Here is a 57,252-nt window from a genome sequence, read left to right as displayed (position 1 = left end):
CGCCGCCGGGTCGCCCGGTCCCGGTCAATCCGACCAACCCGTACTACAACGGCAACGGTCCGCGACCGGGCTGGCCGACCGTTTCGCTGTTACCGTTGCCGCCCATCATTCCCAACCCGATACCGCAGCCTGGCGTTCCTGCGCCCGGTGCGCCGGTCTCCGATCCGATGGGTTCGCTGCTCAAGCAACTAGGGGTGGGTCCGCGATGAGGTCACGTACGGTACGTATCCAACTCGCCGCGTTCGTCATCATCGCGGTGTTGGGCATCATCTACGTGGGTGCGCGCTACGCGCGGATCGACAAGCTGCTCGGCTTCCGTCAGTACCCGGTCACGGTGCAATTACCCGACTCCGGCGGTGTCTTCCCGAACGCCGAAGTCACCTATCGCGGTGTGCCGGTGGGCCGGGTAGGCGACATGACGCTCACGCGGGACGGCATCAACGTGCAACTGCTGATCGACAGCAGCGCACCAAAGATCCCGGCGTCCACGAAGGCCGCCGTCGCGGACCGGTCGGCCATTGGTGAGCAGTACGTCGATCTGCGCCCGGAGACCGACAACGGCCCGTACCTGGAGTCGGGTTCGGTCATCCCGGTCAGCCGGACAAAGATTCCGACCCCGGTTCAGGATGTGCTGGCCAACGTCAACTCGCTGGCGAAATCGGTGCCGTTGGACGACCTGCACACCGCGGTGGCCCAGCTCGGCGTGGCATTCGACGGCCAGGGCGACAACCTGCAGTCCTTGGTGGACTCGGTGACGAACTTCAGTGAGACCTTCAAGGACTCGCTGCCGCAGACCCTCGCGTTGATCCGCGACGGCCGCACCTTCCTCGACACTCAGGCCGAACAGGCAAATGCGATCGGCTCCTACAGCGTCGGGCTGCAGTCAGTTACCGCACAGTTGCGCGACTCCGATCCAGACGTCCGGCGACTCGTCGACACCGGGCTCGATTTCAGTGGCGAGCTGGGCAAGCTCATCACCGACAGCGGTACCGCGCTTACTACCGACCTGACGAACCTGCATCAGACGATGGTCACGGTGGCGCCGAAGGCGTTCAACCTGAAGCCGCTGCTGCAGTTGCTGCCAGGGCTGTCCATCGGTGGCTCGGGCGTCGCGCCGGGTGATGGCACTGTGCACCTCGGGTTGGTGCTGGAGACGAATAACCCGGTATCTTGCACGGTCGGCTACGAGAGCACCTATCAGATGCTCGCGCAGATGAAGGCGCAGAACCCGAACTTCGATGACAGCCGCGACGATATTCCGTTCAACACGAACGCCGGCTGTAAGGTGCCCGAGGGCAACGCCACGGACGTCCGCGGACAGAAGAGCGTGATCTACGACGACCCGTCCGTTCCGCAGCCGTGGGACAATGTGCCCAAGACTGATCCGGATAAGCTCAATCTCACGCCGATCGCTACGCAGCTGTCGACGCTGATCGGTGTGGTTCCCAAGCGATGACTAGGTTAAAAGTGTGAGTGCAGACGACCCCGCGGTCAGCAACGAAGACAACGAAGAATTTCCCAGCGAACGGTTTCCCGAGGAGATCAGCGAGGAGACGAACGAAACTGGCCGATCGTGGCTGCTGCCGGTAGCCACGGCGGTCATGGCGATACTGGCCGTGGCCAGCGTGGTCGCCGCATGCTTCTTCGTGTTCGCCCCCGGCTGGGGTGGTTTCGGGTGGGTACACGCTGCGTTCGTGGAGCAGCCTCGCGCCGACACCCGTGAGGCCGCTCTCGACGGCGCGCGGCAAGCGGCGGTGAACCTGAACTCGATGAATCCCGACAACATCGACGGCAGCATTGCGCTGATGCAGTCGTCGTCGGCCGATGACATGCTCGACCAGATCAACTCGAACCGGGACAAACTCAAGCAACTGGCGAGTTCCAGCAAGACCCGGCTGGAGTCGACGGTGATGGGCGCGACGATCACCGAGCTGAACACCGACGATGACACGGCCAAGGCCATGGTGGTCCTCACCCAGACTTCGACTATGCCGGACCAGAAGCCCACGAAGCAGCGGGTGACCTGGACGCTGGCGATGAAGAAGGTCGGTGATGTCTGGAAGGCGACGCAGGCCACTTCGCTGGGCCCGCCGGTGCTGCTCGACACCCCGCAGGTCGACCAGGGTGGCGCCGCGCCGCCGGCAACGCCGGCACCCGCTCCGGCCGGTCGTTGATCTGTATTTGACTTAGGGATTTTTCGCTGATGGCAACGAATCGTCGTAATCGTCCGAACACTTCGCGTCGGCCCCGCGTGGCAGGGAGCTCAACGCCGGGTCGTAAGCCCGCGCCCGAACCGGCCGAGCAGCCGGCGGCCGAACCGACCCGGAAGACGCCGGCCTTTCGGCGTGGATCCGGCTCGTCGCTGCGCCGCAAAGAGCAGGCGGACTCAACCCAACCGGCGCCGGACGTCGCCGCCGCAGGACCAAGCGAGCGTTTCGCGAGTCTGCGCCGCGTCCCGGACCGGAATTGGCGGCTCGTCGCGATCCTCGGCGTGGTCACCGTGGTCTTCGGCATCATCGCGGCACTCGCCGCGTTCAAGCCGGGGGCTCGGGTGTCCAACGAAGCCTATGTCGACACGGCGAAGACCGAGCAGGTGAAGGCGGCCACCGAGAACGCGCTGAAGACGCTCTACAGCTACGACTACGAGCACATCGACGGCTACCCGGACAAGGCCCGCCAAGTCATCACCGACGACATGCGCAAGAAGTTCGACCAGACCGTCGGACAGACCGTCGCCGCAGTCAAGCAAGCGCAGACCAAGACGGATGCGACCGTCGACCCGATCGGCGTCACGCTGCTCAATGGCGATAGGGCGGAACTGCTCGTCAACCTGACCGTGAGCGCCACCAACAAGGGCGTGGCCCAGGACAGTGCGTCGGGGCCGATCGTCGTGGACATGGTGAAATCAGGCGACAACTGGGTGGCTTCCAACATCGTCGATCGGTGATCGACGCGCCAAACACCGCCGTAAACCTTGACGCGGCCGCTCGTACGAGTCACTCTATTGGCCATAACATGCAACAATCTTCGCCAGATGCACCCGAGATACACCTGAAGAGCCAGCGGTAGGTGTCCCGCCGCAATGACTGCGCGGGGCACTCGGCTCGGGTGTTATTTCTGCTGCCGCTAGACATGGCGCCGAATATGGTGTAAGTTCGGACGTTGCGCTGGCTGCCTCCTGTCCACCTCTCGACTGCATCGCTGAATCCGCCATTTTCGGTGGTTGCTTTCCGCCTGCTGTGGACGAGTTTCGTTCGGGTCGTGACCAGCGAAATTCGTAGCAAAAAACAGCGATGGCCACCCACTCGGGTGGCCCGCGTGAGGTGCTGGAAGGACGCATCTTGGCAGTCTCTAGCCAGACCAAGGCTGAATCGTTCGCAGTTCCGGGAGCCCCGCAGCGGGTTTCCTTTGCAAAGATCCGCGAGCCCCTCGAAGTTCCGGGGTTGCTCGACCTGCAAACGGATTCGTTCGAATGGCTTATCGGTTCGCCGGAGTGGCGTGAGAAGGCCGCATCGCGCGGCGATCACGCCGTCACCGGCGGTTTGGAGGAAATCCTCACCGAACTTTCGCCCATCGAAGACTTCTCCGGTGCGATGTCGCTGTCCTTCTCGGACCCGCGCTTCGACGAGGTGAAGGCGTCGGTTGACGACTGCAAAGAAAAGGACATGACCTACGCGGCGCCGTTGTTCGTCACCGCGGAATTCATCAACAACAACACCGGTGAGATCAAGAGTCAGACGGTCTTCATGGGTGATTTCCCGATGATGACCGACAAGGGCACGTTCATCATCAACGGCACCGAGCGCGTGGTCGTCTCGCAGCTCGTCCGTTCGCCGGGCGTCTACTTCGACGAGACCATCGACAAGACCACCGAGAAGATGCTGCACAGCGTCAAGGTGATCCCGAGCCGCGGTGCGTGGCTGGAATTCGACGTGGACAAGCGCGACACCGTGGGTGTGCGCATCGACCGCAAGCGTCGCCAGCCGGTCACCACGCTGCTCAAGGCGCTGGAGCTGACCGACGAGGAGATCCGCGAGCGGTTCGGCTTCTCCGAGATCATGATGACCACGCTCGAGAAGGACCCGGCGAAGAACACCGACGAGGCCCTGCTCGACATCTACCGGAAACTGCGTCCGGGCGAGCCGCCGACCAAGGAGAGCGCGCAGGCGCTGCTCGAGAACCTGTTCTTCAAGGACAAGCGCTACGACCTGGCGCGAGTTGGTCGCTACAAGATCAACAAGAAGCTCGGCATCCACGTGGGCGAGCCGATCACCTCGACGGTGCTCACCCGCGAGGACATCGTCGCGACCATCGAGTACCTGGTTCGGCTGCACGCCGGTGACACCACGATGACCGCCCCGGGTGGCGTCGAGGTGCCCGTCGAGGTCGACGACATCGACCACTTCGGCAACCGTCGCCTGCGCACGGTCGGCGAGCTGATCCAGAACCAGATCCGGGTCGGCCTGTCGCGCATGGAGCGCGTGGTCCGTGAGCGGATGACCACCCAGGACGTCGAGGCCATCACGCCGCAGACGTTGATCAACATTCGCCCAGTCGTGGCCGCGATCAAGGAGTTCTTCGGAACCTCGCAGCTGTCGCAGTTCATGGACCAGAACAACCCGCTGTCGGGCCTGACGCACAAGCGTCGCCTGTCGGCGCTGGGCCCTGGTGGTCTGTCGCGTGAGCGCGCCGGCCTCGAGGTCCGCGACGTGCACGCGTCGCACTACGGCCGCATGTGCCCGATCGAGACGCCGGAAGGCCCGAACATCGGCCTGATCGGTTCGCTGTCGGTGTACGCGCGGGTCAACCCGTTCGGCTTCATCGAGACGCCGTACCGCAGGGTCGTCGACGGCCGGGTCACCGACGAGATCGTGTACCTGACCGCCGACGAGGAAGACCGCTTCGTCAAGGCCCAGGCCAACGCGAAGGTCGACACTTCCGGTCGGTTCACCGAAGACCGCGTCCTGTGCCGCCGAAAGGGTGGTGAGGTCGAGCTGGTGCCGCCGTCGGATGTCGAGTACATGGACATCTCGCCGCGACAGATGGTTTCGGTCGCGACCGCGATGATTCCGTTCCTCGAGCACGACGACGCCAACCGTGCCCTGATGGGTGCCAACATGCAGCGTCAGGCGGTTCCGCTGGTTCGCTCCGAGGCGCCCGTGGTGGGCACCGGCATGGAGTTGCGGGCCGCCGTGGACGCCGGCGACGTGGTGGTCTCGGACAAGTCCGGTGTGGTCGAGGACGTTTCCGCCGATTACGTCACGGTCATGGCCGATGACGGCACCCGCCGCACCTACCGGTTGCGCAAGTTCGCCCGCTCCAACCAGGGCACCTGCGCCAACCAGCGCCCAATCGTCGACGAAGGTCAGCGGGTCGAGCTCGGCCAAGTTCTTGCTGATGGCCCGTGCACCGAGAACGGTGAGATGGCGCTCGGCAAGAACCTGCTAGTGGCGATCATGCCGTGGGAAGGCCACAACTACGAGGACGCCATCATCCTGAGCCAGCGGCTCGTGGAAGAGGACGTGCTCACCTCGATCCACATCGAGGAGCACGAGATCGACGCCCGTGACACCAAGCTCGGTGCCGAGGAGATCACCCGGGACATCCCGAACGTCTCCGACGAGGTCCTCGCCGACCTCGACGAGCGTGGCATCGTGCGCATCGGTGCGGAGGTCCGTGACGGCGACGTGCTGGTCGGCAAGGTGACCCCGAAGGGTGAAACCGAGCTGACGCCGGAGGAGCGACTGCTGCGCGCGATCTTCGGTGAGAAGGCGCGTGAGGTCCGCGACACCTCCCTGAAGGTGCCGCACGGCGAGTCCGGCAAGGTCATCGGCATCCGGGTGTTCTCCCGCGACGAGGATGACGAGCTGCCCCCGGGTGTCAACGAGTTGGTCCGCGTGTACGTGGCGCAGAAGCGCAAGATCCAGGACGGCGACAAGCTCGCCGGCCGGCACGGCAACAAGGGTGTCATCGGCAAGATCCTGCCGGTGGAGGACATGCCGTTCCTGCCGGACGGCACGCCGGTCGACATCATCCTCAACACCCACGGTGTTCCGCGTCGTATGAACATCGGTCAGATCCTCGAGACCCACTTGGGCTGGATCGGCAAGACCGGTTGGCAGATCGAGGGGAACCCGGAATGGGCCTCGGCGCTGCCCGAGGAGATGCACGCCCAGGGGCCGGACACCCGAATCGCGACGCCGGTTTTCGACGGTGCCCGTGAGGAGGAACTGACCGGGCTGCTCGGCTCGACGCTGCCCAACCGCGACGGCGAGGTGATGGTCGGCCCGGACGGCAAGGCCACGCTGTTCGACGGCCGCTCGGGTGAGCCGTTCCCGTATCCGGTTTCGGTCGGCTACATGTACATCATCAAGCTGCACCACCTGGTCGACGACAAGATCCACGCACGTTCGACTGGTCCGTACTCGATGATCACCCAGCAGCCGCTCGGTGGTAAGGCGCAGTTCGGTGGTCAGCGCTTCGGTGAAATGGAGTGCTGGGCCATGCAGGCCTACGGCGCGGCATACACGCTGCAGGAGCTGCTCACCATCAAGTCGGACGACGTGGTCGGCCGCGTGAAGGTGTACGAGGCGATCGTCAAGGGCGAGAACATTCCGGAGCCCGGTATTCCGGAGTCGTTCAAGGTGCTGCTCAAGGAGCTGCAGTCGCTGTGCCTGAACGTCGAGGTGCTCTCCTCGGACGGGGCGGCGATCGAGATGCGCGACGGGGACGACGAGGACCTCGAGCGTGCGGCCGCCAACCTGGGTATCAACCTGAGCCGCAACGAGTCCGCGACCGTCGATGACATGGCGCAGTAACAGTCCGACTTAATCGAATTTTGGCAGCAACCAAAACCCAGTTTTGGGGAAAGGAAGTTACGGCGTGCTAGACGTCAACTTCTTCGATGAACTCCGGATCGGCCTCGCCACCGCCGAAGACATTCGGCAGTGGTCCTACGGTGAGGTCAAGAAGCCGGAGACCATCAACTACCGTACGCTCAAGCCGGAGAAGGATGGCTTGTTCTGCGAGAAGATTTTCGGTCCCACCCGGGACTGGGAGTGCTACTGCGGCAAGTACAAGCGCGTGCGCTTCAAGGGCATTATTTGTGAGCGCTGTGGCGTCGAGGTGACTCGCGCCAAGGTGCGCCGTGAGCGGATGGGCCACATCGAGCTGGCCGCGCCGGTCACCCACATTTGGTACTTCAAGGGCGTCCCGTCGCGCTTGGGCTACCTGCTGGACCTGGCGCCGAAGGATCTGGAAAAGATCATCTACTTCGCCGCCTACGTGATCACCACGGTCGACGACGAGCTGCGACACAACGAGCTGTCGACGCTCGAGGCCGAGATGGAGGTCGAGAAGAAGGGCGTCAGCGACCAGCGGGACATCGACCTGGCCGAGCGGGCGCGCAAGCTCGAAGAGGACCTCGCGGCACTCGAGGCGGAGGGCGCCAAGGCCGATGCCCGCCGCAAGGTGAAGGACGGCGGCGAGCGCGAGATGCGCCAGATCCGTGACCGCGCCCAGCGGGAGCTGGACCGGCTCGAGGAGATCTGGAGCACGTTCACCAAGCTCGCTCCCAAGCAGTTGATCCTCGACGAGCAGATCTACCGCGAACTGCAGGACCGCTACGGCGAGTACTTCACCGGCGCGATGGGTGCCGAGGCGATCCAGAAGTTGATGGAGAACTTCGACATCGAGGCCGAGGCCGAGTCGCTGCGCGAGACCATCCGCAGCGGCAAGGGCCAGAAGAAGCTGCGCGCGCTCAAGCGGCTCAAGGTCGTCGCGGCGTTCCAGAGCACCGGCAACTCGCCGATGGGCATGGTGCTCGACGCGGTTCCGGTGATCCCGCCGGAGCTGCGGCCGATGGTGCAGCTCGACGGTGGCCGCTTCGCCACCTCCGACCTCAATGACCTGTACCGCCGCGTGATCAACCGCAACAACCGGTTGAAGCGACTGATCGACCTCGGCGCGCCCGAGATCATCGTCAACAACGAAAAGCGGATGCTGCAGGAGTCGGTGGACGCGCTGTTCGACAACGGCCGCCGTGGACGTCCGGTCACCGGACCGGGCAACCGCCCGCTGAAGTCGTTGAGCGACCTGCTCAAGGGCAAGCAGGGCCGGTTCCGGCAGAACCTGCTCGGTAAGCGCGTCGACTACTCGGGTCGTTCCGTGATCGTCGTCGGTCCGCAGCTGAAACTGCACCAGTGCGGTCTGCCGAAGCTGATGGCGCTCGAGCTGTTCAAGCCGTTCGTGATGAAGCGGCTCGTGGACCTCAACCACGCACAGAACATCAAGTCCGCCAAGCGGATGGTGGAGCGGCAACGCCCGCAGGTGTGGGACGTGCTCGAAGAGGTCATCGGCGAGCACCCGGTGCTGCTGAACCGTGCCCCGACGCTGCACCGCCTCGGCATTCAGGCCTTCGAGCCGCAGCTGGTGGAAGGTAAGGCCATTCAGCTGCACCCGCTGGTGTGTGAGGCCTTCAACGCCGACTTCGACGGTGACCAGATGGCTGTGCACTTGCCGCTGTCTGCCGAGGCGCAGGCCGAGGCCCGGATCCTGATGCTGTCGAGCAACAACATCCTGTCCCCGGCGTCGGGTCGCCCGCTGGCCATGCCCCGTCTGGACATGGTGACGGGCCTGTACCACCTGACGCGGCTCGAGGAAGGTGCGATCGGCGAATACCGGCCGGCCACCAACGACCAGCCGGAGCAGGGCACCTATTCCTCGCCGGCCGAGGCGATCATGGCGGTCGACCGTGGTGCCCTGTCGGTGCGGGCCCTGATCAAGGTGCGGCTCACTGACCAGCGCCCGCCGCGGGACGTCGAGGCCGAGCTGTTCCCGAACGGCTGGCACCGCGGCGACGCGTGGACCACCGAAACGACTCTGGGTCGCGTGCTCTTCAACGAGCTGCTCCCGGCGGACTACCCGTTCGTCAACGAGCAGATGCCGAAGAAGCGGCAGGCCACGATCATCAACGATCTGGCCGAGCGCTACCCGATGATCGTCGTCGCGCAGACCGTCGACAAGCTGAAGGACGCCGGTTTCTACTGGGCCACCCGCTCCGGTGTCACCGTGTCCATGTCGGACGTCCTGGTGCCGCCGGAGAAGGCGGAGATCATGGAGCGCTTCGAGGCCCAGGCCGAGCAGATCGAGAAGAAGTACCAGCGTGGTGCCCTGGACCACCAGGAGCGCAACAACGCGCTGGTCAAGATCTGGCAGGTCGCGACCGAAGAGGTCGGTAAGGCCATGGAGGAGCACTTCCCGGACGACAACCCGATCCCGATGATCGTGAAGTCGGGCGCGGCGGGCAACATGACGCAGGTCCGTTCGCTGGCCGGCATGAAGGGTCTGGTGACCAACCCGAAGGGTGAGTTCATCCCGCGGCCGATCAAGTCCTCGTTCAAGGAGGGCCTGACGGTGCTGGAGTACTTCATCAACACCCACGGCGCTCGAAAGGGTCTGGCCGACACCGCTCTTCGTACCGCCGACTCGGGCTACCTGACCCGTCGTCTGGTCGACGTCAGCCAGGACGTGATCGTCCGCGAGCACGACTGCGGCACCGAGCGCGGCATCACCACGACCATCGCGGAACGGCAGCCCGATGGCTCGCTGGTGCGCGACGCCCACGTGGAGACGAGCACCTACGCCCGGACACTGGCCGCCGATGCTGTCGACGCTGACGGCAACGTGATCGTGGCCGCGGGCGCCGACCTCGGCGACCCGGCTATCGAGGCGCTGCTCAATGCGGGCATCGCGCAGGTCAAGGTCCGTTCGGTGCTCACCTGTGAGACCGGAACCGGCGTGTGTGCCACCTGCTATGGCCGCTCGATGGCCACCGGCAAGCTGGTGGACATCGGTGAGGCGGTCGGTATCGTCGCCGCGCAGTCCATCGGTGAGCCCGGGACGCAGCTGACCATGCGTACCTTCCACCAGGGTGGTGTGGCCGGCGAGGACATCACCGGCGGTCTGCCCCGTGTCCAGGAACTCTTCGAGGCGCGCGTGCCCAAGGGCAAGGCGCCGATCGCGGAGGTTTCCGGCCGGATCCGGCTCGAGGACGACGATCGGTTCTACAAGATCACGATCATCCCCGACGACGGCAGCGACGAAGTTGTCTACGACAAGCTCTCGAAGCGTCAGCGGCTGCGTGTGTTCAAGCACTCCGACGGCACCGAGCGGCTGCTTGCCGATGGTGACCACGTCGATGTCGGCCAGCAGTTGCTGGAGGGCTCGGCGGATCCGCACGAGGTGCTGCGCGTCATGGGCCCGCGCCAGGTGCAGATCCACCTCGTCAACGAGGTCCAGGAGGTGTACCGGAGCCAGGGTGTGTCGATCCACGACAAGCACATCGAGGTGATCGTTCGCCAGATGCTGCGTCGGGTGACCATCATCGACTCGGGCTCGACGGAGTTCCTGCCCGGTTCGTTGACCGAGCGCTCGGAGTTCGAGGCGGCCAACCGTCGCGTCGTCGCCGAGGGTGGGGAGCCGGCTGCCGGTCGTCCGGTACTCATGGGTATCACGAAGGCGTCGCTGGCCACCGACTCGTGGCTGTCGGCGGCGTCGTTCCAGGAGACCACTCGCGTGCTTACCGATGCGGCGATCAACTGCCGCAGCGACAAGCTGATCGGTCTCAAGGAGAACGTGATCATCGGTAAGTTGATCCCGGCCGGTACCGGCATCAACCGTTACCGCAACATCCAGGTGCAGCCGACCGAGGAGGCGCGGGCCGCGGCCTACGCCATCCCGTCCTACGACGACCAGTACTACAGCCCGGACGCGTTCGGGGCCTCGACTGGTGCGGCCGTGCCGCTGGACGACTACGGGTTCAGCGACTACCGCTAGGAGTCAAAAGAAGGTGGGCCGGTTCCAGTACGGGACCGGCCCACTTCTCTGTTATCCCCACCCTTCCTGCCGTGATCATGAGCAAATCGCGACTACCTTCTTGATGGTTGTGGAGACTTCCTCATGATCACGGCCGCCGGAGCGGGTTATCCACAGGCCACGCTGCAGGCGTCCGTTTTTGTCATGGTGGCTCTTGAGGCTGTCCTCATGGATATCCGACTTGCTGCCCTAGCGGCCACCCCACGATGACATCCTCACCTTCGCCGTGCTGCGCACCGAGTTCACCGAGGCCGACATTCGCCGGATGGTGAAACACGGAGTGCTGCATCGAATTTGGCATGGCGTGTATACGACTGCGGAGCCATCTCTGGTATTGCGGCTCGACGCGCTGGTGCCCGTCCTCGGAGTTCGGCCCATCGCGTGCCTGGGCACCGCGGCGCAGTTGCATGGCTTCGACGTTCAAGGCGGTAGCGCAATCCATATCATCGATCCGTTGCAGCGCTGCAGGCATTGCTTGCCGGGACTCCACGTGCATCAGCGTCTTGGTGCGCCGGTAGTGGTGGTGGACGGGCGCCACGTCACCGAGCCGGCATGGACAGCCGTTGAGTTTGCTCGCACATTGACCAGACCTCGGGCGCTGGCAACTCTCGACGCCGCTGTGCGAGTCGGAGTCAGCGAATCCGATTTGGCTGCGGCAGCCCGCTGCCAAGCCGGCCGACGAGGCATAGTTGTGGTGCGGGACTTGCTCCCTCTCGTGGATGGGCGCGCAGAGTCGCCGATGGAATCCGAGACCCGCCTGTTGCTACTCGACGGTGGGGTACCGACACCGGAGCTACAGTTCGCGGTTTTCGACGATTTCGGCGTTGTCCGGTTCTACTTGGATTTCGCCTGGCCAGCGTTCATGCTCGCAGCCGAGTACGACGGGGATGAGCACCACGGAAATGCGTTAGCGGTGCGGCGAGACAAGGCGCGGGTTGCGTGGCTGCAGGATCGGGGCTGGTTGATCATTCCGATCACCGCCGATGACGTTCGCCGTCGGCCACAGCAGTTGCTGGCCCGCATTTTGGCTCATTTAGCCGCCCGCGCCGCGATCGCGTAGGTTCTTGGCAGCCGTGATCATGAGCAAATGGTGAAGCTCTACTTGGCCTTTGCGTAGATTTCCTCATGATCACGGAACAAGAGGGGTGCGGGATGAGTGTTTTCGACGAGATGCGCGGATCGTCGCGACTCGGCATGTTGGTCGGGATCACTGCCGCCAGCGTCGGCGTGATCTACGGCTACGACCTGTCGAACATCGCGGGCGCGCTGCTGTTCATCACCGACGAATTCGGGCTCAGCACCCACCAGCAGGAAATGATCACGACCGCGGTGGTGATCGGGGAGATCGTCGGTGCCATCGGGGGCGGATTGCTGGCCAACGCGATTGGCCGCAAGAAGTCCATGGTGCTGGTCGCCGCAACCTACGCGGTGTTCGCGCTGCTCGGCGCGTTGGCGCCATCGGTCGGCCTGCTGCTGGTTGCCCGGTTCCTGCTCGGCCTGACCATCGGGGTGTCGGTTGTCGTGGTGCCGGTATTCGTCGCTGAATCGGCACCCGCCCGCATTCGCGGCTCGCTGCTGGTGGCGTACCAGGTGGCGACGGTCGTGGGCATCATCATCGGATATGTCATCGCCTACTTTCTGGCCGGCTCACACAGTTGGCGCTGGATGCTCGGCCTCGCGGCCGCGCCCGCGGTGCTGACCACACTGTTGCTGTTGCGGCTTCCCGACACCGCCCGCTGGTACCTCCTCAAGGGGCGCGCCGCCGACGCCCGCCGGGTGTTGCGGATGGTCGAACCGGACGCGGATGTCGACACCGAACTCGCCGAGATCGGCCTCGCGCTGAGATCCGAAAAGGGCGGGGCAATCAAGGAGATGCTGCGCAAGCCGTACCTGCGAGCCACCATCTTTGTCGTAGGACTCGGCTTCTTCATCCAGATCACCGGCATCAACGCAATCGTCTACTACAGCCCAAGACTGTTCGAGGCCATGGGCTTTCACGGCAATTTCGCGTTGCTCATCCTGCCGGCACTGGTGCAGGCGGCCGCGCTCGTGGCCGTGGTGGTCTCGCTGCTGCTGGTCGACCGGCTCGGGCGCCGGCCGATCCTGCTCTCTGGCATCGCCATGATGATTCTCGCCAACATCGTGCTGATCGGCGTCTTCGTCACCGGCAGTGATTTCGGCGGCGCGCTCACCATCTTCGGGTTCTTCGGGGTACTGCTGTTCACGGTCGGGTTCACCTTCGGCTTTGGTGCGCTGGTCTGGGTTTATGCCGGTGAAAGCTTCCCCGCGCGACTGCGCTCGATGGGCTCTAGCGCGATGCTGACCTCGGATCTGGTGGCCAATGCGGTGGTTGCCGCGGTGTTCCTGACGATGTTGAACTCGCTCGGCGGAGCGGGCACCTTTACGGTGTTCGGGCTGCTGGCGCTGGCCGGCTTCGCGTTCGTCTATCGGTTCGCACCCGAGACCAAGGGACGCCAACTCGAGGACATCCGCCACTACTGGGACAACGGCGGGCGCTGGCCTGCCAACACAATCGAAACCGCTCAGGTGACCCAGCGATGACGGTCGCCCTGGGCCTCGACATCGGCGGCTCGAAAACCAAGGCCTTGTGTTGCACCGGAACGGTCACGGTGCACGAGTCGGTCGCCGGAAGCGCCAACGTCGCCTCGGTCGGCCTCGCGGAGGCGAGTCGGCAACTCGATGCGGTCCTGGCCGAAATGCCGTGCGAGGCAATCGAGTCCGTGTGTGCCGGGACTGCGGGAACGCCGCAGACCGCCCGCCAGATCACCGACCTTCTGCAGCGGCGCTTCCCGCACGCAAAGTTGCTCGTCGTCCATGACAGCCAGCTGATTCTCGCCGCCGCGGGCGCCGAGGACGGCATCGCGCTCATCGCCGGCACCGGCTCGGTGGCCTGGGGCAAGCGCGGCGAGCGCACCGTGCGGGTGGGCGGCTGGGGGCACCTGCTCGGTGATGAGGGCAGTGCCTATTGGGTGGGTCAGCAAGCTGTGCGACATGCGCTCTCGCGCGTGGATCATGGGCTCGCTGCCGATTCGCTGACTCGGGCGATCACCGCCGCCTGCGGGCTTGCCGATCCGGCCGCGCTGCTCGACCACTTCTACGAACTGCACGATCGCCGCTACTGGGCGCAGCGGGCCAGCGTCGTGTTCGACCAGGCACGCGGCGGCGACGAAGTGGGCAGGCGCATCGTGACCGCTGCCGCGGCGGCGCTGACCGGTCTCACCGCCGAGGTGGGCCGCCAACTGGGTATCGACGGGCCGGTGGTGCTCGCCGGTGGGCTCGCCGTGCACCAGCCGATGCTGCAAGAAGAAATCCGAAAATTCCTGTCGCGCAATGATGTCCGCGTGCTGGATGTCGAACCCGTACACGGTGCGATCCGACTCGCTCAGCGAGAAATGAGTTGCCCCTCATGACCCCCAAACCCGGACACCTGATGGCGGCCGAGATCGCCGAGCAACCGAAGGTGTGGCGTCGGCTGCTCACCGAAGGCGCGGACCCGATTGCCGCCGCCGCGGCTCGAATCCGTGAATACGCGCCGCGATTCGTACTCTTCGTCGCGCGTGGGACCAGCGACCACGCCGCGCTCTATGCGAAGTACCTGGTGGAAATCGTGCACGGCTTGCCCGCCGGTCTGATGTCACCATCGACCATGACCGTGTACGGCTCGACTCCGGACCTGCGCGACACGCTGGTGATTGCGGTCAGCCAATCCGGTGGCTCGCCCGATCTGGTCCGCACGGTCGAGGTGGCCCGTCAGCAGGGTGCGCTCACGGTGGCGGTCACCAACAATCCCGCGTCGGCGCTGGCGGACGCCGCCCAGATCCATGTCGATGTGCTGGCCGGCGAGGAGCGCGCGGTTGCGGCAACCAAGTCCTACACCGCTGAATTGCTTGCGCTGCACATGTTGCTGAACGGCGACACGGATTTCGAGATCTCCGCCCTGCCCGAGCTCGGCGACGAGATGCTCAGGCACTCCGACGCGGTGGACTTCATCGCCGCGCGTTACCGCTTCGCGCAGCGCCTGATTACCACGGGCCGCGGATACGCGTACCCGACGGCGCGGGAGGCGGCATTGAAACTGATGGAGACGTCGTACCTTTCGGCGCAAGCATTTTCGGGAGCTGACCTGTTGCACGGGCCGTTGGCAACCATCGATCCCCAGGTTCCGGTCATCGCCGTGGTTCCGGAGGGGCCCGGCGGGCAAGCGATGGCGCCGGTGCTTGCGCGGCTGGCCGAGCTGCGTGCCGACGTCGTAACCGTCGGTGCGAAAGCCGCCGGCCTGGCGGGCGCGATTGCCTTGCCGAGCGGTGTGCCGGACGAGTTGTCGCCGTTGCTCGAGATCCTCCCGCTGCAGCAGCTTGCTCTGCAGTTGGCTGTCACCCGCGGTGGGGATCCCGATGAGCCGCGCGGGCTGCGCAAGGTCACGCAAACGCTGTGATCACCGCCGGAACAGTCGTCTTGCCGGACCGCGTCTGCAGACCGGGCTGGATCGAAACGAGCGGCGAGCGAATCGTCGACTGCGGTCCTGACCAGCCGCCCCGGCGCGCCGACCGCGAGTTTCCGGACGCGACCATCGTCCCGGGCTTCGTCGACATACACGTCCACGGCGGCGGCGGTGCTGCCTACACCTCTCGCAACCCAGCCGAAATTCGGGCCGCGGCCGACTTCCATCTGCGCCATGGCACCACCACCACGTTGGCGAGTCTGGTGACCGCTGCCCCGGAGGTGCTGCGCGAACAGGTGAGCGCGGTAACCGATCTGGTGGGCCGCACAACCATCGCAGGGATCCATCTGGAGGGTCCGTGGTTGAGTGCGGCCCGCTGCGGCGCGCACGACCGGACCCAACTGCGCGTCCCCGACCCGGCCGAGTTAGCGGCCTTGCACAACGCATCCGGTGCCATCCGCATGGTCACCGTGGCGCCGGAACTGCCGGGCGCTGCCGGGTTCATCGAAGCGCTGGTTAACTCCGGAATCGTTGCGGCCGTGGGTCATACGGACGCGACCTATGCGCAGACACTAAGGGCGATCGACGCCGGTGCCACCGTGGGCACCCACGTTTTCAACGCCATGCGGCCGCTGCATCATCGCGAGCCGGGACCGTCGCTGGCGCTCATCGAAGACGCCCGCGTCACCGTGGAACTCATCGCCGACGGGGTCCACCTGCACGACTCGGTTTTCCGTCACGTGCTGTCCACGGCCGGGCCGGAGCGGGTCGCGCTGATCACCGATGCCATGACGGCCGCCGGAATGCCCGACGGCGCATACCACTTGGGCGATCTCGACGTCGTGGTCGACGCGGGCATCGCGCGGCTCTCGGCGACCGCCACGATCGCCGGCAGCACCGCAACGATGGATCGGGTCTTTCGGGCTGCGGTCGGTCCGGTGCCCAGTGACGACACGTTGTGTGCAGCGGCGCGCATGACCGCGTCGACCCCCGCGCGTGCGATCGGCATCGACAACGTGGGCAGCCTGCGCCCGGGCAACCGGGCCGATCTCGTGGTGCTGACGCCCGAGTTACACGTCGATGCGGTGCTGTGCGCCGGCGTGTGGGTGGGCGAACCGGACGATTCCCACTAGGCTGGTGGGCGTGCCTGGAAAGAAGCTTGATCGGGTTCGCGCGAAATCCGCGGTCGAGACAGTGCGCGAAAGCCCGGTCATCGCCGCGATCGCGATCTCTCCCGCCGTGGTGCTCTTCGGATTGGTGTGGTGGCTCGCTGGCTTCGGCTGGGCTATCGCGCTGGTGGTGCTGCTGGTCATCGCGATGATCATCGGCGGGAAGTTCTTCTGACAGTCCTTCGCCGGACCATCACCTCGCGCAGCGGTGTCATGTAAATGCCCTCTGCGGCAAGGCCTTTGCGGGCTTTGTGCCGGGTTATCAGGACTCCGATGATGCCAAGCGCCCACACCGGATACTGCACCAGCCAGGCCGCCCGGAACGCGCCGAAGCTGTAACCGCCCGCGTGGTCGAGCACCACACCCATGGCTTCGATCACGGCAAGTGTCGCGACGAAGCCGCCCATGTTGACCATGCCCTGCGCCGTGCCCATGCTGGTGCTCGGGTTGAACATGCGCGCATAGTCGAACGCGATCATCGAGCCCGGCCCCCCGACCGAAATCACCACGACCAGCAGCGTGAGCAGCCAGCGCGGCGCCGGGCCCGCCAGGCTCAATACTGCGGTCCACACGCCGACGTTGGCCAGCATGATCGTCAGCACCAGCCAGGACCGCCGCAGCGGGTGCCGGGCGCTGAGCACGCCGAGCACCGGCCCGGCGGCCACAGCCGCGACGACCGAGATGGCCAGGAATCCGCCGGCGGCTCCCTCGGAAAGCCCTTGCGCCGACACCAAATAGGGCACGCCCCACATCAACGCGAACGTCGTGATCGAGAACTGGGACCCCATGTGCGTGAAGAAGCCCAGGCGGGTCCCAGGTCGCGCCCACGCCGCGCGGATCTGCCTGGCTACCTCGCGCGGCGGCGCCGGCGCGGCAACCACCGCCAGGCCGGGTGGTGCGTCGCGGACGACGGCTGCGGCAAGGGCGGCAAACAATGCTCCCAGCGCGGCCGCGGAAATGTAGGCCGACTGCCACCCGGCGCCGTGCAGCACCGCCATCAGCGGGATGGCCGACAACACCTGTCCGAACTGTCCGATGATGCCCGTGAGTTGCGAGAGCAGCGGCACCCGGCGCGGGGCGAACCACTGCGGCACTAGACGCAGCACCGAAATGAATGTGCAGGCGTCGCCGATGCCCACCAGCACGCGCGCGGCGATAGCCGGACCGAGCGAGTCGGCGACGGCCAGCACGAGTTGCCCGGCCGCCATGGTGACGGCGCCGGCCACGATCATCGCCCGGGAACCGAACCGATCCAGCAGCACACCCGCCGGGATTTGCATTGCCGCGTAAACCACCACCTGCAACACCACAAACCCGGAAAGGGTTGCGGGGCTGGCGTGAAAGCGGCCGGCCGCTGCCAATCCGGACACTCCGAACGAGGTGCGCTGCAGCACGGCGATCACATATGCGGCAACCCCGACTCCCCAGACGAGGTAGGCGCGCTTCATCGATTTAGCGCGGGATGTGGAAGTCGACGAGCTCGGCCAGGCCGGTGCCGAGACCGCTCCACGAATCGTCCACGGCCAACACCGCCATGGCCGACGTCGGAAATTTCGCGCTCAGCGCATCGGCGTGCGGTGAGTCCCGGTTGGCCGCCAGTTCCCATGCAGTCCAGGGAATTCCAGGTGCATGACCAACCACCAGCAGGGTCTGCACGGAATCGTCGGTGAGCCGGATCAACTCGATCAGTTGCTCGATGCCGGCCTCGTAGATGCTGGGTTCGAAGCTGACTTTCGTGTCGATGCCCGTCGCGGCGAGCGTCTCGCGGGTGCGTGCGGCAGTCGAACAGAGCACGGCATCGATCGGCGGCTGATGCGCACGCAGCCACTCGCCGGCGAGCGCGGCCTGGCGTTCACCGCGCGCGGCGAGCGGGCGGTCGTGGTCGATGACGCCGAGGGGATACGCGGACTTCCCGTGGCGCATGAGAATGAGCGAGCGCGGCATGGCGCTAACCGTAATGCGCCCACTCGTCACCGAGGTATGCGACGGGTGTCACACTACGAAGATGGCATACGTGATCACCCAGCGGTGCTGCAACGACGCGAGTTGCGTGGCCGAGTGCCCGGTCGACTGCATCCGGCCCACGCCGGAGCAGCGGGAGTTCGCCAACACCGAGATGCTCTACATCGATCCGGACACGTGCATCGACTGCGGCGCCTGCGTCGACGCCTGCCCGGTCGACGCGATCTTCTCCGAAGACGAGCTGAGTGCCTCCTTGGCGCGCTTCGCCGACATCAATGCCGCCTACTTCCAGCGTCATCCGCTCGAGGCGGACCTTGCACCGATGGCCATGCCGGCTCGCCCGCCCAAGGAACTCGGTACCCTGCGCGTCGCCATTGTCGGTGCCGGCCCGGCGGCCTGCTACGCGGCCGAGGAGTTGCTCAAGCGCGCTGATGTCGAGGTCGACATGTTCGATCGTGTGCCCACCCCCTTCGGTCTGGTGCGCGCCGGGGTGGCGCCGGACCATCCCGGCACCAAGGGCGTGGCCGGCATGTTCGAGACCGCGTTCAAGCGCGACGCCTTCGCGTACTTCTTGAACGTCGAGGTCGGCACCCACATCAGCCACGAGGAACTGCTGCAGCACCATCACGCCGTCATCTACGCGGTGGGCGCCTCCACCGACCGGCACCTGGGCATCCCGGGCGAAGACCTGCCGGGAAGCTCGTCGGCGACCGACTTCGTGGCCTGGTACAACGGCCACCCCGACCACGCGGATTCCGTCTACGACCTGACCGGCGAACGTGCCGTGATCGTCGGAAACGGCAACGTCGCGCTCGATGTGGCCCGCGTTCTGCTGCTTGGCCCAGCAGAGCTCGGCAAGACCGACATTGCCGATCACGCGCTGGAAGCCTTGCGTAAGAGCAACATTCGCGAGGTGGTGCTCCTCGGTCGGCGCGGGCCGGTGCAGGCCGCGTATTCGTCCTCGGAGTTCTTGGCGCTCGGCTACCTGCCGGGCATCGATGTCGTCATCGACGAGAAGGAACTCGAGCTCGATCCGGCCAGTCAGGCGTTGCTCGACGATTCCGAGGTGGAACCGTCGCTGACACTCAAAGTCGCGCTCGCCCACGAGTACGCCGGCAAGCCGGTCAACGCGGACAACAAGCGAATCGTGTTCCGGTACTTGACGTCGCCGACGGAGATTCTCGGTTCCGATCGCGTCACCGGCGTCCGCATCGCGCACAACCGGCTCGTCGAGACCCCGTCCGGACTCATCGCGGAACCGACCGGTGAGACCGAGACGATCGACGCTTCACTTGTCTTGCGTTCGATCGGCTATCGCGGTGTCGCTCTCGGCGAGCTGCCCTTTGACGACGCGCGCGGTGTGATCCCCAACGCCGCGGGCCGGGTGCTCGGAGCCGACGGTGAGCCGCTGGCCGGCGTTTACGTGAGTGGCTGGATCAAACGCGGTCCGCGCGGCGTGATCGGCACCAACAAGACGGACGCGCAGGAAACGGTCGAGCACCTGCTCGACGACTTCACCGCGCGCAAACTGACCACGCCCACCGAGGACCGTGCGGCGCTGATCAAGCTGGTGGAGCAGCGGCAGCCCGAACACGTCGACCGCAACGGATGGCGGGCAATCGACCGCATCGAGCGCGAGCGCGGCAAAGCGGCAGGGCGTCCGCGGGTGAAGTTCACATCGGTGGCCGAGCTGGTGGCGGCTGCGCGGAAGCACTGATCGTCTCGGTCGCCAGTGAGCTCACCCGCGCGGCCGCGCGCACGTCGCCGCCGACGACGAACCACAACCGCAGCGTCGGATCGCCCTGCGGCCCGGTCGGCTCGACGCGTGAACGCACCATGACCTGCTCGCGGGCCAGGATCGGGGAGTGGTGCTCGATCACAGCTCGATGCGGGCGGGTGAGCAGTTTGGGACTGTCGACGAGGCAATCTTCGACCGCGTGCCAGTAGGAGGAGTTGTTCACGTGGTTGAACGCGTCGATGTCGGTGGCCCGCAAATGGAACTGATGATCGCTTTCGGACTCGGGCGGCGGCGGGTCGTTCAGCCACTGCCGCCAACGCAGTCGGTGCTCGCCGGTCATCTGGGCCAGGTATGTCAGACCGTCGTCGCTGATGCGGGTGGGCAGCCCGGTGGATTCGCTGATGTTGATCCAGAATCCCTCGGACTCGATCAGCCCGCCGCTTTCGCTCTCCACCCGCACGCGCATGTTCGTCCAGCGCGTCGACATCCCTGAGCACCACCGCCGCAGGTTCACCCGGTCGGGGAAACGCACCGGACGAATGACGTCGATGACCGTGCGTCGCACAATCCAGTACGGGTCGGTGTGGGCGAAGAATGTGGCTTGCAGATTTTCCCAGGCGATGTCCTGCAGGTACCTGGCCACGCCGTCGAGGCGCAGCCGGTTGTCTGGATCTACGTCGCCCGCACGCACCGGCCACGACGTCTCGTAGCCGAGACCACCCGCCGGTGGGGCGGGTAGCGGCTGGTCGAGTGACATTGCGCTGGCTCCTTACTTCAGTGCGTTCCGGCGCTAGCCCGCAACGCGTCCACCGTCGCGCTGAGCGTCTCGGCGACGTCGCGGTAGCCGATGCCAAGGTCGCGTTCGCTGGCCGAGTCGTCGACCCGCGGCATCTGGGTGTAGTAGCGCATCGCGGCTGCAGTAACTGGCGTATTGATCGGAACCACCCGGCCGACGATGTCAGCGGCCTCGCCGAGCAGGCGCAAGGCGGTGTCCGGCACGGGAAGGACCCGTAGCCGACGGCCGGAGGCATCGCTGAGCACCGCCGCGAGGTCGGTGACGCGCAGCCAGCGGCCACCGCAGGTATACCGGCGTGGACCCCTGCCCGGCTTGAGTAGCGCCGCGTGCAGGGCCGCCACATCCCGGACGTCGACAACAGACCAGGCTGCGCCACGGCCCGGAATCGCGCCGATCGCCAGCGCTGCGCGGACGCCGGTCGCGGCCTCGCCGAACTGATCACCAGCCGGCGGACCGAGCACCATGCCCGGGTAGGTGATACACACCGGTCGTCCCTCGGACTGCAGCTCCCGGGCGTAGGCGTCGACCTGGGACTTGGACCGGCCGTAGGCGTCGGTGCCTTCGACCAGCGGCAGGTCGGGCCGAATCACCTCCAGTCCCGGCCGAAACAGCGCCGCGACGCTGGACACGTGCACGATCGGGTCGAGGCCGCGGACCGCGGCAAGGCCCAGCACATTGCGCGCGCCCTGCAAATTGGTGTCGAGCGTCTGGGCGGCGAGGCGCGGGTCGGTGCTCACCACGGCCGCGGCGTGCAGCACGGCGTCGCAGCCGACCATCGCCGACGCCACCGAGCCGCGGTCGGTGATGTCGCCGATCGCGTAGTCGGAGGTGTCCACCCCGAGCGCCGCCGCGCTGGTTGCCAGCCGTCCGGGGTTGCGGACGAAGAACCGTACCCGGTGGCCGGCCTGCTGCAGTGCCTTCGCGCTCCAGGCACCGATGAATCCGGTTCCGCCGGTGACCAATACCTGCACAATCGAAAACCTAGCCGACCGCGCCGACACACGTGTCGGAGGTCGTGGTTAAAGTCACCTCAACCAGACGACAAGGGGATGCGATGCGGGCAGTGCGGGTTGTTCGGCTGGAAGGTCCGGAGTCGGTCGAGGTCGGCGAGGTGGCCGAACCGGGTGGCGACGGTGTGGTGGTCATCGAGGTGCACGCCGCCGGCGTCGCGTTTCCGGACGCGTTGCAGACCCGCGGTCTCTATCAGTACAAACCCGAGTTGCCATTCATCCTGGGCAGCGAGGTTGCCGGGGTCGTGCGCTCGGCGCCGGACGGCGCGCACGTCCAGCCGGGTGACCGGGTGGCGGGGTTGTCGATGCTCGGTGGCGGCATGGCCGAGGTCGCTGCGTTGCCGGCCGACCTCGTGTTCAAGCTGCCCGACGAGGTGTCGTTCGAGGCGGGCGCAGGTTTGCTGTTCAACGACCTCACCGTGCATTTCGCGCTGGGCGCACGAGGCCGGCTGACCGACGGTGAGACGGTCTTGGTGCACGGCGCCGCCGGCGGCATTGGAACGTCGACGCTGCGCCTGGCCCCAGCGATGGGAGCCGCGCGCACCATCGCGGTGGTCAGCGCGGAAGACAAGGTCGAGGTCGCCAAGGCTGCGGGTGCGACCGACGTGGTGCTTGCCGCGAACTTCAAAGACGCCGTCGGCCAACTCACCGACGGCCGCGGCGTCGACATCGTGGTGGATCCGGTCGGCGGAGACAGGTTCACGGATTCGCTGCGATCACTTGCGCCGGGCGGCCGGCTGCTCGTTCTGGGTTTCACCGGCGGCGAGATTCCTACCGTCAAGGTGAACCGACTGCTACTCAACAACGTCGAGGTCGTGGGCGTGGGTTGGGGGGCGTGGGCGATGCGTCATCCGGGCTATCTGGCCCAGCAGTGGGCCGAAGTGGAACCGCTGCTGGCCGGCGGCAAACTCAGTGTTCCGCAGCCTGTCGTGTACCCGCTCGAGCGGGCCGGCGAGGCGATCGCTTCGCTCGAAAACCGAACGGCCAAGGGCAAGGTCGTGTTGAGCGTCCGCGGTTAACGTACCGCGTAGAGTCGGTACCTGTGCGGTCCACAAGCGCCTTGCGTGCCTGCCTCAGTGGTGCCGTCGCGCTGGCCTTGGCCTCGATGCTCAGTGCATGCGGCGGCGACAGCTCCGGTGACACCGCGCAACCGGCACCCACCACGGCGCGGGCGCCTTCGCCGCTCGGCCCGTTTTTCGGGGAATGCGGCAACGTTTCCGATGACGAGGTCAAGCAGGCGTTCGCGATGCCGGATCTGCCGGTGATCACCCGCAATTCGGTCGGTTGTGTATGGGAGGCCGGCGGCCCGCTCGGGCCCAGCGTCAGTTTCTCCTGGTACCGGGGCAGCCCCATCGGCCGGGAAGCTGCGGGTTCCGGACTCATCGGCCGCCCGCCCGAAAAGATCGAGATCGACGGCCACCCGGGCTTCCGGGGATCGTTGGGTGACCAACTGTGCGAGATCGGTGTCCAATACGGCGACGACTTCTTCCACTGGTCGGTGACCTACGCCGATTTCCCGCCCACGGCAGACGCCTGCGATGTCGCCCGTCACCTGGCTGAACTGACTGCATCGAGGGTCAAATGAGGGCCCGGATCGCGGTCTGCGCCGCCGTTGTGGTCGCGGTAGGAGCGTTGGCAGGCTGCAGTCAGACGGTCACCGGGACGGCGATGCCGGCGGGATCGGCCAACCCCGGCGGCGGCAAGTTCCGTGATCTGCTACATGAGTGCGATGCGGTCAGCGACGACCAGATCGCCAAGACCGTGGGTGCCGATTCCATCGAGCGCGGCTTTTTCGGCGCGATCTGCCGCTGGGACGCGACCGGTCCCAGCGGCGAGGTCAAGGTCACCTTCAACTGGTTCGAGACCGGTTCGTTGGAGGTGGAGCGGGCGACGCTGCAGAAGCTGCACTACGGAATGAAGGACATCACGGTGCAGGGCCGCAAGGCGATTCAGGAACAGCCGCCCAACGATCCGGACTCCTGCGGCGTTACCGCCGGCGCCGCAGACACCGGGATCATCGGGTGGTGGGTGCAGTACCGCCCCGGCTCCACGCATCCCGATCCGTGTCAGGCCGCGCAGAAACTCGCGGAACTCACGCTCAATCTCAGTCGTTGAACCAGTAGTCGGGGCGACAGCCGACGCGACTTTGCCGTCGGAACCGCTGGCGGGTATTGTGGATCGCTGTGCCCGAAGCATGCGGGCAGGTTTGTGTGCGTTTCGTAGGCCAGCGAGAGCGGCTGACAGTTCTGTCATGCCCTAAGGCGCCTAGGTCGACGTGCCTCAGACCCCTTTGACACGCCCGACCTCGGGATGCCAAAAGCACCGTCCAGCAGCACCAGAACGACACGAGAAAGCCGGTCTATGCCAACCATCAACCAGCTGGTCCGCAAGGGCCGCCGAGACAAGGTCGCGAAAACCAAGACCGCGGCCCTCAAAGGCAGCCCGCAGCGCCGTGGTGTGTGCACCCGCGTGTACACCACCACGCCGAAGAAGCCGAACTCGGCGCTGCGCAAGGTCGCGCGTGTTCGCTTGACCAGCGCGGTCGAGGTCACTGCCTACATTCCGGGTGAAGGCCACAACCTGCAGGAGCACTCGATGGTGCTCGTCCGTGGCGGACGTGTGAAGGACCTGCCCGGTGTGCGCTACAAGATCATCCGCGGCTCGCTCGACACCCAGGGTGTGAAGAACCGCAAGCAGGCTCGCAGCCGCTACGGCGCCAAGAAGGAGAAGAGCTGATATGCCACGCAAGGGCCCCGCACCCAAGCGTCCGCTGATCAACGACCCGGTGTACGGGTCGCCGCTGGTCACGCAGCTGGTCAACAAGATCCTGCTCGACGGCAAGAAGTCGACCGCCGAGCGCATCGTCTACGGCGCGCTGGAGCAGGCACGCGAGAAGACCGGCACCGACCCGGTTGTCACCCTCAAGCGCGCGCTGGACAACGTGAAGCCGGCGCTCGAGGTGAAGAGCCGTCGCGTCGGTGGTGCCACCTACCAGGTGCCGGTCGAGGTTCGCCCGGGTCGCGCCAACACCCTCGCACTGCGCTGGCTGGTGAACTTCTCCCGGCAGCGTCGTGAGAAGACCATGGTCGAGCGGCTGGCCAACGAGCTGCTCGACGCCAGCAACGGCTTGGGTGCCTCGGTCAAGCGTCGGGAAGACACGCACAAGATGGCCGACGCCAACCGGGCTTTCGCGCACTACCGCTGGTGACCAGGTGGGGCCTTCGCCCCTTACGTGTGATTTGCCAAGAACTACTAATTGAGGCGGGAAGAATCCTGTGGCACAGGACGTGCTCACCGACCTGAAAAAGGTCCGCAACATCGGCATCATGGCCCACATCGATGCCGGCAAGACCACCACAACCGAACGCATCCTCTACTACACCGGTATCAGCTACAAGATCGGTGAGGTCCACGACGGCGCTGCCACGATGGACTGGATGGAGCAGGAGCAGGAACGCGGCATCACGATTACGTCGGCGGCCACGACCTGCTACTGGAACGATAACCAGATCAACATCATCGACACCCCTGGCCACGTCGACTTCACGGTCGAGGTCGAGCGTTCGTTGCGTGTTCTCGATGGTGCCGTTGCCGTGTTCGACGGCAAGGAAGGCGTCGAGCCGCAGTCCGAGCAGGTGTGGCGCCAGGCCGACAAGTACGACGTACCGCGCATCTGCTTCGTCAACAAGATGGACAAGCTCGGTGCGGACTTCTACTTCACCGTGCAGACCATCAAGGACCGTCTCGGCGCCAAGCCGCTGGTCATCCAGCTGCCGATCGGTGCGGAGGACACCTTCGAGGGCATCGTCGACTTGGTCGAGATGAACGCCAAGGTCTGGACCGGCGAGACGAAGCTCGGCGAAAAGTACGAGGTTCGCGAGATTCCCGAGGACCTGAAGGAGCGTGCCGAGCAGTACCGCAACGAGCTGCTCGAGACGGTCGCCGAGTCCGACGAGGAGCTGCTCGAGAAGTACTTCGGCGGTGAAGAACTGACTGTCGAGGAAATCAAGGGCGCCATCCGGAAGCTGACTGTCACCTCAGAGCTGTACCCGGTTCTGTGTGGTTCGGCGTTCAAGAACAAGGGCGTACAGCCCATGCTCGACGCCGTCATCGACTACCTGCCGTCGCCGCTGGACGTGGAAAGCGTCGAGGGTCACGTTCCGGGGCATGAGGATCAGGTCATCACGCGTAAGCCGAGCGCGGACGAGCCGTTCGCGGCCCTCGCGTTCAAGATTGCCGTGCACCCGTTCTTCGGCAAGCTGACCTACGTTCGGGTCTACTCGGGCAAGGTGGACTCCGGCTCCCAGGTCATCAACTCGACCAAGGGCAAGAAGGAGCGCCTGGGCAAGCTGTTCCAGATGCACTCCAACAAGGAGAACCCGGTTCCTGCCGCGAGTGCCGGCCACATTTACGCGGTCATCGGCCTGAAGGACACCACCACCGGCGATACGTTGTGCGATCCGCAGAACCAGATCGTTCTCGAATCGATGACGTTCCCGGACCCGGTCATCGAGGTCTCCATCGAGCCGAAGACCAAGTCGGACCAGGAGAAGCTCGGCACCGCGATCCAGAAGCTCGCCGAAGAGGACCCGACGTTCTCGGTCAAGCTCGACAACGAGACCGGCCAGACCGTCATCGGCGGTATGGGCGAGCTGCACCTCGACATCCTCGTCGACCGCATGAAGCGCGAGTTCAAGGTCGAGGCCAACGTCGGCAAGCCGCAGGTGGCCTACCGCGAGACCATCACCAAGCCGGTGGAGAAGCTCGAATTCACCCACAAGAAGCAGACGGGTGGCTCGGGCCAGTTCGCGAAGGTCATCATTGCGCTCGAACCGTTCGTGGGCGAGGACGGCTCGCACTACGAGTTCGAGAACAAGGTCACCGGTGGGCGGGTGCCGCGTGAGTACATCCCATCCGTCGACGCGGGTGCACAAGACGCCATGCAGTACGGTGTGCTTGCCGGTTACCCGCTGGTGAACTTGAAGGTCACGTTGCTCGACGGCGCTTACCACGACGTCGACTCGTCGGAAATGGCCTTCAAGATCGCTGGTTCGCAGGCGCTCAAGGAGGCTGCGAAGAAGGCCGGTCCGGTGATCCTCGAGCCGATGATGGCTGTCGAGGTCACCACGCCCGAGGATTACATGGGCGACGTGATCGGCGACCTGAACTCCCGCCGTGGTCAGATCCAGGCCATGGAGGAACGCAGTGGTGCCCGTGTCGTCAAGGCGCTGGTTCCGCTCTCGGAGATGTTCGGCTACATCGGTGATCTGCGGTCGAAGACCCAGGGCCGGGCGAACTACTCCATGGTGTTCGACTCGTACGCGGAGGTTCCGGCCAACGTGTCGAAGGAGATCATCGCGAAGGCAACGGGCGAATAAGTCCGGCGCCAGCACGACAAGAAGTAAACAACCGCACTGCTGCACACTGCACGCACTAACAAGTCCAGGAGGACACCACAGTGGCGAAGGCGAAGTTCGAGCGGACGAAGCCCCACGTCAACATCGGGACCATCGGTCACGTTGACCACGGCAAGACGACGCTGACCGCGGCTATCACCAAGGTTCTGCACGACAAGTACCCGGACCTCAACCAGAGCTTTGCGTTCGACCAGATCGACAAGGCTCCGGAGGAGAAGGCTCGTGGTATCACGATCAACATCTCCCACGTCGAGTACCAGACCGACAAGCGCCACTACGCGCACGTCGACGCGCCTGGTCACGCCGACTACATCAAGAACATGATCACCGGTGCCGCCCAGATGGACGGTGCGATCCTCGTCGTCGCCGCCACCGATGGCCCGATGCCGCAGACCCGTGAGCACGTGCTGCTCGCCCGTCAGGTCGGTGTGCCCTACATCCTGGTCGCCCTGAACAAGGCCGACATGGTCGACGACGAAGAGATCATCGAGCTCGTCGAGATGGAGGTCCGCGAGCTGCTGGCTGCGCAGGAGTTCGACGAGGACGCCCCGGTCATCAAGGTGTCCGCGCTGAAGGCCCTCGAGGGTGACCCGGAGTGGTCGAAGTCCATCGAGGAGCTCATGCAGGCCGTCGATGACTCGATCCCGGACCCGGTCCGTGAGACCGACAAGCCGTTCCTCATGCCGATCGAGGACGTGTTCACCATCACCGGTCGTGGCACCGTGGTGACCGGTCGTGTCGAGCGCGGCCAGATCAACGTGAACGAGGAAGTCGAGATCGTCGGTATTCGCGAGAAGACCACCAAGACGACCGTCACCGGTATCGAGATGTTCCGCAAGCTGCTCGACTCGGGCCAGGCTGGTGACAACGTCGGTCTGCTGGTTCGTGGTATCAAGCGCGAGGACGTCGAGCGCGGCCAGGTTGTGGTCAAGCCCGGCACCACCACCCCGCACACCGAGTTCGAGGGCCAGGCCTACATCCTCAACAAGGAAGAGGGCGGCCGTCACACGCCGTTCTTCAACAACTACCGTCCGCAGTTCTACTTCCGTACCACTGACGTGACGGGCGTTGTGACCCTGCCCGAGGGCACCGAGATGGTTATGCCCGGTGACAACACCGAGATGACCGTCAAGCTGATCCAGCCGGTCGCCATGGACGAGGGTCTGCGTTTCGCGATCCGTGAAGGTGGCCGTACCGTCGGCGCCGGTCGGGTTACGAAGATCATTAAGTAGTAATACGGCTGTCGAACGGCGCCGGTTTCCCATGTGGAGACCGGCGCCGTTTCGCGTTTCCGGGTCGTGGGAAACTAGCCCGGTGAGTAATCGTCGAGTCGTCATCGTGGGCGCCGGCCTGGCCGGGCTGCGCACTGCCGAAGAATTGCGCCGAGCCGGATTCGACGGCGAGGTGGTTCTGATCGGCAACGAGAACCATCTGCCCTATGACCGTCCGCCGCTGTCCAAGGAAGTCATCCGCGGCGAGAAGGATCAGACCACACTCAAGCCGGCCGAGTTCTTCGACGACAAGCAGATCGACTTGCGCACCGGCGTCGCGGCCACTGGCGTAGATGCGGCAGCCAAGAAGGTTCGGCTCGAAGACGGCTCCAGCATCGACTTCGATGATCTGATCATCGCGACCGGCCTGCGCCCGCGTCGAATTCCCGGCTTCGACGATCTAGCCGGGGTGCACGTGCTTCGGTCGATGGAAGAAGCGATGGCCATGCGCGCCGAATTGCGTGAAGGCGCGCGTGCGTTGGTCGTCGGTGCGGGCTTTATCGGCTGCGAGTTGGCCGCCAGCTTCCGGGCTTTGCGTGTGCACGTCGTGCTCGTCGAACCTCAGCCGACACCGCTTGCGTCGGTACTTGGGGAAAAGATCGGCGGCCTGATCGCGCGCATGCACACCGACGAAGGGGTCGATGTGCGGTGCGGAGTCGGGGTTGAGTCGCTGGTCGGCGAAGACCGGGTGCGCGCTGCGAAGCTCAGCGACGGTAGCGAGGTCGACCTGGACCTGGTGGTGGTGGGGATCGGTTCGGTACCGGTCACCGATTGGCTTGTCGATTCGGGCATCGAGTTGGCAGAACCGTCCGCCGGTGGCGGGGTCTTGGCCGACGAGCGTGGCCGCACAAACATCGACAGCATTTGGGCGGTCGGTGACGTGGCGGCGTGGACGCACACCACCGGCAAGCAGAAGCGCGTCGAGCACTGGACAAACGCTGGCGACCAAGCCCGAGTGTTAGCCAAGGCCATTGTCGGTGCCGAGATCCCGAGTGGCGCGAATGTTCCGTACTTCTGGAGCGACCAGTACGACATCAAGATTCAGGCGTTGGGCACGCCCTCGGCCGATGACACCGTGCATCTCGTCGAAGACGACGGCCGCCGCTTCCTGGCCTACTACGAGCGCGACGGCGTCTTCACCGCGGTCGTTGGTGGCGGGGTTCCCTCGAAGGTCATGAAGTTGCGTGCCAAGCTGGCGACGCCCACGCCGATTGCGGACGTTTTGTCGTGATCGTTGCACTGATCGATTCGGGCCTCGGACTGTTGCCCACGGCCGCCTGGTTGCGCAAGCTGCGTCCGGAACTCGATCAGTTGTTGATGCTCGACCCCGACGGTGCACCGTGGGGCCCCAAGCCGGAGGCCTGGGTGACCGAGCGCGTGGTCGCCGCGGCCGAGGATGCGGTCCGGCGCGGTGCCGAAGTGGTTGTGCTGCCCTGCAATACAGCGAGCGTGACATCGTTGGCTCAGGTGCGGGAGCGGCTCGAACCGGATGTTCCCGTGATCGGCACCGTACCCGCGATCAAGCCCGCGGCCGCGGTGTGCCGCTCGGTGGCGATCTGGGCGACCGCGGCGACGACGGCCAGTAGTTACCAGGCAGATCTGATTGATCGATTCGGCAATGGTGCTGACGTAACCGCGGTGGCCTGTCACGGGCTGGCCGACGCCATTGATGCTGGTGATGTTGCGGCGGCCCGTTCGGCCATCGCCGACGCGGTGCGGCGCACGCCTGATGACGTCGAGGCGGTCGTCCTGGGCTGTACGCACTACCCGCTGGTGCAAGACGAGATCGCCGCGCAGTTGCCCGTGGGAGTGCGGTTGTTCGACAGCGCCGAAGCCGTTGCCGCGCAGGCACTGCGACGCGTCGATGAATTGGGGCGCGAGGTTACCGGCAACGGATCGATCACCGTTCTGCTCAGCGGTGAGCCCGGTGAATTGCCCGCGGCGGCGGCCGCATTCGACGCCGGCCGCGAACTCCTGGGATGACTGCCGCGGAGGTGATGGCGGCGCTTGCTGCCGTTGCCGATCCGGCCGACGCGGTGCATTTGCAGCGGTTCTTCAAGACCGGTCCCGGCGAGTACGGCGAGGGCGATGTGTTCATCGGGGTCCGGGTGCCCGTAACTCGCCGAATTGCCAAGGACTTCGCCGACCTACCGCTGACGGAGATCGACAAGCTGCTGGACAGCGCCGTGCATGAACACCGACTTACCGCGCTGGTGATCCTCAACCGGCAGTTCGCGCGTGCGGCCGATGACGGTGTGCGGGAGCACATCGTCGAGCGCTACCTGGCTGCGGTTCGGCGTGGACGTGTCAATAACTGGGACTTGGTCGATGCATCCGCTGAAAACGTATTGGGGCCTTGGCTTTATGAGCGGGATCGTAGTTTGCTGTTCGAACTGGCTGCCAGCGACAGCATGTGGGAACGGCGAGTAGCCGTGCTCTCGACGTTTGCGTTCATCAAACGCGGTGATCCCTCGACAACTCTCGAACTGGCTGAGTTGTTGCTGGGTGATCGCGCAGACCTGATCCAGAAGGCGGTCGGGTGGATGCTGCGCGAGGTCGGCAAACGCGTCGGGCGTGAACATCTTTTGTCCTTTCTCAACCTGCATGCTGGTGAAATGGGCCGCACTGCACTGAGTTACGCCACCGAGCACCTGACGCCGGAGGAGCGAGCTGCCTACCGCGCCGCAGCTAGGTCCTGAGTCCGGTTGGCAGGGTGATGATTTGTTGGCCGGTTGCGGAGGTCCAGAGTTCGGCTGCGCCGGTGAGTGTGGTGACGTGCCAGAGCTTTTCGGTTCTCGAGGCGGTCGGCGTCGGTGAGCGCGGCATACAGGGTGGAGGCGCGCAGATCCGGTGTCTGGCACTGGATCCCCCCGTATTCGCTCATGTGTTCGAGTATACCCGAAATGTCCGATCCGGACCATCCTCAGAACCGAATCTTCAACCGATCCGTCGCGGGCCGCGCCTGACAACCCAATATGTACCCCGCAGCCAGGTCATCGGCATCGAGGATCTCGCACGGCGCCATGTCGACCGCTCCTTCGACGACTGTGCATGCGCACGAACCGCATTCGCCTTCCTGGCACGAGTATGGAACGTCAATTCCCTTGGCCAGCATGAGGTCCACCAACGTCTGCTTTCGCGGCCACTGCAGACTGTGTACTTCGCCGTCGAGTTCGACGTCGACACTCGCCGCGTCGGCAGAATCGCACTCCGCGAGGACAACTGGCCGAAACGGATCGCCGGCAAGGGAAGTGAACACCTCGGCATGTATCCGATCGCGGGGGACGCCGGCGACGCCAAGCGCTTGCCGCGCAATGTCCATGAAAGGACCCGGGCCGCAAACGAACGCATCGCTATCACTGAACGGCGCCGCCAGCGCAGTCAGCTGCTCTACAGTCGGCAAACCTTGCAGCGACTCGAGCCAGTGCACGACCGCCAACCGGTGCGGATGCTCCGCAGCGAGTCGACGTAACTCGTCAGCAAAGATCACGGCGGCCGCATCCCGGTTGGCGTAGATCAGCACTACCCGGCCAGACCCTTGTGCCAGTGCGGATTTCAGAATCGACATCACCGGGGTGATGCCGCTTCCGGCCGCGAACAACAGGAAATCACGATCGAGCGACGCCGGAGTGAATACCCCGGACGGCGGCAGCACCTCGATGGTGTCGCCGACGCTCACGTTGTCGCACAACCAGTTCGAACCGTAGCCGTCGTGCGTGCGTTTGATGGTCACCATCGGATCGGAATCGATATGCGGCGAGCTGGCTAGGGAGTAGCAGCGGGCCACCGAGCCGGTGCGCTCGCTCGGAATGCGAAGCGTCAGGAACTGCCCTGGCTTATAGCTGAAGTCGTGTCCGGACACGTCGAACACCAGGGACCGGGCGTCAGCAGTTTCCTCGATCACGCCGGCCACCCGCAGCAGTACCGTTCGTGAACGTTGCACGGTGTCAACGGAAGTCATCATCACATGATGGCTAAAGCCACCGCTTGTGACGTCGGTCGGTTCCATTGACCGGGACAGCGCGCGCACCTGCGCCCGTAACAGGGTTAGCGTGCGAGCCGTGAACAGACTGCAGGACAAGGTCGCGTTGGTGACCGGCGCCGCGCGCGGGATGGGACGCAGCCATTGCGTCCGCCTCGCCGAGGAAGGCGCCGACATCATCGCGGTCGATCTCGAAACGGCGGCCGAAGAACTGGACGAAACGGCTCGCCTGGTCGACGATCTCGGTCGCCGCTGCGTCACCAGCTTTGCCGATGTGCGAGTGGGGACTTCACTCGACAACGCGGTGGAGCACGGCGTGAGCCAGCTAGGCGGACTGGACATCATCGTCGCCAACGCCGGCATTTACGCCGACCTCGCACCGTCGTGGGAACTCAGCGACGTAGCTTGGCAACGCACCATCGACATCAACGTCACCGGCACCTGGCTCACCGTCAAGGCGGCGGCCCCGTATCTCGGCAGCGGCGGCTCCATCGTGATCATCAGTTCCACTAACGGCATCAAGGGCGGGGCGAGCACCGCCCACTATTCGTCGAGCAAGCATGCCGTGGTCGGTCTTGCGCGAACGTTGGCCAATGAACTTGGACCCCTCGGCATTCGGGTCAACACGGTCCACCCGGGATCAGTCGCAACGCCGATGATTCTCAACACCGCCGTCTTTGCCAAGTTGCGCCCCGATCTGCCGAACCCGACGCAGCAAGACGCGGCCGTCGCGCTCGCCGAACGAAACCTGCTGCCGGTGCCGTGGGTCGACCCGGTCGATGTCAGCAATGCCGTGCTCTTCCTCGCCTCGGACGAATCCCGTTACGTGACGGGAACGCAAGTGGTGGTCGATGCCGGTCTAACGCAGAAGGTGTGAAAGAAAATGGGACGGATTTCAGGCAAGGTGGCACTGGTCACCGGCGCGGCGCGGGGCATTGGCCGGGCGCAGGCGGTGCGGTTCGCGCAGGAGGGTGCCGACGTCATCGCCGTCGACATCTGCGGGCCGGTCGACACGGTCATCATTCCGCCGGCAACGCCGGAGGATCTCGCGGAGACCGCGCGCGCCGTGCGGACGACCGGAGCCAGGATCATCACCAAGACGGTCGACGTCCGCGACGGTGACGCGTTACGCGCGGCGACGGACCAAGCGGTCGCCGAGTTTGGCGGGCTCGACATCGTCTGCGCGACGGCCGGCATCACCTCTAGTGCGCCCGCGCTCGATCTCGACGAGCAAACCTGGCGAACCATGTTGGACGTCAACCTCACTGGCGTTTGGCAGACCTGCAAGGCGGCGGCGCCACACCTGATCGCTCGCGGGAGCGGGTCGATGATTTTGACCAGTTCCATAGCGGGGCTGCGCGGACTGGTCGGTGTCGCGCACTACACCGCGGCCAAACACGGCGTCGTCGGTTTGATGCGCTCGCTGGCCAAAGAACTGGCGCCGCACAACGTGCGGGTCAACTCGATACATCCAACCAACGTGGACACCCCGATGATTCAGAACGACATGGTGCGCAAGGCATTCCGCCCGGACCTCGAAAACCCGACGCGTGCCGAGTTCGCTGAGGCAGCAATGACTATGAACATGCTGCCGATTCCGTGGATCGAGGCGGTCGATGTGGCCAATGCCGCGCTGTTCTTGGCCTCGGACGAGGCGCGTTACATCACCGGGCTGACGCTGCCGGTTGATGCCGGCAGCACCCAGCGTTAGTCGGTTCCCTTGCGCAGCAGGAAAGCCAGCACAGCGGATTCGAAAGCTTCTTTCTGCTCGATCATCACCCAGTGCCCGCAATTGGGAAACACGTGCAACTCGACGTTCGGCATGGTGCGCATCGGGATGAGGGCCATGTCCAGCGGGCTGACCCGGTCATCGCGGCCCCAGGCGAGCAGTGTCGGTGCGGTGACCTTGTGCAGCATGGCCCAAGGCGGCGGCGTGTCGGACGCCTCCATTGCGCGAAGCATCATTGCGAACGCGGCCTTGCTGTACATCCGGCGGGCGCTGGCGAGGGTGTCGGGGTCGGTGGCCTGAGTCCAGCGCTCCTCGATCAGTTCCTCGGTGACCACGGCGGGGTCGTACACCATGGAATGCAGCCATGCGATAAGTCGTTCCCGGGTCGGGTTCTCCGTGAACTCCTGCAGCAGCTTGATGCCCTCACCCGGTCCCGGACTGAAGATGTTTCGGCCGATGCCACCGATGGTGACCAGGCGGCGCACCTTCTCCGGGTGCGCGATCGCGTAGTTGACGGCGACACCGCCGCCCATCGAGTTACCGATGATGTCAACAGTTTCCAGCGCAAGCGCGTCGACGAAGCGATCAACCGCATCCAGCGCGGTGACCATCGGATGACCGCCGAAGTCGTCGCTGACACCGAAGCCGGGGAATTCCAAGACGAGGCAACGGAAGAACTCCGAAAACACCCCGAGATTGCCACGAAAATTGCGAAGTCCGGTAACACCCGGCCCGGATCCGTGCAGGAGCAGCAGCGGCGGACCGTCACCGACCTCGTGGTATCGCAATACGCCAGCATCGGTTCGTATTTCTTTCATTTCATCCTCCGTGCGTCGTCCTGACTTCACGGTGCCATTCGGGGGCACGTGTCCGGCAGGGCTTGTTCCGGTGAGCGGGCAACGGCATGCCCGCTCACCGGAATCACTCAGTGCGCGAACGCCACCGCTTCGCGCGGGGTGGCCTCAGCGGTGCTGGGCACCTCGAGCTGCACGATCCGCCGCGGCAGCAGGGCCGCCACCACGGCGCCCAGGACCGCTGTGGCCGTGCCGATGAGGAACGCGACAGCAAATCCATTGTCGGTGTAGAACACCGCGCCCTGGGTCATTTGCGCTGGGATCGGCGCGATGTAGGAGTTGTTCAGCACCGTGAACGCGATCACCGGCAGAACGGCCGGAAACACGCTCTGCGAGACACCCACGATGCTGGCCGTGCTGGCTTGCAGCTGTGGCGGCACCGCGGCGATCAACAGGTTCGGAATGGCGGCGTAGCCCATGCCCATTCCGGTGCCGAAGATGCCCGCGAAGACGATCAGCAACGCCTTGCTGTCGTGGATGTATGCGGTCAACGTGAACCCGGTGGCCATCAACAGCATGCCCACCACGAGCAGGTTGCGCGGCCGGGCGTTGCGGCCCACGAGGGTCCCGACGATGACGCCGCCCACCACAACCATGAGCCCAACCGGTGCCTGGAAGATCGCGAATCCTTCAGCGGTAACGCCGAATCCGTATCCGAGGCCGAACACGGCGGGCGTCATTGCCATCATCGGGAGCAGGATGGTGAACAACCCGCTCGCGCCGTAGCACAGGCCAGCACCGAGAGTGGTCAGCAGCACCGAACGCTTGCCCAGCACCTCGAGGTTGATCAGCGGTTCACGAATGATTGCGGCCGAGGCCAGCCAGCCGAGCAGCAGTACCGCGCCGCCGATCAGGTAGGCGACGGTCGAGGTACTGGTCCACCCCCACGTCGGGCCGAAGCTGACCGCGATGAGGACGCCGGCGACCCCGGCGCCGAGCAGTACCGCGCCGACCAGGTCGATCCGCGAACGCAGCCGCACGGCGGATTCCTCGGTGCTGGCGAAGATGAGGGCGCCGAGGACGACGAGGCCGATCACGAAGAACCAGAAGATGCTGCGGAAGCCGAAGTGGTCGATCAGCCAGCCGGTGAGGAACGGCGCCGGAATCGCGATGAGCCCCATGCCGCTGGTGGCAATACTTACGGCCAGCGCGATCGTCTTGGGAGGGAAGACGTCTCGAATCAGCGAGTAGCTGAGAAACAGGCAGGGTACGAGCAGTCCGGTCAGTGCGCGCCCGGCGATCAGTACGGCGTAGCTACCGGCCACCGCCGAGACCAGCGAGCCGACCGCGGCGACCGCCACACAGGCGAGCAGAGCCCGGCGCTTGCCGTACATGTCGGCGAGCTTGCCGATGAGCGGCGCGGCGACGGCGCCCACCAGCAGGAAGGAGGTGATCAGCCAAGCGCCTTGGGTGGTTTGATAGTGCGCGGCGATCGACGGAAGAGCCATTGAGATCATCATGTAGCTGACCGCGAGCATTTCGAGCAGCAAAACAATCGAGGCGAGCGAGAAGATCAATCGCGGTGTCCAGGCCATCGGTGGTCCTTTCTTATTGGGTAATCCACATCACAGTCCCCAGGCGGCGTGTCGCACTATCGGCTGTTCCGTCCAGTGGGAGACAACGAAAAAGCCCCGGGCGCAATCCACCCGGGGCGTTTGGTTTTTCGCTGGCTACGCGTGCGTACCGCCGTCGATACGGATCTCGGTTCCGGTGATGAAGGCGCCGTCTTCGGACACCAGCATCGCGATGACACCGGCCACCGCGGACGGGTCACCCATGCCGGCTCCACCCGACTCCAATTCCGTTGGCAGAATCGGGGAGAGCTTGGCGAACAGCGCCCAGTCCGCGTCCGGTGGAACGTATCCTGGTGTGGCGTCGGTGATTCCGGACTTGATGCTGCCGGGCGCAACGCACACAGCGCGCAATCCTTGGCGCCCGTACTCCAGAGCAATTGCGTGCGTAAAGGACTGAATGCCGCCCTTGCTCGCCGCGTAGGCGGCCATATATGGATGGGCGAAGGCTGCCGAGGTGGAGCTGAAGTTCACGATGGTGCTGCGTGGATTCTGCAACAACGCGGGAAGCGCCTCGCGCACAACCACAAACGTGCCGGTGAGGTTGATATTGATGATCTGGTTCCACAGGTCGAGCGGCGTACTCTCCGTGTGCGAGGCACGCAGGATGCCGGCCGCATTCACGAGCGAGTCGAGCCCGCCCAGAGTCTGCACGGCCGAACGCACTCCGTCGACCACGGACTGCTCGTCACCGATGTTCATGTTCAGCAACGTGAGCCGTTCACCGACGCCGCGCTCCTGGGCCTGACCCCGGGTCTTTTCGAGCCCCTCGGCAGACACGTCCGCCGCGACCACCGACGCCCCCTCGGCGAGCAGTCGCAGCACAGTGGCCTGGCCGATTCCGGACGCCGCACCGGTCAAGAGTGTGCGGTGTTGTTCCAAGCGATTCATGATTGCTCCTAACTCATTGGCCCATGACATATTTGACGGTCGGACCGGCGGTCCACCCGCCGTCGACGGCGATCTCGGCGCCGGTGACGTAGCTGGCATCATCGGACAGCAGATATCCCACGGCTCCGGCGATTTCGTCGGGGACCCCGACGCGGCCCATGGGAGTGTTCGGATAATTGCCCTCGCCCACTGTGATGCCCACTTCAGCGGTCATTGGGGTGTAGGTCATGCCGGGGTGCACGGAGTTCACCCGGATGCGGTCCGGTCCGAGTTCCACCGCCGCGATCTTCGAAAGTCCGCGCACGCCCCACTTCGAGGCGCCGTAGCCGGCGGTCAACGCCAGCCCCATCAGTCCGGCTGCCGAGGAGATGTTGACGATCGACCCGCCACCGGCAGCGCGCATCGGCACGATCACGGACTGCATGCCGTTGAATACGCCGACCAGATTGATCTCCAGTACCCGCCGGAAATGCTCTACCGGTTCGTGTTCGATGAACTGACCGGTGGCCACTCCGGCGTTGTTCACCAGCCCGGTCACGTTTCCGAATTCGGTGCTTGCGTACTCGACCGCCGCAGTCCATTGCAGCGGATCGGTGACATCGAGATGGATGTAGCGTGCAGACTCCCCGAGGGCGTCGGCGGTGAACTTGCCCTCGTCATCGAGGACGTCACCGATGACGGCGGCGCCGCCGCGGTCGACGATGTGGCGGGCGAATGCGGCGCCGAGGCCGCGCGCACCCCCGGTCACGATCACGACCTTGCCGGCCAGCGTGTTGTTCATCTCAATCCTTCCTGAGCGCATCGGTGGGTAATCCGCCGGATCTTGCGGCTCGCTCGATCGAGTCGCGCAGCGCAGTGCAGGTGGGAATCCATGTGCTGTGCGTGCCCACCGCCGCCTGGCGGGCGAACTCGGGGCACGCGGCTTCGGCGTCGTTGAGCCACTGCACGCTCGTGTGGCTCGGGCTGAACTTCTCCACGAGCACGCGGTTGCCGCAAGTGCCGCAAGATAATTCCTGCATTGTCGCTCCTACTGCGCCGCCGCGGCGTGGCGCGCCGCGATGAAGCCGAACACCATGGCCGGGCCGATGGTCGCGCCCGCGCCCGCGTAGTCGTTGCCCATCACAGCGGCCGAGGTGTTGCCGGTGGCGTACAGACCGGCGATCGCCGATCCGTCGGTTCGCAGCACCTGAGCGCTGGCGTTGTATACCAGCCCACCCTTGGTGCCGAGGTCGCCGGCGCGCACCCGCAGCGCGTAGTACGGCGCCTTGTCCAACACATCGAGGGTCGGCTGGGGCAGCGTGGGATCGCCGTAGTAGTTGTCGTACGCGCTCGCACCGCGCTGGAAGTCGGCATCGTGACCGGCGCGGGCAAAGCCGTTGTAGCGCTGGACCGTTGCAGTCAGGCTCTCGGCCGGCACCTCGATCTTCGCGGCGAGCTCGGTGACGGTTCCGGCGGTCTGCACGAGTCCGCTGCTTAGCCACTCCGCCGGGAATTTTTGACCCGGCATGATTCCGCCGATCGGATAGCGACTCTTGGCCCTCGCGTCGAAGATGAACCAGGTCGGCTCGTGACCGCCGGCCAACTGCGCGTGCACGAACGTCACGTATGGCGATGCCTCGTTGGTGAACCGTTGGCCATGCTGATCGACGATGATCGAGCGCGGGATAGAACGCTCCGACACCAGCACCTGATTGATGCCGTCGGGCCGCCGGAACGAGGGCATCCACCAAGCGTCGTCCATGAGATCGACAGCAGCTCCAACCTTTTCGCCCGCGATAATGCCGTCACCGGTGTTGTCGGAAGATGCGGCGCTGAAGTTGTCCCGGCCGCCCTCGGGCAGGTACCGCTTGCGCATGTCCTGGTTGTACTCGAAACCGCCGGTGGCCAGCAGCACGCCGCGGCGGGCCCGGATCCGGACCTCGCTACCCTCGCGTTCGGCCGTCACGCCCAGCACGGCACCGGAATCGTCGGTGATCAGCGACTGCATCGGCGTGTTCAGCCACAGCGGCACCCCGGCGTCCTGCAGGGCCAGGCGCAGACGCGCTACCAAAGCACGGCCGAGGGTGTCCATGTGCCGGCGCAGCACGATCGCCTTGACCGCGCGCAGTCCGGTGCGCAGCGCGGTCCGCTTGGCCTTCCAGGTTCGCATCACCATGTTGAGTTGGACGAAGTCCTTGGAGGTGATGAACAACCCGGGGGGCGTGGCGAGTGCGGCTGGCCGCAGTTGTGCCTCGTCCGCGCCGAGTTTCCTCAGGTTCACCGGCAACGGCTCGATCGAGCGGCCCGCCGCGCGGCCGCCGGGCTTTTCCGGGTGGTAATCGGAATACCCTGTGCACCACTGGAACCGCAGGTGCGGACTGGACCGCTCGAGGAACTCGAGCATGCGTGGTCCCTGATCGATGAAGGCGTCGATGTTCGCAGTCGGCACCCGGTCACCAACCACCGCGTCGAGGTACGCGCGCACGTCTTCCCGGCGGTCGGCCAGCCCCTCGCGCAACAGCGTCGGATTGTTCGGAATCCACACTCCACCACCGGAAAGCGCGGTGCTGCCCCCGTACACCGCGGCCTTCTCGATGATCAGGGTGTCCAGGCCGCCGTTCGCCGCGGCGAGCGCACCGGTGAGCCCGCCCGCGCCGCTGCCGACGACCAGGAAGTCGACCTCATGGTCCCAATGATGTGCAGGCATTGTCGTTTCCTTGCCTTAGGTCAGCGTAACGTCGTCCGGCGACCAGAACGCCCGCATGCTGGTGATTCGGGCCTGCTCGTCGAAGGTCATGACGTCGATGGGTTCGATAGAAATTCTTTGGTCACCGGTGTCGGTGACCACCCGGAACAGAAAGGCGGCGGTGTTGCCGGCGACTCGGACGGTGAGTAGTTCGGTGGTGTTGCGCACGGCATCGAGCTGGCTGTAGAACTTCTCGATCGCCTCGCGGCCAACATGCGGCGGCGAGCCGACCGGATCTTCGAGGGTTGCGTCGTCGGCGTACAGGGCGGCGATATCGGCCGAGGTACCGGTGCCGACGGTCGCAACGTATCGCGCGACGGCGGAGCGGATTTCTGCTATAGAGGGCATGTATCCCACGGAACCACGCGCGGCGGCCGGGGTGGTGAGTCGTTCCCGCCCAGCGGGAGCTACCTCGCAAAAGCTGTGACATATCTTCTGTCGGACAATCACTTCCGGACACTCCGGGTCGAACCAGCGGTCGACCCGGCCCCAATGAACCGGGTGCGTGAGGTACGGACCCATCAGTCCATCGAGATTGGTGAACTCCTGTTCCCACACGTGCGTCCACGCTGCGGATCCCGACGCGTGTTGCACGCGGCTCAGCTGCCAGGCATCGATGGTCGAGATGCAGCCGGGCATCCGCAGCAGATCCTTCTCGAACTGCGCCACGACCGGCTCGGGCGTCCCGGGGGCGACTTCCAGCAACAGTGTGCGATACACCGAATCCGCGGATCGGGCCGAGCGCCGCACCAGGTGGCCCTCGTACTCGACGCCGTCGACGTGGCGCACCTCCTCCGATCGCAGCACCGCATCGACGCGCGGGCGCAGCGCCGGCCACGCCCGCGCGTCGTCGAATTGGAGGTGGACCACGATGTCGCCGCCGTTGCGGACGCCGGGCAAAGTGGGCTGGATGAGCGCGTACGACGCCGGCTCGACTGCCTCGCGTAGCTCGGTAATGAGCGCATCATTCGAGGTATGAACAAGCTTGGTTACCTTAAACATTCGCGAGTCCATCGACATCAGCGGCGGCTGCGGCCACCGATCGCGACCGGTGCTCGATGAGCGCTTCGACACCGGCCCACCACTGACCAAGGGTGTCGTCGTTGCGGCCCTGCCACGTCATCTTCCACCAGCCTTCGGGGCCGTCGAGCGCCCAGATGGCGGTGACCGTGTTCGATTCGTCGGCGAGCCACAGCGGTGGGCTGACCATGATGCGTTCGAGCGCCATGCCTCGATCGACGGCGCCCGGAGCGTAACCGGCGAGATAAGAATCGACGAATTCCCTTGCGCGACCGGGCTTAGCGACGACCGTGTCGACTACATAGACCACCGCCATGCGGCGACAGTACGCCAATCCGGGCCGGAGAGAAGCGCGGCGTCCGCTGGGTGGGAGAGCAGAAGCGCGCCCCCGGCACACGGCCCTAGCGTGGCCACCATGCACCCCGAAGTGGCCGCGATGCTCGCGCAACTGAACGCTGGATTTCCCGACGTCACGACCATGGCGCCCAACGCGTTGCGCGAGGTGATCCGTGGCCGTCGGGGGCCGAACCTGCGTCTGCCCGACATGTTCGAGGTCCGGGAAACCGACGGGCTCCGGGTGTACAGGCCGCACCATGACGGTGATCCACTGCCGGTGATCGTCTTTGCGCACGGCGGCGGGTTCGTGTTCTGTGACCTCGACAGCCACGACGAGTTCTGCCGATCGCTGGCCGCGGGTGTGCCGGCGGTGGTGGTCTCGGTGGATTACCGGCTGGCGCCGGAGCATCCTGGACCGGCCGCGCACGACGACATGTATGCGGCCGTCGAATGGGCGGCCAAGCACGCACACGATTTCGGCGCAGACCCGACGCGAATTGCCGTTGCGGGCGACAGCGCCGGGGGCAACCTCGCGGCCACGGTCGCAATCGCTGCGCGCGACCGCGGCGGCCCGTCGATCGCCGCCCAGATCCTGCTCTACCCGGTGATCGACGACGATTTCGAAACGGAGTCCTATCGCCGCTTCGGCGTCGGTTACTACAACACCACCGCGGCGATGAAGTGGTACTGGCAGCAGTACGCGCCGAACGGGACCGACGATGTGCGTCTGGTGCCGACCCGGGCCGCCAGTCTCGCTGGCCTGCCGCCCGCGGTGGTGATCACCGCGGAACTCGACCCACCGTGCGCGGCCGGCGACGCCTACGCGCAGCGATTGCGCACGGATGGTGTTGCCGTGCAACATCACCGCTACGACGGGTTGTTCCACGGCTTCCTCACCATCCCGGCGTTGTCGGCCACTCAGACGGCGCGCCAAGAGATCTGGCAAATGATCAGGACTGCGCTGGCGATCAGCTGACCGCCATGTCCAGCGCCGCAAGGTGACTGAACAGCACCGAGGCACCGATCGGGTTGCCGCCGCCGGGGTAGACGGTGCCGCTGACCGCGGCCATCGTGTTGCCGGCTGCGTAAAGGCCGCGGATCGGGTTGCCGTCCTTGTCCAGGACCCGCGCCGCGGTATCGGTGCGCAGACCACCCTTGGTGCCCAGGTCGGAGATGCCGAACGCGGCCGCATGGAAAGGTCCCTGATCGATGGACACCAGGGGAGGTTCGCCGTTGGAGAACGCCCGGTCGTAGGCCTCGTCGCCGCGACCGAAGTCGGTGTCGACGCCGTCGGCGACCATCTTGTTGAACCGCTCCACTGTCGCGATCAGGTTCTCGGCCGGAACCCCGATCTTCTCGGCGAGTTCGGCGAGGGTGTCGGCGGTGTGCCAGAGCCCGGCCGCCACATACTTTTCGGTCTCCACCATGGAGACGTTGGTGGCCTTGACCGGCGGTACCTCGCCCTCCTTGTCGTCGTAGATCATCCAGTACGGCAAGGTGGCGGTGCCGTCGTTGAGCTGCGCGATGATGTTACGACCGAGGCGGTCGTAGGGTGCTGACTCGTTGACGAATCGCTTCCCGTCCTGATTGACGAAGATGCCGCCGGTGAACCACAGCGCGAATGCCGAACGGCCATCCGGATGGGTCAGCCCGGGCGACCACCACGCCTGGTCCATCAGGTCGGTGTCCGCGCCCGCGGCGATGCCCGCCAGGTGCGCTCGGCCCTGATTGCCCCACGGCCCCATGGTGTCTCGTGCTGCGCCCGGCACGCCGTACCGTTGGCGGAGTTCGTCGTTCTGCTCGAAGCCGCCGGCAGCGAGGAGCACGCCCTTGCGGGCGCGGATTGCGACGCGCTGGCCGTCCCGTTCGACGATCGCGCCGACCACCGCACCGGCCTCGATGACCAACTCGGTCAGCGGGGAGTTCAGGTGCAGGGTGGCGTTCGGAAACTGTGAAATCGCCTTCAGGAAACGGCCGATCAGCGCCTGACCGCCGATCAGTACGTCGGGCAGTGGTGCACCGAGTCGGTCGGTGTCGAGCGGTCCGCGCAGCGACTGGCGGAGCTCGCCCAGCTCGGCCGCAGGCAGCGGTGTCGGCATGGTGTGCCGCTGGCCGTCCAACCTTGCCTTGGGAGCCTTACCGAAGTAGTCCGGCCACGGCAGCATCTCGAACGCGAAATTCCAATCCTGTTCCAGATACTCGATCACCTCCGCGCCACCGCGAACATAGGTGTCCTGCAGCGCCTTCGGCGTCCGGTCACCGACCACGGCATGGAAATAGGTGAGCGCGTCGTCGATGGTGTCGTCGGTACCGGCGCGCTTGAGCACTGGGTTGCACGGGAACCACATTCCGCCGCCACCCGAGTAGGCGGTGGTGCCGCCGAACTTGTCGGTCGCTTCCACAACCGCCACGGAAAGTCCCTCGCGTGCGGCGGTGTACGCGCCCGCGAGCCCGCCGCCCGACCCGGCCACCAGTACGTCAACTTCTTCGTTCCACGTGTGCATTGCACCGACGCTAGGCGCGGAGATCGGCCGGGCCAATCGGGTGTGCCGGTCAGCGGGAGAACGGATGGTGTGCGTGCGTGCGCAGCCGTAGCGTCGGCGCAGCAGAACCGTTCCTCGTGAAAGGCAAGCACATTGAACACTCCGTCGGCCGTGGATGTGGTGGTGGTGGGTGCGGGCTTCGCCGGTGTCTACGCGCTGTACAAGCTGCGCAGCCAAGGGCTGACCGTGCAGGTGTTCGAGGCGGGCGACGGCGTTGGCGGTGTGTGGTACTGGAACCGCTACCCCGGCGCACGCTGCGACGTCGAAAGCGTGGACTACTCCTACTCTTTCGACGAGGAGCTGCAACAGGAGTGGGACTGGAGCGAGAAGTACGCCACCCAACCGGAGATCCTGCGCTACATCAACCATGTTGTGGATCGCTTCGATCTACGGCGAAACATCAAGCTCGGCACGCGGGTCACCGACGTGGTGCTCGACGAGGAGAAGCTTCGCTGGGAGGTCCGCACGGAGGCGGGTGACGTCGTGTCGGCTCGGTTCTGTGTGCTGGCGCTCGGCCCGCTATCCAACGCGAACATCCCGTCGATACCGGGACTGGAGTCCTTTGCCGGCGACCTCTACCACACGGCACGGTGGCCGCATGACGGCGTCGATTTCACGGGCAAGCGAGTAGGCGTTATTGGGACGGGATCGTCTGGCATTCAAGCAATTCCGTGCATCGCGCGCCAGGCCGAGCAGCTCTATGTGTTCCAGCGCAGCGCGAACTACAGCGTGCCGGCGGGCAACGTGCCGCTCGATGATGCGGCGCGACGCGAGCAGAAGGCCAACTATGCCGAGCGGCGTCGGTTGTCGATGGAGAGTGGCGGGGGGTCGCCGCACCAGCCGTACCCGAAACGAGCCGTGGACGCGACCGCTGACGAACTCCGGAATGCTTACGAAAAGCGTTGGCAGTTGGGCGGAGTGCTGTTCAGCAAGACGTTTCCCGATCAAATGATCACCATCGAGGCCAACGACACTGCGCGGCGATTCTGGGAGTCGAAGGTGCGCGCGGTCATCGATGACCCTTCGGTGGCGGAATTGCTGATCCCGAATGACCACCCGATCGGCTCGAAGCGGATCTGCACCGACGACAACTACTTTCAGACCTACAACCGGAACAATGTGGCCCTGGTGAACCTGCGTGCCACACCAATCGAGCGGATCGACGGCGCTAGCGTGCGCACTTCCGATGCTTCGTACGTGCTCGATGCGTTGGTGTTGGCCACCGGTTTCGATGCGATGACCGGATCGGTGGAGAAGCTGAACATCGTAGGCCGCGGCGGACAGACGTTGAATGATGTCTGGGCGGAGGGCCCGAAGACGTACCTAGGACTCGGGATCGCCGGTTTTCCGAATCTGTTCAATCTGACCGGCCCAGGTAGCCCGTCGGTGCTCGCGAACATGGTGCTGCACTCGGAGCTGCACGTCGACTGGGTCGCGGATGCGGTGCGATACCTGGACACCCACGGGGCAGTGGCATTGGAAGCCCGGCCGGACGCCGTCGCCGACTGGGTCAAGGAGTGCTCCGATCGTGCGGCCGGCACGTTGATGCCGAGCGCGAACTCCTGGTACATGGGCGCCAACATTCCGGGCAAGCCGCGGGTGTTCATGCCCTTCGTCGGCGGATTCGGCGTATACGGGCAGATCATCGCCGAGGTAGCGGCGGCCGGCTACAAGGGCTTCGACATCATCGAAGGGTAGCCCTCACCCGGCAAATTCGCCGAACCGGCCCTTGTAGAAAAGCAGGGGCCTGCCGTTTTCGTCGGCGCTCAGGTCAGTGATGCGCGCCAGCACGATCGTGTGGTCCCCGGCGTCGTGCTCGAATTCCACAACGGCTTCGATATGCGCAAGGGCGCCAGCAATGGCCGGAGCTCCGTTGTCGGCCCGCCCCCATTCGACATCGGCGAACTTGTCGGCGCCGCTTACCGCGAACTGCCGGCACAGGTCACCTTGCTGGTGGGCGAGGATGTTCACGCAGATCGCGCCGACCTTACGAAGCTGCGGCCAGCTCGTCGACGTCTTCGCGGGGCAGAAGGACAGGTAGGGCGGGTCCAGCGATACCGACACCACCGACTGGCAGGTGAAGCCGAGCGGCTCGGCCCCGTTGTGCGCGGTGATCACCGCCACCCCGGTGGCGAAGTGGCCCCAGACCTGGCGCAGGGTGGCGGCGTTGGGTGCGGTCGCGATGGTGGTCACGTGTCCTCCCGAGTTTCGATGCAGGACACCAGAATCCGTTGTGGCTGGGGTTGCACACAAGGTGGCCTCCCGGTCAGCGGCCGACTTTGCGCTACGTCGGATTGGTACCATTCCGACGTGACGGCCGAATCGCAACCTGAGGCGGGCCTGCCCAACCTGCCGCCGACCAGTTGGGCGGTGTTGGGCATGTTGGCCTTCGGCGAGGAGGTCTCCGGCTATGACCTCAAGAAGTGGGCCGACTGGAGCATCGGGCACTTCTACTGGAGCCCGTCGTTCAGCCAGGTTTACTCCGAATTGAAGCGGCTGGAGCAGCACGGTTACGCGACGTCGCGAATCCAGAATGAAGATGGCGTGCGCGGCCGCCGGATGTACAAGATCACCGACGCCGGGATGGACGCGGTGAGTAAGTGGTCCGCCGAGGCTCCCATCGATCCGCCGATCCTGAAACATGGCGTGCTGCTGCGCATTTGGATGGGTCATCTGAATGATCCGGAGCGGCTCAAGGAGATTCTGCGCGAGCACATTGCGTATGTGGACAAGATGGAGCGCCGGGTGTCGGTCGATGTCGGGGGAGCCGAAGCCGAACCTGCGTGGGCGTATCCGCGGATCACCATGCTCTGGGCGAAGCGCTACTACGCAGCCGAGCGCGAGTTGGCGTTGCAGCTGATCAAGGACATCGACGATGCTGACGCGATGCTTGCCAAGGCCGAACTCCATGACGAGGCAGGCCATCCCAAAGCCGTACCCGGTCGCTGGCGCGAGGTGGAGAAGCGGGTCCAGTCGGAGGAGTAGCTAGGTCCTGAGTCCGGTTGGCAGGGTGATGATTTGTTGGCCGGTTACTGAGGTCCAGAGTTCGGCTGCGCCGGTGAGTGTGGTGACGTGCCAGAGGTTTTCGGTTTTCATGTCGTGGTGGGTTTTGCAGAGGCAGTGCTCGCAATTGCCCGAACCATAGTTCAGGATGGGTGGCCCGTCGGTGGCTGCGCTCTGTAACCACGTTCTACGGCGTAGCAGCTTGGCGAGCTAGTACCCTAAGTGTCGTGTAGCCGCTCCGATGACCGATGCGCCAGCGCGAGGAGTGGGAAACATACACCCGATGAGCAGAAGGCAGTAGAAAGCACATCGCGGGCATGGCCGGTTCTGGCGGGCCACTGAATCCCGGAGCCGTGCGGAAGATCAATTTCATCCGCGAGGTTCACCATGTCCCAACCGTCATCCCCAGCCGTCCGTCACGAGCGTGCCCGAGTCGCTGCACTGACCCGCGATCGCAAACCGGACGACCCGGAACTGCTCGAGGCCCGGCGCAACCTTCGCGCCGAGACCCTCGCCGAGTATGTGCGCCGAGTTGTCGACGCAGCCCCGCCGCTGACACCCGAACAGCGCGACAAGATCGCCGGACTGTTACGGAAGTCGGTGGCGTGATGAGCGACGAACGTCTCTATGACCGAGTGCTGAGTGTCCACGACGAATACGCCAAGCGGTACTCAGCCAAGTACGGCGACGGTTGGCGAGAGAAGCTGACGCGCGACGAGCGCGAAGATTTTGCATGGAACGTCAAACTGGCAGTCGTCGCGGACGGCGGACGTGTCCTGTCGCTCGACCAAATCAACGAATGGTTCCGCGGGGCAGGTGATCGGTGATAACGCCGCGCCCGTGCCCGGACTGTGGCGCCGAATCTTCCCCGCCCTGCGTGCGGTCCAAGAGTTACGCAGAGGTTGAACTGCTGCTCTGCTGAAACAATTCGGCCCGCCGACGATGGGGAGCGAAAACCCTTTGTCGGCGGGCCGATTGCGCGAAAGTTTCGTTTAGCCACAACCCATAGCATCACGAGAACGCTTTCATTCTAAGGCATTCGGCGTCGGTAGAGTTGCAGTTACGGACCCGCGAAATCCGTTTAGCAACAACCCAATCTGAAATTCGAGAACCAAACAATGAGCGAACAATCCGGCAATGACGCCGTATCCCCATACGCCCGTGCAGCAATGAAATACCGTCGCCGAGGCTGGTATCCAATACCGCTTAACGGCAAGGTTCCGGTAGCCGACTTCACCGGCCGCAAGGGTGCCTACGTCAGCGGCGCAGATGTTCAGACGTTCATCGACAACCCGAAGACCGGTTATACGAATGTCGGCCTGCGCATGGAGCATTCGATGGTCGGCATCGACGTTGACGCCTACCAGAAGGCGGACGGCACCTGGAAGGTCGGCGACCGTTCGATAGCCGAAGCCGAAACACGTTGGGGCAAACTACCGCCCACCTACACGAGCACGTCGCGCGGACCGGGCAAGAGCGGAATTCAGTTCTACCGCGTACCCGAAGGCGTCGAGTTGGCCGAAAGGTCACTGCCCGACGTGGAACTCGTGCGCTGGTGCCACCGGACCGCCGTGGTGTGGCCGAGCCTGCATGACAAGACCGGCGAGATTTACCGGTGGTACGGGCCGGACGGCGAGCTGTTCGACGGGATACCCGACCCTGCAGACATACCGGAGCTACCGGGTGCATGGGTCGAAGGATTGCGCAAGGACCGTTACCCGGCAGGAGAGATGGCCGACCCGGTGACGTTCTCGCTGACCGACGGCGAGCCGGATGCTGTGGTGAAATCCACGCTCGACAAATGGCTCGCCGCACTGGAATCCGGTTCCCGGCACGACGCCATGCGCGACGGGCAAACCGCGCTGGTATGGCGGGCACGCGAGGGCTACAGCGGAGTGCGGACCGCGCTGACCCAATTCCGTTGCGCGTTCATCGACGCCGTTGCCGGTGACCGTAAAGGTGGCCGCGACACGGCAATCCAAGAGTGGAACAACGCGCTGACCGGTTCGCTCGAGAACGTGGCCCACGCCGAGCACGAGCTAGCCGGAATCTTGGACGAGGCCGACGTCGTTGCCGCCAACCGAAAGATGCTGCAAGCCACCCCGGAACCGGCACCGCCGCCGGCGCTGTGCACGCTCGACCAGGCGCATGTCATATTCCGGCGCTGGCTGGGCGAAGACTACGACACCGATGCACTGGACGCGATGCTGGCGGCGGCGGCGGTCGAGCGGCTCTCGGGTGACCCGCTGTGGCTGCTGCTCGTCAGCGGACCCGGCAACGCCAAGACCGAGACCGTGCAGGCGCTCGACGGAATCGGAGCCGTGGTCACCAGCACCCTGTCCTCGCAAGCGGCGCTGCTGTCGGCGACACCCAAGCGCCAGACCGCCAAGGACGCGACCGGTGGGCTGCTGCGCCGGCTCGAACCTGGCGGCGTGCTGGTCATCAAAGACGTGACCTCGATTTTGTCGATGCACCGTGACGGACGCGCCGAGGTACTCGCCGCACTACGTGAAGTGCACGACGGCAAGTGGACCCGCTCGGTGGGTAGCGAGGGTGGCCGGACGCTGCACTGGCAGGGCCGCGTGGTCGTGGTCGGCGCGGTGACCACCGCATGGGACACGGCGCACGCCGTCATCTCGTCTATGGGCGACCGATTTCTGTTGGTGCGGATGAACTCGGCTAACCGGGTCATGCGAACCCGTGCCGGACGCAACGCGATTCGAGGGACCGGCGACGAGACCACCATGCGCGCCGAACTCGCCGAAGCGGTCGCGGGCGTGCTGGCCGGTGTCGACGCGAGCAGAGCAATCAAGCCCAACGAAGACGAAGCCGAGACGATTGTCGCTGCCGCCGATCTGGTGACGCTGGCGCGGACGGGCGTCGAATACGACTACCGCGGCGACGTGATGGACGCGCACGCACCGGAGATGCCGACCCGGTTCGCCAAGGAGCTTACTCAACTGGTACGCGGCGCGTGCGCTGTCGGCATGGACCGCGAGGACGCTATGCGGTTGGCCGTCCGGTGCGCGCGCGATTCGATGCCGCCGCTGCGGCTGGAGATCATCGAGGACGTGGCGGCGCATCCGATGAGCACATCGTCGGATGTCCGCAAGAGGATAAGCAAGCCGCGCAGCACCGTAGATCGGCAATTGCAGGCGTTGCACTATCTCGGCGTACTCGAGTGCTTCGAGGAGGAGTTCGGCATGGACGGTTCCAAGATTCGATGGCGCTACCGACTGGCCGAAGGTATCGACCCAACTTGCCTGCACTTCAACCACTTAGGACAGGCTCACCTCAAAACCGCCTGAAACTTCACCAGAAATGTCAGTGCAGGTGCGTGAGAGCTAAGGAATAGAGGGCGATATGGGTTGAGAGACATGCGCACTGCACACCACTGCTGACAAAACTGGGAAACATTGCGGCCCACCACCCGCGCCCGGCAGTTCCCCTACGACCTCCGCCTTTGGAGACAACATCAACCCGAGAAAGAAGAACCCAATGAACCGACACGACACGGAATCCCGGATCGCGTTCCCGGACCGGGTACTCGACAAGCCGACCGACCGTTACAGAATCACGTATGTCGACGGCAGCACCGAGACGTTCCCCGCGGGTGTCGTGGTGATCGACTGGGCCGGGCGGCTGCGCATCGGTAGCGACCGGGTGGTTCCGCACGATGGCTGGCGGCTGCTGTCGAAGGTGGCCGAGTGATGAGCACCGACGACGAGCTGAAGGCGATAAAGTTCCGTGCCGCGGTCACCGACGCGATCCGCCGCACGGAACCGCAACTACTGGCCGACACACTGATAACCACCGGGGCAATCCAGGTCCGCCGCCACGGCAAGCATTATTCCGTGTGGCTGCTGGGCTATAGGGTGGGCGCGCTCGACGGCGACTGGCTGAATGACCCAGACGACCACCGTGTTCCAGACAATCCATGGATCGCAGTTCCCGACGACCTGAGCGAGTTGGACGGCGAGTCGTGAAGCAGTGTTCAAAGTGCCATGAGCACAAGACAGACGACAAGTTCCGCAATGTGGGGTACGTCTGCAAGGAGTGTCGCGCCGCCTACATGAAGGCCTGGGCCGCTGCCCACCGTGAGCACAAGCGTGATTACATGCGCCACTACTACCGCGAGCACAAGGCGAGCGGGACGAGTTCATGATGCAATGGCGCGCACACGGAAAGCAGGGCCGTATAGGCAACCAGGACGCCGGACAAGCCGGTCGGGTAGTCGAATAGCCGGGCGACGTTCTGTGCAGCCACGGAGCCAAATAGGTTGCATTACAATGGGCTACAAGCTCGGTATCACGCCAGCGCCGGAATCCCGAATGCGGACAACCCGGATAGCGCGAGTCACCATGCAATGTTGGCGATGAACAATGCCGCCGAATCATGGGAGACAACGAATGGGTGAAATCCTTTACCGCAGCGCGCCGGTGGACAGTGCCGAACATAGGACTGTCTTTGGGCTGGCCGTTCCATATGGTGTCGAGACCGAAATCCACGACGCCGGTGGTGATTACACGGAGCGGTTTGCCTATGGCGCATTCGGGCGCTCGATTGCCGAAAGGGGTCACAAGGTACGCCTCATGGTTTCGCACGATCACCGTCAGCTGCCGATCGGGAAGGCCACCGAACTTCGCGAATCTCAGGACGGACTGCACGCGGCGTTCTACGTTCCGGAATCCCGCGCCGGCGATGATGCACTGAATCTCGTGAAAGCGGGTGTGGTGGATTCGTTTTCGATCGGTTTCCGCCCTATTCGCTCGCGCGAGGTCGGCAACGTCGTGGAACGCATCGAGGCCAGTCTCTATGAGATAAGCCTGGTTGCGGCGGGGGCATATGAAGGCGCGACGATCAGCGGAGTACGCAGCGAGGGGCGTGTCATCGAACTGGCCGTCATTCGGCGGCAATTGCAAATGTTGGACTTATTGAACGGAACAGAACTGTGAAGAACATCTACGACATCGACGCCGAACTTGGCACCCTCACAACGGAATTGCGCGAGTTGGGCCGAGAGGCACAGTCACGCGGCACCGACCTGACCGGCGACAAGGCACGCCGCTGGGACGAAATCACCACGCGCATAGAGCAGTTGCGTGAAGAGCGCGAGGGCATCGAACGGCGTGCCGAGGAGATTCGCCAGCTGGCGATGAACCCGCGCCACATCGAACAAGGTTCGGCGACCGGGCCGGTACATCGTGAGGACATGGCCGACGATTCGGCGAAACGGGTTCTCGACGCCGCCCACCGGCGCAACGAACTACCCGACTACGCCGCCGAGGTCGTGGAAGGGCTGCTGCACCGCTCGGACCCGTTCATCCGCCGTTGGGTGACCGAGACCGGAAATCCCGCCTATCGCAGTGCGTTCCAGAAGATTTGCGCTGACCCGGTTCGTGGTCACCTGAGTTTCACTGCACCGGAAGCGGATTCGTTCCGCCGCGTCGAGCAGCTGCGCGTTCAACAGCGGGCTATGGGCGAAGGTTCCGGTACGCAAGGTGGTTACATGGTGCCGTTCCAGCTGGACCCGGCCGTGCTGCTGTCCAACGCCGGTACCCGAAACCCGCTGCGCCGCATTGCACGTGTCGAGAAAATCACCACAAATGCCTGGCACGGTGTGTCTTCCGCGGGCGCTACCGCCGAGTGGATTGGTGAGGGCAGTCAGGTCGCCGACGCGAGTTTCAACCTGTCCCAGCCGCAGGTCATCGTCTACAAGGCCGACGCATTCGTGCCGTTCTCATTCGAGGTCGAGCAGGACGCCGCCGACTTTTTGACGCAGCTGCAGATCGTCTTGGTCGATGCCGCGGACCGGCTCAACTCGAGCGCCTACACCAACGGCTCGGGAACCGGCCAGCCACACGGTCTCATCACGAGCCTCGTTGCGACGGGCGGTAGTTCGATTGTCGCCGGCGGCGGCACCACGTTGGCGGCGGCCGACCTGTACAACCTGCAGAACGCGTTGCCGCCGCGGTTCCAAGACAACAGTCAGTGGATGGCGAGCCTGTCGGTGGTCAACGCCGCGCGGCAATTCCAGACGGCGAACGGTTCGTTGGTGTTCCCGTCGCTGCAGACCAACCCGCCGACGTTGCTGGGCCGCGCCATGAATGAAAACTCGGAAATGGCGACCACCGCCTACGTCACCGGGTCGAACTATATGGCCGTCGTGGGCGACTTCAAACAGTTCCTCATCGTTGACCGAATCGGCTCGACCCTCGAATTGGTTCCGCAACTTTTCGGCACGAACGGCAGGCCCACCGGTCAACGTGGCGCGCTGCTGTGGTGGCGGACCGGTTCCGATGTCTTGGTGCCGAACGCATTCCGCCTGCTGGACGTGACGCACTGATAAGAAGGCGTGCCCGGTCTTGATTGACACCCTCGCCGGGCGACAGCAGCGCCGCACACTCGATGGACAAACCCGTGCAGATCAATGGTCGAGTGTGTGGCGTTGCACGATCTCCAAGACGTAGGTAGTCAATGGGAAGCACGCAAGGTCGCAACGACTGGCAGTGGATCAAGCTGTCTCGTCGTCTGCGACAGGAGCTAGCTGGTCAGCCGTGCTGGCTGTGCGGCAAGCCGATAGACCAGCAACTCGACCGGCGCCACCCGATGAGTTTCACCCTTGATCATGTGGTGCCGCTCTCGGTTGATCCGAGCCGTTCACACGACCCGGCCAACCTCCGGCCCAGCCATCGCCGCTGTAATGGGCGCCGCGGCAAAGACCCGTCCTACTGCCCGGTACAGCCAGCGGAGAAGACGCCGCCGCCGACGCCGATCATCGCCAGCCGCGTATGGCGCTAGGCCGGACTTGGAAGGTCCGCGATCGTTGAACCTCGACCTTGCCAATGGTGAAGCCAGCTCGCCGCGGCCGGACCGAACGTCGTGTTGAACAACCCGGTTCGCCCGCCACCGACCTCCTGCCTCGACCCGAGTAGGCACTAGCTCCATAACCTCGAGCTGAATGGAATGTGCTGCACAACAACAGCATCTGCGACGGCGTGGTCGGCATCGGCACGAAAGGCAGTGCGGTGGAATGGAACCCACAAACAAGCAATGTCCGGGCTGCGCTGGAGTCCCGCATTCGGCATCGGTAACTGGGATTGCGGACAGTTAACTGGATGGTGACCGGAAGTAAAGGGGGGGTAATGCGGCCCTATAGCGATGAGGCACGTCTTTGACCCCCCCTCCCCCGCGTTTCTCCGAGCCAGCGGCTTTTCTGCAGATGATCTTGATAGTGGATGGTCGCGCACCGTTTTGCCTGGTCAGAGGCATCTTTGAGCGGCGGGACTGGTCTGCGCAGGTCGGGGTGTGAATTGCATCGACGGCATTTTCGTTCACCAAGGGTCGAGAATGGCGAGAATAGTAAAGAACGCAGTCTGAAGATTGAGGGGTCAGCAAAAAATGGGAGTACGTGAGCAACTGGATCGCAACGCCCGCAAGGACACCCTGAAGTAGGCAGAATCGTCGTCCGCCTTCTATGCGGCCGGTGCCGGTTCGGGTCCGTCCGGCTGCGGCGCTTCCGCGAGGTCTTTCGTCAAGTCGTAGAACGCCGCCCTGATGACCGGCGCGAGCCGCTCTCTGATTTGCGTCGGCATCGGTTGGACACTTGGCGGCTTTGTCTCATCCATGCTCAGGACTTTATAGGACAGATTTACGGCATAAAAGACCGACACCCCGCCGACCGAAGCCGACAGGGTGCCTGTACCCCAATTCAGCGAGACGCCAACCTCGCCACCGTGGCGGTAATCAGTTCCGCTGGCCGGTGCGCGCCGATGACGCTGTGCAACAGCACCATTGCTCTGCAATCTCGAGGGCTAGAACAGTGGGTTGTCGATCTTCTCGGCGCACTCGACCAATATCGCCGCCAGCCGCCGCGCTTCCGCCGAAGTCAGCACGAGGTCGGCACTGTACGGCGCCGCTTCGATCCCGATGCCAACCAGCGGCGCACTATTGGGACGACGCCGGTTCGCCACGCACAGCCGACCGAGGATCACGCCGTCGTCGGATACCTCGCCGGGTTGCGCGGTAAGTTCGAGTTCGGCGAAATCGCCGACGCACGTATGGTCTTCGCCGTAGTCGTCGCCCGCGCACCATGCTTCGCATCTACTCACGCCGCCGCCACCCCCTGCGCCCGCCACTCGATGACCACCTTGGACTCATCGAACACTTTTTGGCCGCGAACCGTGGGCAGCACCGTCACCGTCATCAGCGCGTCGATCAGCGCGCGTTGGCGGTCCAGGTCCAGGCCCTCGAACTTTTTGCGCACGCTGTCGCTGCCCAACGGCAGGCCGTCGTACAGGTGTGCTTTGGCGGCGGCTATCAACAGTGACTCCACTGCCTTGAGCCGCTCGGCAAGTCGTTCGTTGGCGATGCGGAACTGTGCCGGTGTCATGATGTCGTCGTCGGCGTAGGCGGCTGCCAGCCCGTCCATGCGGGCACGAATACCGTTGGCGTCGGCGCGTAGCTGCTCCACGTCGGGACGGTCGGTGTCGTGCAACAACTCCACGGCGTCGGCGCGGGCCAGCCGTCCGCACACCATCGCGATCACGACGTCATCCACACGCCCCATCCTTCGCGACACCTTGAAACAGCCCGTGCAGCAGTAGATGGGGTACCGGGAACCGTTGCGCGCCCGTGTGATCTGCGCCTTGAGGCCTTGCCCGCACACGCCGCATCTGGCTAGTCCGGTCAGCAGGTGACGGCGACCCGGTGCAGGTGCGAACCGCCGCCCTGGTGTGTCGAAGACCGCCCGCGCCGCCCGCCAGGTGTCCTCGTCCACGATGGCAGGCCAGTTGCCCTTGCCGACGACCTCGCCGCGGTATTCGCGCAGACCGGCGTTGCGTGGTTTCTTCAGCAACACACCGACCGTGTTGGCGCTCCACTTGTTGCCGCGGGTACTCGGCACGCCTTTGTCGTTCCATTCGCGCGCTATCGACCCCAGCGAGGAACCGGACAGGAACGCGCGGTAGGCATCGCGGACCATCGCCGACTCGACCGGATGCAGCGCCAGATCGTCGGTGTAGCCGAACACCCGGCAGGGCCACAACGGCTTGCCCAGTTCCGCGCGCTGCTGTGCCGCCCTGGTCTGCCGCTTGCCTTTGCGCTCGACCTCCGCGCGGGCCACGGCACCTTTGATCCGCGCGAACATGCGCCCGTTGTCGGTGGACAGATCGACGTCGCCGGTCACCGTGGCAAGCAGCAGATTGTGTTTGTCCGCCAGCGCCATGAAGTGCTCGAGTTCGATGGGTTGGCGGTGCAGGCGGTCGAGGTCCCAGCACACCACGGCATTGACCTTGCCCGCGGCTATGTCTGTGAGCATCCGCTCGTAGGCCGGGCGCTTGCCTTTGCTGGCCGAGACGTCGTTGTCGATGTATTCGACTGGCGTCCAGCCTTTTTGGTGGGCGAGTTTCACGCAGTCCTCGCGCTGGCGGGTCACTGCCAAGCCGTCGCCGTAGCGGTCCAACGATTGCCGTAGGTATATAGCTGCCCTCATGTGAACCATGTTAGGCGCAACAGCTAGTGCAGGTTGGTGGGCAGTGTCCAGCCGCCGTGTTCGGGGTTTGTGTGGTCGAAGGCGACGAGGTGGTCGATTTCGCAGCGTGAAGCGTCACGACTTTCGTGCCGCTCCTAGACGGGTTGCGACTGCCGGTCGCGAGCGGTGTTGAAAGCCTGTTCGTACTCGGTTGGGGTGAGCATTCCGAGTGAACTATGCAGACGTCTGTGGTTGTACCAATCAACCCAACCAGATGTGGCGTATTCGATGTCGTTGAGCGTCTTGTAGGGCCCGGCGTGGAACACCGTGGTCTGGATGCATTCGGTCTTGTAGAGGCCGATGATCGATTCCATCAACCCGTTGTCGTAGGCGTCGCCGACCGAACCGATCGAGGGCGTGATGCCC

Annotated in this window: 57 protein-coding genes and 1 pseudogene (1 of these 58 only partly in view); 37 read left to right on the top strand and 21 right to left on the bottom strand. The window is 64.8% G+C overall.

Annotated features, from left to right (window positions below; genetic code table 11):
- The 12 genes from FOS14_RS19050 to FOS14_RS18995 all read left to right on the top strand — a co-directional run.
- A protein-coding gene (locus FOS14_RS19050; RefSeq protein ID WP_143772408.1) for an MCE family protein crosses the window boundary here: on the top strand, window positions 1–209 show its 3' portion. 1,060 nt of this gene lie to the left of the window's left edge; only the last 209 of its 1,269 coding nucleotides appear in the window; its start codon lies beyond the left edge, outside the window; it ends in the stop codon at window positions 207–209.
- Window positions 206–1,456, top strand: a complete 1,251-nt coding sequence (locus tag FOS14_RS19045; protein WP_143772407.1) for an MCE family protein — start codon at window positions 206–208, stop codon at window positions 1,454–1,456. The genes FOS14_RS19050 and FOS14_RS19045 overlap by 4 nt, the downstream gene beginning before the upstream one ends.
- A gap of 13 nt (window positions 1,457–1,469) precedes the next feature.
- Complete coding sequence (locus FOS14_RS19040; RefSeq protein WP_143772406.1) at window positions 1,470–2,174, top strand: hypothetical protein; 705 nt, start codon at window positions 1,470–1,472, stop codon at window positions 2,172–2,174.
- A gap of 77 nt (window positions 2,175–2,251) precedes the next feature.
- Entirely contained in the window at window positions 2,252–2,947 is a 696-nt protein-coding gene (locus tag FOS14_RS19035) for a hypothetical protein (protein WP_143772405.1), read from the top strand.
- A gap of 376 nt (window positions 2,948–3,323) precedes the next feature.
- On the top strand, window positions 3,324–6,818 hold the full coding sequence (locus FOS14_RS19030; protein WP_143772468.1) for a DNA-directed RNA polymerase subunit beta: 3,495 nt from the start codon (window positions 3,324–3,326) through the stop codon (window positions 6,816–6,818).
- A 64-nt stretch (window positions 6,819–6,882) separates the two neighbouring features.
- Window positions 6,883–10,836: a DNA-directed RNA polymerase subunit beta' gene (locus FOS14_RS19025; protein WP_143772404.1), complete on the top strand. Its 3,954-nt coding sequence runs from the start codon at window positions 6,883–6,885 to the stop codon at window positions 10,834–10,836.
- Window positions 10,837–11,101: 265 nt separating this feature from the next.
- The gene (locus FOS14_RS19020) at window positions 11,102–11,935 is read left to right on the top strand and encodes a DUF559 domain-containing protein (RefSeq protein ID WP_143772403.1); all 834 of its coding nucleotides are present in this window, start codon (window positions 11,102–11,104) and stop codon (window positions 11,933–11,935) included.
- Window positions 11,936–12,045: 110 nt separating this feature from the next.
- The gene (locus FOS14_RS19015; protein ID WP_370512262.1) at window positions 12,046–13,437 is read left to right on the top strand and encodes a sugar porter family MFS transporter; all 1,392 of its coding nucleotides are present in this window, start codon (window positions 12,046–12,048) and stop codon (window positions 13,435–13,437) included.
- Window positions 13,434–14,306, top strand: a complete 873-nt coding sequence (locus FOS14_RS19010; RefSeq protein WP_143772401.1) for an N-acetylglucosamine kinase — start codon at window positions 13,434–13,436, stop codon at window positions 14,304–14,306. Before FOS14_RS19015 ends, FOS14_RS19010 begins: the two co-directional genes overlap by 4 nt.
- A gap of 20 nt (window positions 14,307–14,326) precedes the next feature.
- Window positions 14,327–15,331, top strand: coding sequence for an SIS domain-containing protein (locus FOS14_RS19005; RefSeq protein ID WP_221936740.1), 1,005 nt, complete (start codon window positions 14,327–14,329; stop codon window positions 15,329–15,331).
- Window positions 15,328–16,470 (top strand): N-acetylglucosamine-6-phosphate deacetylase, encoded by a 1,143-nt coding sequence (nagA, locus tag FOS14_RS19000; protein WP_143772399.1) that lies wholly within the window; start codon window positions 15,328–15,330, stop codon window positions 16,468–16,470. Before FOS14_RS19005 ends, nagA begins: the two co-directional genes overlap by 4 nt.
- Window positions 16,471–16,480: 10 nt before the next feature.
- Entirely contained in the window at window positions 16,481–16,681 is a 201-nt protein-coding gene (locus FOS14_RS18995) for a hypothetical protein (RefSeq protein ID WP_143772398.1), read from the top strand.
- Here the strand turns inward: FOS14_RS18995 and FOS14_RS18990 are convergent.
- On the bottom strand, window positions 16,659–17,954 hold the full coding sequence (locus FOS14_RS18990; protein ID WP_143772397.1) for a nitrate/nitrite transporter: 1,296 nt from the start codon (window positions 17,952–17,954) through the stop codon (window positions 16,659–16,661). The genes FOS14_RS18995 and FOS14_RS18990 overlap by 23 nt on opposite strands.
- A 4-nt stretch (window positions 17,955–17,958) precedes the next feature.
- Entirely contained in the window at window positions 17,959–18,450 is a 492-nt protein-coding gene (locus FOS14_RS18985) for a histidine phosphatase family protein (protein WP_143772396.1), read from the bottom strand.
- 61 nt (window positions 18,451–18,511) lie between these two features.
- On the opposite strand from FOS14_RS18985, the gene FOS14_RS18980 reads away from it, so the two are divergent.
- Window positions 18,512–20,185, top strand: coding sequence for an FAD-dependent oxidoreductase (locus FOS14_RS18980; RefSeq protein WP_143772395.1), 1,674 nt, complete (start codon window positions 18,512–18,514; stop codon window positions 20,183–20,185).
- Here the strand turns inward: FOS14_RS18980 and FOS14_RS18975 are convergent.
- Window positions 20,142–20,963 carry an acyl-[acyl-carrier-protein] thioesterase gene (locus tag FOS14_RS18975; RefSeq protein ID WP_143772394.1) on the bottom strand — a complete coding sequence of 274 codons (822 nt, stop codon included), beginning with the start codon at window positions 20,961–20,963 and terminating at the stop codon, window positions 20,142–20,144. The genes FOS14_RS18980 and FOS14_RS18975 overlap by 44 nt on opposite strands.
- A gap of 17 nt (window positions 20,964–20,980) precedes the next feature.
- Window positions 20,981–21,973 carry an NAD-dependent epimerase/dehydratase family protein gene (locus FOS14_RS18970; RefSeq protein WP_143772393.1) on the bottom strand — a complete coding sequence of 331 codons (993 nt, stop codon included), beginning with the start codon at window positions 21,971–21,973 and terminating at the stop codon, window positions 20,981–20,983.
- Between the two features lie 83 nt (window positions 21,974–22,056).
- Between FOS14_RS18970 and FOS14_RS18965 the strand changes: the two genes are divergently transcribed.
- From FOS14_RS18965 to FOS14_RS18920, 10 genes are all read left to right on the top strand, one after another.
- Window positions 22,057–23,031, top strand: coding sequence for an NADPH:quinone oxidoreductase family protein (locus tag FOS14_RS18965; protein ID WP_143772392.1), 975 nt, complete (start codon window positions 22,057–22,059; stop codon window positions 23,029–23,031).
- 86 nt (window positions 23,032–23,117) lie between these two features.
- Entirely contained in the window at window positions 23,118–23,597 is a 480-nt protein-coding gene (locus FOS14_RS18960) for a DUF3558 domain-containing protein (RefSeq protein WP_143772467.1), read from the top strand.
- Window positions 23,594–24,127 carry a DUF3558 domain-containing protein gene (locus tag FOS14_RS18955; RefSeq protein WP_143772391.1) on the top strand — a complete coding sequence of 178 codons (534 nt, stop codon included), beginning with the start codon at window positions 23,594–23,596 and terminating at the stop codon, window positions 24,125–24,127. The genes FOS14_RS18960 and FOS14_RS18955 overlap by 4 nt, the downstream gene beginning before the upstream one ends.
- A 246-nt stretch (window positions 24,128–24,373) precedes the next feature.
- The gene (gene rpsL / locus FOS14_RS18950) at window positions 24,374–24,748 is read left to right on the top strand and encodes a 30S ribosomal protein S12 (RefSeq protein WP_014353064.1); all 375 of its coding nucleotides are present in this window, start codon (window positions 24,374–24,376) and stop codon (window positions 24,746–24,748) included.
- A 1-nt stretch (window position 24,749) separates the two neighbouring features.
- Window positions 24,750–25,220: a 30S ribosomal protein S7 gene (rpsG, locus tag FOS14_RS18945; protein ID WP_143772390.1), complete on the top strand. Its 471-nt coding sequence runs from the start codon at window positions 24,750–24,752 to the stop codon at window positions 25,218–25,220.
- A 67-nt stretch (window positions 25,221–25,287) separates the two neighbouring features.
- A complete protein-coding gene (fusA, locus tag FOS14_RS18940) occupies window positions 25,288–27,390 on the top strand; it encodes an elongation factor G (protein ID WP_143772389.1) in 2,103 nt (700 codons plus the stop codon).
- 80 nt (window positions 27,391–27,470) lie between these two features.
- Window positions 27,471–28,661, top strand: a complete 1,191-nt coding sequence (tuf, locus tag FOS14_RS18935; RefSeq protein ID WP_143772388.1) for an elongation factor Tu — start codon at window positions 27,471–27,473, stop codon at window positions 28,659–28,661.
- Window positions 28,662–28,743: 82 nt separating this feature from the next.
- Entirely contained in the window at window positions 28,744–29,931 is a 1,188-nt protein-coding gene (locus FOS14_RS18930) for an NAD(P)/FAD-dependent oxidoreductase (protein ID WP_255450458.1), read from the top strand.
- Window positions 29,928–30,683, top strand: coding sequence for a glutamate racemase (locus FOS14_RS18925; protein WP_143772386.1), 756 nt, complete (start codon window positions 29,928–29,930; stop codon window positions 30,681–30,683). Before FOS14_RS18930 ends, FOS14_RS18925 begins: the two co-directional genes overlap by 4 nt.
- The gene (locus FOS14_RS18920; RefSeq protein ID WP_143772385.1) at window positions 30,680–31,399 is read left to right on the top strand and encodes a DNA alkylation repair protein; all 720 of its coding nucleotides are present in this window, start codon (window positions 30,680–30,682) and stop codon (window positions 31,397–31,399) included. Before FOS14_RS18925 ends, FOS14_RS18920 begins: the two co-directional genes overlap by 4 nt.
- Here FOS14_RS18920 and FOS14_RS18915 read toward each other — a convergent pair.
- Both FOS14_RS18915 and FOS14_RS18910 read right to left on the bottom strand, forming a co-directional pair.
- Window positions 31,375–31,584, bottom strand: coding sequence for a hypothetical protein (locus tag FOS14_RS18915; protein WP_143772384.1), 210 nt, complete (start codon window positions 31,582–31,584; stop codon window positions 31,375–31,377). The genes FOS14_RS18920 and FOS14_RS18915 overlap by 25 nt on opposite strands.
- A 39-nt stretch (window positions 31,585–31,623) precedes the next feature.
- Entirely contained in the window at window positions 31,624–32,661 is a 1,038-nt protein-coding gene (locus FOS14_RS18910) for a ferredoxin--NADP reductase (protein WP_143772383.1), read from the bottom strand.
- A 100-nt stretch (window positions 32,662–32,761) separates the two neighbouring features.
- Here FOS14_RS18910 and FOS14_RS18905 point away from each other — a divergent pair, with 100 nt between their 5' ends.
- The gene (locus FOS14_RS18905; protein ID WP_143772382.1) at window positions 32,762–33,559 is read left to right on the top strand and encodes a mycofactocin-coupled SDR family oxidoreductase; all 798 of its coding nucleotides are present in this window, start codon (window positions 32,762–32,764) and stop codon (window positions 33,557–33,559) included.
- A 6-nt stretch (window positions 33,560–33,565) separates the two neighbouring features.
- Window positions 33,566–34,393: a mycofactocin-coupled SDR family oxidoreductase gene (locus tag FOS14_RS18900; protein ID WP_143772381.1), complete on the top strand. Its 828-nt coding sequence runs from the start codon at window positions 33,566–33,568 to the stop codon at window positions 34,391–34,393.
- On the opposite strand, the gene FOS14_RS18895 is transcribed toward FOS14_RS18900, so the two are convergent.
- From FOS14_RS18895 to FOS14_RS18855, 9 genes and pseudogenes are all read right to left on the bottom strand, one after another.
- A complete protein-coding gene (locus tag FOS14_RS18895) occupies window positions 34,390–35,229 on the bottom strand; it encodes an alpha/beta fold hydrolase (RefSeq protein WP_143772380.1) in 840 nt (279 codons plus the stop codon). The two genes, FOS14_RS18900 and FOS14_RS18895, sit on opposite strands and share 4 nt — an antisense overlap.
- A gap of 107 nt (window positions 35,230–35,336) precedes the next feature.
- Complete coding sequence (locus FOS14_RS18890) at window positions 35,337–36,800, bottom strand: MFS transporter (RefSeq protein ID WP_143772379.1); 1,464 nt, start codon at window positions 36,798–36,800, stop codon at window positions 35,337–35,339.
- 135 nt (window positions 36,801–36,935) lie between these two features.
- The gene (locus FOS14_RS18885) at window positions 36,936–37,727 is read right to left on the bottom strand and encodes an SDR family NAD(P)-dependent oxidoreductase (RefSeq protein ID WP_143772378.1); all 792 of its coding nucleotides are present in this window, start codon (window positions 37,725–37,727) and stop codon (window positions 36,936–36,938) included.
- Between the two features lie 13 nt (window positions 37,728–37,740).
- Window positions 37,741–38,508, bottom strand: a complete 768-nt coding sequence (locus FOS14_RS18880) for an SDR family oxidoreductase (protein WP_143772377.1) — start codon at window positions 38,506–38,508, stop codon at window positions 37,741–37,743.
- Window position 38,509: 1 nt separating this feature from the next.
- A complete protein-coding gene (locus FOS14_RS18875) occupies window positions 38,510–38,746 on the bottom strand; it encodes a hypothetical protein (RefSeq protein WP_143772376.1) in 237 nt (78 codons plus the stop codon).
- An 8-nt stretch (window positions 38,747–38,754) separates the two neighbouring features.
- Window positions 38,755–40,413, bottom strand: a complete 1,659-nt coding sequence (locus tag FOS14_RS18870; RefSeq protein ID WP_143772375.1) for an FAD-binding protein — start codon at window positions 40,411–40,413, stop codon at window positions 38,755–38,757.
- Between the two features lie 15 nt (window positions 40,414–40,428).
- Complete coding sequence (locus FOS14_RS18865; protein WP_143772466.1) at window positions 40,429–40,800, bottom strand: nuclear transport factor 2 family protein; 372 nt, start codon at window positions 40,798–40,800, stop codon at window positions 40,429–40,431.
- Window positions 40,801–40,866: 66 nt separating this feature from the next.
- Window positions 40,867–41,454: pseudogene (locus FOS14_RS18860) on the bottom strand (Dabb family protein); the annotation flags it as partial.
- A complete protein-coding gene (locus FOS14_RS18855) occupies window positions 41,447–41,788 on the bottom strand; it encodes a hypothetical protein (protein WP_143772374.1) in 342 nt (113 codons plus the stop codon). The gene FOS14_RS18855 and the pseudogene FOS14_RS18860, both read right to left, overlap by 8 nt.
- Before the next feature lie 99 nt (window positions 41,789–41,887).
- Between FOS14_RS18855 and FOS14_RS18850 the strand changes: the two genes are divergently transcribed.
- Window positions 41,888–42,784 (top strand): alpha/beta hydrolase, encoded by an 897-nt coding sequence (locus FOS14_RS18850; RefSeq protein ID WP_143772373.1) that lies wholly within the window; start codon window positions 41,888–41,890, stop codon window positions 42,782–42,784.
- On the opposite strand, the gene FOS14_RS18845 is transcribed toward FOS14_RS18850, so the two are convergent.
- Complete coding sequence (locus FOS14_RS18845; protein WP_143772372.1) at window positions 42,777–44,312, bottom strand: FAD-binding protein; 1,536 nt, start codon at window positions 44,310–44,312, stop codon at window positions 42,777–42,779. The two genes, FOS14_RS18850 and FOS14_RS18845, sit on opposite strands and share 8 nt — an antisense overlap.
- 132 nt (window positions 44,313–44,444) lie before the next feature.
- Here FOS14_RS18845 and FOS14_RS18840 point away from each other — a divergent pair, with 132 nt between their 5' ends.
- Window positions 44,445–46,049 (top strand): NAD(P)/FAD-dependent oxidoreductase, encoded by a 1,605-nt coding sequence (locus FOS14_RS18840; protein WP_255450457.1) that lies wholly within the window; start codon window positions 44,445–44,447, stop codon window positions 46,047–46,049.
- 3 nt (window positions 46,050–46,052) lie between these two features.
- Here the strand turns inward: FOS14_RS18840 and FOS14_RS18835 are convergent, their stop codons facing one another.
- Window positions 46,053–46,544 carry a flavin reductase family protein gene (locus FOS14_RS18835; RefSeq protein WP_255450456.1) on the bottom strand — a complete coding sequence of 164 codons (492 nt, stop codon included), beginning with the start codon at window positions 46,542–46,544 and terminating at the stop codon, window positions 46,053–46,055.
- A 117-nt stretch (window positions 46,545–46,661) separates the two neighbouring features.
- On the opposite strand from FOS14_RS18835, the gene FOS14_RS18830 reads away from it, so the two are divergent.
- The 10 genes from FOS14_RS18830 (at window position 46,662) to FOS14_RS18790 (ending at window position 54,155) form a co-directional block, all read left to right on the top strand.
- Window positions 46,662–47,336: a PadR family transcriptional regulator gene (locus FOS14_RS18830; RefSeq protein WP_255450455.1), complete on the top strand. Its 675-nt coding sequence runs from the start codon at window positions 46,662–46,664 to the stop codon at window positions 47,334–47,336.
- Window positions 47,337–47,741: 405 nt separating this feature from the next.
- On the top strand, window positions 47,742–47,963 hold the full coding sequence (locus FOS14_RS18825; protein ID WP_143772369.1) for a hypothetical protein: 222 nt from the start codon (window positions 47,742–47,744) through the stop codon (window positions 47,961–47,963).
- A complete protein-coding gene (locus FOS14_RS18820) occupies window positions 47,963–48,181 on the top strand; it encodes a hypothetical protein (RefSeq protein ID WP_143772368.1) in 219 nt (72 codons plus the stop codon). Before FOS14_RS18825 ends, FOS14_RS18820 begins: the two co-directional genes overlap by 1 nt.
- Before the next feature lie 291 nt (window positions 48,182–48,472).
- Complete coding sequence (locus FOS14_RS18815) at window positions 48,473–50,662, top strand: bifunctional DNA primase/polymerase (RefSeq protein ID WP_143772367.1); 2,190 nt, start codon at window positions 48,473–48,475, stop codon at window positions 50,660–50,662.
- A 190-nt stretch (window positions 50,663–50,852) separates the two neighbouring features.
- A complete protein-coding gene (locus tag FOS14_RS18810; RefSeq protein WP_143772366.1) occupies window positions 50,853–51,065 on the top strand; it encodes a hypothetical protein in 213 nt (70 codons plus the stop codon).
- Complete coding sequence (locus tag FOS14_RS18805; RefSeq protein ID WP_143772365.1) at window positions 51,065–51,340, top strand: hypothetical protein; 276 nt, start codon at window positions 51,065–51,067, stop codon at window positions 51,338–51,340. Before FOS14_RS18810 ends, FOS14_RS18805 begins: the two co-directional genes overlap by 1 nt.
- Window positions 51,337–51,519, top strand: a complete 183-nt coding sequence (locus FOS14_RS25015) for a hypothetical protein (protein ID WP_221936739.1) — start codon at window positions 51,337–51,339, stop codon at window positions 51,517–51,519. Before FOS14_RS18805 ends, FOS14_RS25015 begins: the two co-directional genes overlap by 4 nt.
- 244 nt (window positions 51,520–51,763) lie before the next feature.
- Entirely contained in the window at window positions 51,764–52,309 is a 546-nt protein-coding gene (locus FOS14_RS18800; protein WP_143772364.1) for an HK97 family phage prohead protease, read from the top strand.
- Window positions 52,306–53,700, top strand: a complete 1,395-nt coding sequence (locus FOS14_RS18795; protein ID WP_185981836.1) for a phage major capsid protein — start codon at window positions 52,306–52,308, stop codon at window positions 53,698–53,700. The genes FOS14_RS18800 and FOS14_RS18795 overlap by 4 nt, the downstream gene beginning before the upstream one ends.
- Before the next feature lie 131 nt (window positions 53,701–53,831).
- The gene (locus tag FOS14_RS18790; RefSeq protein ID WP_143772362.1) at window positions 53,832–54,155 is read left to right on the top strand and encodes an HNH endonuclease; all 324 of its coding nucleotides are present in this window, start codon (window positions 53,832–53,834) and stop codon (window positions 54,153–54,155) included.
- Window positions 54,156–54,829: 674 nt separating this feature from the next.
- On the opposite strand, the gene FOS14_RS24820 is transcribed toward FOS14_RS18790, so the two are convergent.
- The 4 genes from FOS14_RS24820 to FOS14_RS18775 form a co-directional block, all read right to left on the bottom strand.
- Window positions 54,830–54,982, bottom strand: a complete 153-nt coding sequence (locus tag FOS14_RS24820) for a hypothetical protein (protein ID WP_185981835.1) — start codon at window positions 54,980–54,982, stop codon at window positions 54,830–54,832.
- 186 nt (window positions 54,983–55,168) lie between these two features.
- Window positions 55,169–55,465, bottom strand: coding sequence for a hypothetical protein (locus FOS14_RS18785; RefSeq protein WP_143772361.1), 297 nt, complete (start codon window positions 55,463–55,465; stop codon window positions 55,169–55,171).
- The gene (locus FOS14_RS18780; RefSeq protein WP_143772360.1) at window positions 55,462–56,847 is read right to left on the bottom strand and encodes a recombinase family protein; all 1,386 of its coding nucleotides are present in this window, start codon (window positions 56,845–56,847) and stop codon (window positions 55,462–55,464) included. Before FOS14_RS18780 ends, FOS14_RS18785 begins: the two co-directional genes overlap by 4 nt.
- Before the next feature lie 134 nt (window positions 56,848–56,981).
- Window positions 56,982–57,252: integrase core domain-containing protein (locus FOS14_RS18775; RefSeq protein WP_143769309.1), on the bottom strand; the 271-nt coding region annotated here is incomplete at its 5' end.

Origin of the sequence: Skermania sp. ID1734, from assembly GCF_007489285.1 — a bacterium.
GTDB lineage: Bacteria > Actinomycetota > Actinomycetes > Mycobacteriales > Mycobacteriaceae > ID1734.
The sequence above is the reverse complement of the archived record's forward strand: the minus strand, read 5'-3'. Positions and strand labels throughout refer to the sequence as shown.

Excerpts from the sequence above, each read along its gene's own strand:
- FOS14_RS18895 (WP_143772380.1), bottom strand. The coding sequence starts at position 35,229 with ATGAAAGAAATACGAACCGATGCTGGCGTATTGCGATACCACGAGGTC.
- FOS14_RS18985 (WP_143772396.1), bottom strand. The coding sequence starts at position 18,450 with ATGCCGCGCTCGCTCATTCTCATGCGCCACGGGAAGTCCGCGTATCCC.
- FOS14_RS18780 (WP_143772360.1), bottom strand. The coding sequence starts at position 56,847 with ATGAGGGCAGCTATATACCTACGGCAATCGTTGGACCGCTACGGCGAC.
- FOS14_RS18855 (WP_143772374.1), bottom strand. The coding sequence starts at position 41,788 with ATGGCGGTGGTCTATGTAGTCGACACGGTCGTCGCTAAGCCCGGTCGC.
- FOS14_RS18805 (WP_143772365.1), top strand. The coding sequence starts at position 51,065 with ATGAGCACCGACGACGAGCTGAAGGCGATAAAGTTCCGTGCCGCGGTC.
- FOS14_RS19015 (WP_370512262.1), top strand. The coding sequence starts at position 12,046 with ATGCGCGGATCGTCGCGACTCGGCATGTTGGTCGGGATCACTGCCGCC.
- FOS14_RS18790 (WP_143772362.1), top strand. The coding sequence starts at position 53,832 with ATGGGAAGCACGCAAGGTCGCAACGACTGGCAGTGGATCAAGCTGTCT.
- FOS14_RS18820 (WP_143772368.1), top strand. The coding sequence starts at position 47,963 with ATGAGCGACGAACGTCTCTATGACCGAGTGCTGAGTGTCCACGACGAA.
- FOS14_RS18825 (WP_143772369.1), top strand. The coding sequence starts at position 47,742 with ATGTCCCAACCGTCATCCCCAGCCGTCCGTCACGAGCGTGCCCGAGTC.
- FOS14_RS18875 (WP_143772376.1), bottom strand. The coding sequence starts at position 38,746 with ATGCAGGAATTATCTTGCGGCACTTGCGGCAACCGCGTGCTCGTGGAG.
- FOS14_RS18965 (WP_143772392.1), top strand. The coding sequence starts at position 22,057 with ATGCGGGCAGTGCGGGTTGTTCGGCTGGAAGGTCCGGAGTCGGTCGAG.
- FOS14_RS18910 (WP_143772383.1), bottom strand. The coding sequence starts at position 32,661 with ATGACTTCCGTTGACACCGTGCAACGTTCACGAACGGTACTGCTGCGG.
- FOS14_RS18915 (WP_143772384.1), bottom strand. The coding sequence starts at position 31,584 with ATGAGCGAATACGGGGGGATCCAGTGCCAGACACCGGATCTGCGCGCC.
- FOS14_RS19005 (WP_221936740.1), top strand. The coding sequence starts at position 14,327 with ATGGCGGCCGAGATCGCCGAGCAACCGAAGGTGTGGCGTCGGCTGCTC.
- FOS14_RS18880 (WP_143772377.1), bottom strand. The coding sequence starts at position 38,508 with ATGAACAACACGCTGGCCGGCAAGGTCGTGATCGTGACCGGGGGTGCG.
- FOS14_RS18980 (WP_143772395.1), top strand. The coding sequence starts at position 18,512 with ATGGCATACGTGATCACCCAGCGGTGCTGCAACGACGCGAGTTGCGTG.
- FOS14_RS18810 (WP_143772366.1), top strand. The coding sequence starts at position 50,853 with ATGAACCGACACGACACGGAATCCCGGATCGCGTTCCCGGACCGGGTA.
- FOS14_RS18890 (WP_143772379.1), bottom strand. The coding sequence starts at position 36,800 with ATGGCCTGGACACCGCGATTGATCTTCTCGCTCGCCTCGATTGTTTTG.
- FOS14_RS19045 (WP_143772407.1), top strand. The coding sequence starts at position 206 with ATGAGGTCACGTACGGTACGTATCCAACTCGCCGCGTTCGTCATCATC.
- FOS14_RS18845 (WP_143772372.1), bottom strand. The coding sequence starts at position 44,312 with ATGCACACGTGGAACGAAGAAGTTGACGTACTGGTGGCCGGGTCGGGC.
- FOS14_RS18920 (WP_143772385.1), top strand. The coding sequence starts at position 30,680 with ATGACTGCCGCGGAGGTGATGGCGGCGCTTGCTGCCGTTGCCGATCCG.
- FOS14_RS18850 (WP_143772373.1), top strand. The coding sequence starts at position 41,888 with ATGCACCCCGAAGTGGCCGCGATGCTCGCGCAACTGAACGCTGGATTT.
- FOS14_RS18955 (WP_143772391.1), top strand. The coding sequence starts at position 23,594 with ATGAGGGCCCGGATCGCGGTCTGCGCCGCCGTTGTGGTCGCGGTAGGA.
- FOS14_RS19010 (WP_143772401.1), top strand. The coding sequence starts at position 13,434 with ATGACGGTCGCCCTGGGCCTCGACATCGGCGGCTCGAAAACCAAGGCC.
- FOS14_RS18885 (WP_143772378.1), bottom strand. The coding sequence starts at position 37,727 with ATGAATCGCTTGGAACAACACCGCACACTCTTGACCGGTGCGGCGTCC.
- rpsL (WP_014353064.1), top strand. The coding sequence starts at position 24,374 with ATGCCAACCATCAACCAGCTGGTCCGCAAGGGCCGCCGAGACAAGGTC.
- FOS14_RS18815 (WP_143772367.1), top strand. The coding sequence starts at position 48,473 with ATGAGCGAACAATCCGGCAATGACGCCGTATCCCCATACGCCCGTGCA.
- FOS14_RS18800 (WP_143772364.1), top strand. The coding sequence starts at position 51,764 with ATGGGTGAAATCCTTTACCGCAGCGCGCCGGTGGACAGTGCCGAACAT.
- FOS14_RS24820 (WP_185981835.1), bottom strand. The coding sequence starts at position 54,982 with ATGGATGAGACAAAGCCGCCAAGTGTCCAACCGATGCCGACGCAAATC.
- FOS14_RS18960 (WP_143772467.1), top strand. The coding sequence starts at position 23,118 with ATGCTCAGTGCATGCGGCGGCGACAGCTCCGGTGACACCGCGCAACCG.
- FOS14_RS18975 (WP_143772394.1), bottom strand. The coding sequence starts at position 20,963 with ATGTCACTCGACCAGCCGCTACCCGCCCCACCGGCGGGTGGTCTCGGC.
- FOS14_RS18990 (WP_143772397.1), bottom strand. The coding sequence starts at position 17,954 with ATGAAGCGCGCCTACCTCGTCTGGGGAGTCGGGGTTGCCGCATATGTG.
- rpsG (WP_143772390.1), top strand. The coding sequence starts at position 24,750 with ATGCCACGCAAGGGCCCCGCACCCAAGCGTCCGCTGATCAACGACCCG.
- FOS14_RS18870 (WP_143772375.1), bottom strand. The coding sequence starts at position 40,413 with ATGCCTGCACATCATTGGGACCATGAGGTCGACTTCCTGGTCGTCGGC.
- FOS14_RS18865 (WP_143772466.1), bottom strand. The coding sequence starts at position 40,800 with ATGCCCTCTATAGCAGAAATCCGCTCCGCCGTCGCGCGATACGTTGCG.
- FOS14_RS18900 (WP_143772381.1), top strand. The coding sequence starts at position 33,566 with ATGGGACGGATTTCAGGCAAGGTGGCACTGGTCACCGGCGCGGCGCGG.